We start from the raw sequence: 47,310 nt of genomic DNA on the forward strand, positions 1-47,310 counted from the left end.
GCCGGTGAGCCGGTCGAGGAGGCCGCGGCGGGCAGCACCCGGATCGACGCGGCCGGGGGCGCCCCGCTGGCGCTGCTGCGCCACGATCCGGCGGTCGCGGAGGACGAGGAGCTGCTGCGCTCGGCGGTCGCCGCGCTGCGGCTCGCGCTGGAGAACGTCTGGCTGCAGGCCGAGGCGCGGGCGGCCGGCGCCCGCGTCGTCGAGGCCGCGGACAGCGAGCGCCGGCGGCTGGAGCGGGACCTGCACGACGGGGCGCAGGCCCGGCTGGTCTTCGCGCTGATGACGCTGCGCAGGGTGGAGAAGGGCCTGGCCGACCACCCCGACGAGGAGCTGCGCCGCTCGGTCGGCGACGTGGAGCGGAGCCTGCGGCTGGCCGTCGAGGAGCTGCGCGGCCTCGCGCACGGCATCCACCCGGCGGTGCTGACCCGCGACGGGCTGGCGTCCGCGCTGCGGGAGCTGGCCGGGCGGGCGGAGCTGCCGGTGGTGGTCGCCGCGGAGGACCGGCGCTTCGCGCCGCACGTGGAGGCCACGGCGTACTTCACCGTCAGCGAGGCGCTGGCGAACTCCGCCAAGCACGCCCGCGCCCGGGCGGTCAGCGTCAGCGCGCGCCACCGCGACGGCCGGCTGGTCGTCGAGGCGGTGGACGACGGCGTCGGCGGCGCCCGGCACGACCACCTCGGCGGCGGGCTGCGCGGGCTGGCCGACCGGGTCTCGGCGGTGGGCGGCGTGCTCACCGTGCACAGCCCGCCCGGCGGCGGCACGCGGGTGGTCGCGGAGCTGCCGTGCGAGTGATCGTCGCCGAGGACTCCGCGATCCTGCGCGAGGGCATCGTCCGGCTGCTGGGCGACGCGGGCGTCGCGGTCCCCGCGCAGTGCGGCGACGCGGACCCGCTGCTCGCCCTGGTCGGGCGGCACCGCCCGGACGCGGTGCTGCTCGACATCCGGATGCCGCCGACGCACACCGACGAGGGGCTGCGGGCCGCGGCCGCGATCCGCGCCCGGCACCCGGGCACGGGCGTGCTGCTGCTGTCGCAGTACGTCGAGACCGGCACGGTCGTGCGGGCGCTCACCGAGGACCCGCGCGGCTTCGGCTACCTGCTGAAGGAGCGGGTCGCCGACGCGGACGAGCTGGCCGGCGCGCTGCGCCGGGTGGCGGCGGGGCAGAGCGTCGTGGACCCGCGGGTGGTCACGCACCTGATGCGCTCCGCTCGCGCGGCGGAGCCGCTGGCCGGGCTGACGGCGCGGGAGCGGGACGTACTGGGGCTGATGGCCCAGGGGCGCTCCAACGAGGCCATCGCCCGGGAGCTGGTGATCGGCGGCAAGACCGTCGAGACGCATGTCCGGAACATCTTCGCCAAGCTCGGCCTGGAGTCGGACGACTCGGGCCACCGGCGGGTGCTGGCCGTCCTCAGGTATCTGCGCGGCTGAACGCCCCCGCCGGGGCAGGCCGCACCCCCGCGGCGGCAGCCCCGGACCGGCGGCGCACGCGGCCGGCCGGGCGCGCGTGGGCGCGCCGCGCCGGGACCGCGGTGCCGGCCGCCGCTCCGCGGCGATCCCCCACGCGCGCCCCCGTTGTCCCCCGCGCATCCCCGCGTGCCCGCCGCGGAGCGGAGCCGGTGCAGACCACCGTAGCCGCGCGGTGCGCACCACACCTCAGGGCTGACCCTGAACTTCCGCCTCCGCAACGGCGCGGCCCACACGAATGCAAACGGGAGCGGACCGTCCGGTTCCTACGGTCGCGGGGCCAACTGCCCCGCCGGATACGGCAGGATGGCGAGCGCGCCGGATCGCACAGGCGTCCGGGCGTACCCCGTTCCCGAACGAAGACAGGTATCAAGGTGAACCGAGCCCTCACTCTGCACGATCTGGTCGTCGCCGGCTCCGCGATACTCGGCGGCATCGGCGCCGGCCTGCTCCTGCGCGTGCTGCTGGGCTGGCTGGGCAAGGGCGCGACCCGGACGAGCTGGGCCGGCGACGACATCCTCGTCGGCGCGCTGCGCACGATGGCCCCCTGGGGCGCGCTGGCCGGCGGCGTCTCGATCGCCGCCGCCGCGCTGCCGCTGAAGCGCCCGGTCGAGCACACGGTGGAGCAGATCGTCGTCGCCGTGCTCATCCTGACGGTCACCGTCGCCGCGGCCCGGGTGGTCGCGCAGCTCATGGGGGTCCGCTCGCAGGGGGTGGGCTCGGCCACCATCCTGGTCAACATCACCCGCATCGCGGTGCTGGCCATCGGGCTGCTGATCCTGCTGGAGACCCTGGGCATCTCGATCGCCCCGCTGCTCACCGCCCTCGGCGTCGGCGGCCTCGCGGTGGCGCTGGCGCTGCAGGACACGCTCGCCAACCTCTTCGCCGGGGTGCACATCCTGGCCTCCAAGACCGTGCAGGTCGGCGACTACATCCGGCTCAGCAGCGGCGAGGAGGGCTACGTCACCGACATCAACTGGCGCAACACGGTGATCCGCACCCAGTCGGACAACCTCGTCGTCATCCCCAACGACCAGCTCGCCAGCACCATCATGACCAACTACCACCGCCCCGAGCAGGAGTTGTCCATCGTCGTACAGGCGGGCGTGGCGCTCTCCAGTGACCTCGACCTGGTCGAGCGGGTGACGGTGGAGGTGGCGCACGAGGTCATGGCGGCGGTCGAGGGCGGCGTGCCGGACTACGACCCGGTGGTCCGCTTCCACACCTTCGGCGACTCGCGCGCGGGCTTCTCCGTGGTGCTGCGCGCCGTCGAGTTCAGCGACCAGTTCCGGATCAAGCACGAGTTCATCAAGCGGCTGCAACTGCGCTACCGGGAAGAGGGCATCGAGATCGCCCACCCCGTGCGCAACGTCGTCCTGCACCAGAAGGACGCCCCGGTGCTGCTGCCGCGCCAGCGCGAGGCGTCCGACGTGCCCGCCGCCGGCCCCTCCGCGGGCTGAACCCGCGGCGCCCGCCCACCTGACTCCCGTACGGCCCCGCCAGGCGATCCAGCCCCGCCCGGCGGGGCCGAACCGTCCTTGATCACACCCTAGTTTGCTCTTTCCAAAGACAAAGTCGTGCCTATTCTGGTCGTAGGCATTGGCGTTGCGACGGAAGAGGTCTAATCTCCAACCGGCCGCCGTCACATGTCGGGACGTGGACGGCGGGGGGACGTAAAGCCGCGCACGAGCCGCAGCGCGCGGGCCGATCAAGGACGGCGCGAACGGGCCGACCACCCAGGAGCGTGTCCAGCCGCCTTGTCGTCCAGCCCCTGGGAGGGGAAATGCTACGCAGACTGGCCCTTTTGGCCGCCGGCGCGGTCAGTGCCGCGCTACTGGTCGCGCCCGGCGCGACCGCCGTGGCGCCGCAAGCCGCCGAGCAGCCGCCACCGGATACCGCCTTCGAGAAGATCACCCTCAACGACCGTCCCGGGGAGCCGCTCGACCTCGCCGTCCTGCCGGACAAGCGGGTCCTGCACGTCACCCGCGCCGGCAAGGTCTGGATCAACGACCCGGACGGCGGCACGAACAAGCTCGCCGCCGAGCTGGACGTGTACCAGCACGACGAGGAGGGGCTGCAGAACGTCGCCATCGACCCCGACTTCCGTCACAACAAGTGGGTCTACCTCTACTACTCGCCGCCGCTGGACACCCCGGTCGACGACCCGGTGACCCCGGCCAACGAGGGCGACGCGCCGTTCGAGGGCACCCAGGAGGACTGGGACCGCTACAAGGGCTACCTGCAGTTGTCCCGGTACAAGCTCAAGGGCGACACCCTCGACCTCGCCACCGAGCAGAAGATCCTCCAGGTCCCGGTGGACCGCGGCATCTGCTGTCACGTCGGCGGCGACATCGCCTTCGACTCCGAGAACAACCTGTATCTGACGACCGGTGACGACACCAACCCGTTCCAGTCCGACGGCTTCACGCCGATCGACGAACGGGGCAACCGCAACCCGGCGTTCGACGCCCAGCGGACCTCCGGGAACACCAACGACCTGCGCGGCAAGGTGCTGCGCATCAAGGTCCGCGGCAACGGCTCGTATGCGATACCCAAGGGGAACCTCTTCAAGCCGGGCACCGACAAGACCCGGCCCGAGATCTACGCCATGGGCCTGCGCAACCCGTACCGGATGGAGATCGACCCGCAGACCGACGACGTCTACGTGGCCGACTACTCCCCCGACGCCCGCGAGAACAGCTCCACCCGCGGGCCCGCCGGGCAGGGCAAGTGGCTGGTGCTCGACGAGCCCGCCAACTACGGCTGGCCGTACTGCGCCACCGCGAAGCTGCCGTACAACGAGTACGACTTCGCCACCGGTGCCACCGGCGCGCCCTTCGACTGCGCCGCGCCGGTGAACACCTCGCCGCACAACACGGGCCGGACCGAACTGCCCCCGGTGGAGCAGCCGGAGGTCTGGTACTCGTACGGCGTGTCGCCCGAGTTCCCGGGCCTGGGAACCGGCGGCATCTCTCCGATGGCCGGCCCGGCGTACGAGTACAACCGGTGGACCGAGGTCCTCAACGCCGGCGTGGCATGGCCGCGGTACTACGACGGGACGCCGCTGTTCGCCGAGTGGTCCCGCGACTACATCAAGGAGTTCAGGCTCGACCGCTCCGGCGCCGTGGAAGCGATCAACCCGGTCGCCCAGGGCGTCGGCAAGCCGCCCGTCGACAACCCCATGGACATGGAGTTCGGCCCGGACGGCGCCCTCTACGTGCTGGAGTACGGCGACGGCTACTTCTCCGAGAACCCGGACGCCCAGCTCTCCCGCATCGACTACATCGGCCGCACCGGCAACCACGCGCCGAAGCCCGCGCTGACCGCCTCGCCGGTCAAGGGCCTCGCGCCGCTGACCGTCGGGTTCTCCGCGGAAGGCACCACCGACCCGGACGGCGACCGGGTGCGCTACGCCTGGGACTTCGACGGTGACGGCAGGACCGACTCCACCGACGTCAGCCCCTCGCACACGTACGCCGAGGACGGCACGTACAAGGCGGCCCTCCAGGTCACCGACAGCAAGGGCCGGGCCGCGTACAAGGACGTCGACATCACCGTGGGCAACCAGGCGCCGGTCGTGACCCTCGTCAAGCCCGCCGACCAGCAGGAGTTCCACTTCGGCGACGCGGTGCAGTTCGAGGTCACGGTCTCCGACGAGGTCGAGGTCGACTGCAGCAAGGTCAACGTGCACTACATCGTGGGCCATGACGCGCACGGCCACCCGCAGAGCACCACCGCGGGCTGCAGCGGCACGATCCAGACCGAGCCCGTGGCGGGCCACGACCCGTCCGAGGGCAACGTCACCGGCGTGTTCGTCGCCGAGTACACCGACCCGGGCGGCCTCACCGGCAGCGATCGGGCGGTCATGAAGATCGTCGGCTGACCTTCCGGTACGGCGCGGGGTGGCGTGCGCGCGTACGCCACCCCGCGGTTCCCACCCCGTCCACACCCGAACTCCGCAGGAGAGATCCGACATGAGCAAGCCCAGCCTGCACCGCCGTGGATTCCTCAGGGCCGCCGCCGGCACCGCCGCCGTGGCCGCGGGTGCCGGGGCCTTCGCGGCCCCCGCCGCCGCCCAGGTCAACGGCCGCGGCGGCCTGATCCCCCGGGGCCGTATCGGCCTGCAGCTCTACAGCGTCCGCGACCAGATCCAGCAGCGCGGCTTCACGCCGGTGCTGAGCGAGCTGGCCGCGATCGGCTACAAGCACATCGAGTTCGCCGGCTACACCTCGCCGGCCGAGCCGGACATGACCGTCCCCAAGCTCCGCAAGCTGCTCGACGACAACGGGCTGCGCGCCGGCGGCGCCCACCTCGGGCTCGACGCGCTGCTCAACGCGAGCACCCGCGAGCGGGAGTTCGAGAACGCGGCCGTCCTCGGCATGGACTACGTCGGCACCGCCAGCGACTTCCCCGGCCGCACGGCGGCGGAGATCCAGGCCGGCGCCGACCGCTTCAACGAGTCCGGCGAGGTGGCCCGCGGCTACGGGCTCAAGGTCTACCAGCACAACCACACCAACGAGTTCGGCCCGGTCACCGACCAGCCGGGCAAGCGGCGCCACGACCTCTTCCTGAGCGGCACCGACCCGCGGTACGTGTTCCTGGAGCTGGACATCCTCTGGGCGTTCGGCGCCTCGGTCCGGTTCCGCGACCAGCTCGGCGAGTTCAACCCGCTGGACTACGTCAACGCCGCCCCGCAGCGCTACATCGCCTTCCACGTCAAGGACGGCGTGCGGGACCCGGCGCTGACGAACCAGTACCGCGACGTCGTCTTCGGCCAGGGCGAGCTGGACTTCCGCAGCTTCTTCAGCGGGCTGCGGGCGCCGGGGCTGCCGCTGTACTTCTGGGAGCAGGACCGCGGTCCGCAGGAGCCGCAGGGCTCGATCTGGGCGGCCGAGGCCAGCTACGACGCGATGGTCGCGCTGCGCGGCCGGGACTGCTGACGCCCGGCACCGCGCGGTAGGCACCGCACGGTAGGCACTGCACGCACGAAGGACGCGATCCGCGGGACCCGCGCCGCCGCCCCCGGCGGCGCGGCCCGCGGTTCGTCATTCCCGCGGCGGGCCGGCCGCGGGCTCCTCCCCCGCAACCGAAATCGAGGAGGTGCCCGCCGGCCGGTCCGCCGCGGGTGCTCAGGCGGCGTCGCCGCGGCCCGCGACGACCCGGGCGACATCGCAGGACCAGGCGGGCTCGACGCCGGTACGCCGGCAGATCCGCAGGAAGAGCGGGATCGGCGGCGTGTACGGAACCCCGTCGGCCGGCCGGTGCACCAGCCGGGGTACGGCCGCCGGCCCGCCGGTGCCGGCGGCCGCCCCCGAGATATCGGCGCCCGGGGCGTAGTGCACGCTCCGCGGCCACTGCAGACCGGCGCCGGAGCCGGCCGGCACGATCCACCACCACCGGCTGCCGTCGGCGAAGACGCAGCCCACGCGGGGAAGCCGGGCCATCACGTCATAGCCGATCCGCTGCGGTACGCCCACGGCGTCACAGCCGAGGGCCGCGGCGCCCGCGCCCGGTACGGCCAGCCGGAGCCGGCCGCCGGGCTCGGTGCGCATCATCCGGCCGCCCGCTCGCCGGCCGCCGGGCCGGCCCCGGTACGGGTACCGGTAGCGCGCGGCGCGGCGGCCCCCCCGGCCGCCGGCACCTCGCGCTGCAGCTCCGCCCAGACCACCAGACCCGGGCCGGGCCGCGCGTCGTATGCCCCCCAGCTACTACTGACCGCGGTGACGAGCAGGAGCCCCCGACCCTGCTCGTCCGCGGACGACCGCTGCACCCGCAGGCTTCCCGGCTCGACACCCTGGTCGGTGACGGCCAGCCGCAGGCGGTCGGCGCTACAGCGCAGTTCGCACCCTATGCGCCGACTCCCCGTATGCAGCAGTGCGTTGGTCACCAGTTCCGAGAGAACGAGGGTGGCACTGTCGCCCACCTCGCCCTCCACCCCCCAGCGGCGCATCTGCTCGCGGGCCAGCCGGCGGGCGACCGTAACGGCGTCCGCCTGACCTGGCACCTCGAAACCGCACCGCACCGCATCGACCCCCGAACGGAATCCCGGCAAGCCGGGGTCCTGTGTCACGACCCCCGTCTGATGCGGCTGTGTGGACTGGCTCACATCCCAAACTATGGCCCCGCCGCGGCCACTTGGCAACCCCCACTGTGAATTTTTCAGAGTTGCCGTTGCACTGTGTTCGCCAAGCCCGAGGCGTGGCACACTGCTTGAGGCAGTTCCGACAGGGAGGTATGGCGTGAGCGAACCGCGGTCTGCGCCGACCGTGGGGCAGGTCGTGCTCGGCAAGCGGCTCCAGGAGCTGCGCGAGCGCGCCGGGCTCAAGCGTGAGGAAGCTGCGAAGACCCTGCGCGTCGCCCCCGCCACCGTGCGCCGGATGGAGACCGCCGAGGTCGCGCTGAAGGTTCCGTACGTGCAACTGCTGTTGCAGGCGTACGGCATCGACCAGGAGGAGATCGACGCCTTCGTCGCGCTGACCGAGGAGGCCAACGAGCCCGGCTGGTGGCAGCGCTTCCACGACATCCTGCCCGACTGGTTCAGCATGTACGTGAGCCTGGAGGGCGCCGCGTCGCTCATCAGGTCGTACGAGCCGCACTTCGTGCCGGGTCTGATGCAGACCGAGGACTACGCACGGCACGTGCTGAAGGTCGGCTCCCTCGGCCGGGTCGCGCCCGCGGAGATCGAGCGGCACGTCGCGCTCCGCATGGAGCGCCAGGACCTCCTCACCCGCGAGGAAGCGCCCCGGTTCTGGGCCATCGTGGACGAAACGGTCCTGCGCCGCCCGGTGGGCGACGGCTCGGTGATGCGCGCGCAGGTCGACCGGCTCCTCGACATCGCGTCCCTGCCCAACGTCACGCTCCAGATGGCGGAGTTCCGCACCGGCCACCATCCGGGCACGTACAGCCCCTTCGTCCTCTTCCGGTTCGCCATGCCCGAGCTGCCGGACATGATCTACACCGAGTACCTCACCGGCGCCGTCTACCTCGACGGCCGGCACGAGGTGGCCACACACCTCGCCGCCCTGGACCACATGGCGGCCCAGGCGGCGACGGCAAAACGCACGAAGGAAATCCTCCGGGACTTCCGCAAGGAGCTGTGAATGGAACGCATTTACAACGGCATGCCGGCGGCGGACCTCGGCACCGAGGGCTGGCACAAGCCGTGGAGCGGCGGCAACGGCGGCAACTGCGTCGAGGCCATGAAGCTGCGGGACGGCCGGATAGCGGTACGGCACTCGGCGCACCCCGAGGGTCCCGCCCTCATCTACACCCCCGGCGAGATGGACGCGTTCATCGAGGGTGCCAAGGCCGGCGAAGCCGACTTCCTGCTGTCACGGAGCCCGGTGTGACCGCGCCAGGCACGGCGCCTCCGCACCGGCTGCCGCGCCGCCCGGTCCACTCGCCGTCCGGACCGGACGGCGAGCCCATCCCGGCGAACGGGGGTGTGGCCCACCCGCACTGACGTGGGCCACCGGCCGGGAGCACAGAGAGGGAGGGGACACCCCGGGGGGGTCCCCTCCCTCGGCGTTTGCCGAAGCACGGGCGCGCAACGGCGCCCGGGGGCACGGCAGATGAAATTCCAGAAATCATGAACCGCGCGTGTCCGCACCGCTGCCTTCCGCGAGGTATCGGCGTACGGTATGCCCCCGATGGCCGTCGTCAGCCCCGGGGAGGCCCCGCGATGAGCGCATCTCCACCCCCGTCCGCGGGCGCGGCCCCGCCGGCCGTCCGTGTCGGGGTGCTGCTCCCCCGGCTGCCGGAGGAGCCCGCGGACTGGCTGGCGGAGTGCGCGGCGTACGACTCCGCCGGCGCCGACGCACTGTGGCTGGACGGCGGTCCCGACCCGGCCCACGACGTACTGGCGCTCGCCGCCGCCCTGGCCGCCGCCACCGGCCGGGCGAGGCTGGTGGTCGCGCTGCCCGACAGCGTGCCGCAGGCCGCGCTGCTGGCCCGGGCGCTGGCCACCGTGGTGCTGCTCAGCGGCGGCCGGCTCGCGCTCGCCGCCGACTCCCGGCGGTGCGCCGAACTCGGCGCCGTGGCACCGACGGTGCCCGCCTTCCGCCGGCTCGCGCCCGCGGGCCCGGGCTATGAGGAGCCGGGCGCCGGGCGCTGGACTCCGGCGGCCGCGCCCGCGGGACCCGACGCCTGGCGGACCGCGCTCGCCGGCGCCGCGGAGCGCGGGGTGCACGGTCTCGTCGTACCGGCTGGGCAGCGTTTGCTGGAGGCGCTGCGCCTCGGCGTGAGTGCCGAACGTCACACGCGCCCCAACCGCCCCACGCGTGCGCGCGTCACCACGGAGCGTCAGACTACGCGCCGATCCTCGTGATCCGCTTGTGATCTGCCGTTCGATCTCCTAGTGTCCGAGTCGTTCGCACACGCGAGCACCGAGCTCCGGTACGCCGAGTCCTGCCCGTCGGAGCCCGGAACCGTCGTCCCCACAGCCGTTCGGGCAGGAGCGGGGGAACCACTTCTCCGTCGGCAGGAGCACGGTGGCAGGACCGCACCGCACTCCCCGACTCGGGGTGAAGCCGCACAGCACGACGCGGCCGGGCAACTCCAGCCCGAACCCGACAGCTCACCTCGCAGGCGTCGGAGAAAGAGCGAGCCACCATGGCCGGAACCGGCACCCGGCGCGCGCCCAAGTCGCGCTCCACCCGCCGCTACGCCGCTGCCGCGGGGGTGGGCATAGCCCTGCCCGTCGCCGGCGGCATCGCGGCGACCGCCGCGCACGCCTATACGGTCGAGAAGGGCGACACCCTCTCGGAGATCGCCGAGGACAACGGATTCGGGGCCGACTGGCAGCGGCTGTACGAGGCCAACAAGGCAGCCGTCGGCGACAACCCCCACCTGATCCTGCCGGGCCAGGAACTGGACCTGGGGGACGAGAAGGCCGAGAGCAAGCCCGCCGAGGCCGACCAGACCGCCGCCAAGACCGAGCAGAAGCAGCAGCGTTACGTCGAGCACACCGTCGGCGCCGGCGAGACGCTGGCCAAGATAGCCGCGAAGTACGACGTGCCCGGCGGCTGGCAGCGGGTGTACGTCGACAACGAGAAGGCGATCGGCGACAACCCGGCCGCGCTGAAGGTGGGCACCGAGCTGCGCGTCGACACCAAGGGCGGCAAGGTCGACAAGTCGATCGACCCGAACGGCTCGTCGGCGTCGAAGAGTTCCGGCGGCTCCGGCGGCGCGACCGAGGCGTCGCAGGCGAGCGTCCCGACCACCGAGTCCGGCATCCAGGCGGCGGCCCGGGAGATCGTGCCCGCCGACCAGTTCACCTGCTTCAGCAGCATCGTGGAGCGCGAGAGCGGCTGGGACCACACCGCGACGAACCCCAGCTCCGGCGCGTACGGCCTGATGCAGGCGCTGCCGGGCGACAAGATGGCCTCGGCCGGCGCCGACTGGCGCACCAACCCGGTCACGCAGATCAAGTGGGGCCTGGACTACATGAACGACCGCTACGGCAGCCCGTGCGGCGCCTGGGACTTCTGGCAGGCGAACAACTGGTACTGATTCCGGGGGCTCCGGCCCGCGGAAGTCTCCTTCGCCCCGTCGTGCGGATCCGTCCGCGCGGCGGGGCGCGTTCGTCGTACGGGCTACGCCCCGGCCGCCCGTTCCGCCCCGGCAGCCCGCCCGGCCGAGGACCCGCCGGCGGCCCCGGCGCCGGATCCGCCGGCGGACAACTCCGCCAGGTCCCGGGCCGCCTGGGCGAGGAGCCGGTGCATCGCCGCCTCCGCGGCGTCCGGGTCCTGCGCCCGGATCGCGGCGAGCACGGCGCGGTGGCCCGGCACGGGGTCCCGCGGGTGGTGTCCCGGGCCGTGCACCAGGCGGTCGCGGGCGGCAAGACCGCTGGCGAGGACCTGATCCATGCGCTCCAGCAGCTCGTTGTGCGAGGCGGCCAGCAGGGCGCGGTGGAACGCGAGGTCCGCGGCGACCGCCTCGGCCGCGCCGTCCCGCGCCCCGGCCATCGCCGTGAGCGCCGTCTCCAGCGCCGCCAGGTCCGCGTCCGTGCGCCGCACCGCGGCCAGCCGGACCGCCGCGGGCTCGACGATGCCGCGCACCTCGTCCAGGTCGCGCAGCAGCGGGGAGGCGGCCCGCGCGGCGGCGCCCTCGCCCTGCTGCCGGCCCGCGGTCTCGAAGCGCCAGCGCAGCACGTCGGCGTCGAGGAGGTGCCAGTCGGCGCGCGGCCGGACGAACGTGCCGCGCTTCTGCCGGGCGTCGACCATGCCCTTGGCCGCCAGCACCTTCAGCGACTCGCGCAGCGCGGTGAGGCTGACGCCCAACTCGGCCTGGAGGGCGGCGAGGTCGAGGGTGGCGCCCTCGGCGATCTCACCGCCGAGCACCCGGTGCGCGAGGGTCTCCACGGTCTGCCCGTGCACCCCGCGGCGCGCGTAACCCGCCATGGCCGCTCGCTCCTCCCTCGCGTCCCCGCTCCCGTGCCCTCCGCCGCCCCGCGGCGCCCCCGCGCTCAGGCCGACGACTTTACGACGCTCCAGCCGCCGTCCACGACCAGGCTCGCACCGGTGACGTAGGACGCCTCGGACGAGGCGAGGAAGGCGACGGCGGCGGCCACCTCCTCCGGCGCGCCCAGCCGCCCCGCGGCGGTCTGCGCGGCGCTGGCCCTGCGGTCCTCCTCGGGGACCCGGTCCCAGAGCCGGGTGAGCACCGGTCCCGGCAGCACGGTGTTCACCCGTACCGACGGGCCGTACTCGACGGCCAGTTGCCCGGCCAGTGACAGCAGCCCGCCCTTGGCGGCGGCGTAGGCGGGGTGGCCCGGGATGCCGTGCCTGGCGTGCACGGACGAGACCAGCACCGCGGCGCCGGGGGCGCCCTGCTGCGCGCGCAGCCCGGGCAGGCAGGCGCGGAAGCCGAGGAAGGCGGCCGTCAGCCCGACGTCGACCTGGCGCCGCCAGGAGGCGGGCGACGTCTCGTGCGCGGGGGCGACGTCGACGGCGACGGCGTTGGAGACGAGGACGCCGACGGGCCCGAAGTCCCCGGCCGCGGCCACGATCCGGGCCCAGCCGTCCTCGCCGGCCACGTCCGCGACGACGGCCGCCGACGTGCCGCCAGCGGCGCGGATCTCCGCGGCCGTGGCCTCCGCCCGGTCGCCGTCGATGTCGGCGACGACGACGGCGGCGCCCTCGGCGGCGAGCCGGCGGGCGGTGGCCGCGCCGATGCCGGCGGCGGCCCCGGTGACGACGGCGGTGCGGCCGTCGAAGCGGGCGGTGTGCGGGAGTTGCGTGGCTCCGGCTGCTGTCACGAGGTCACGCTCCGGGTGTTGACGGATCCGCCGCGGCACTTCTACGTTGCCCGCAAGGTTAATTCGTAATTTAAGAATTGAGCAAGAGGGGCGGAGGCAGTGTGGCGCGCATCCACTTCGGCGGCGACTACAACCCCGAGCACTGGCCGGAGGAGGTCAGGGCCGAGGACATCCGGCTGATGGAGGAGGCCGGGGTCTCCATGGTCACGGCCGGGATCTTCTCGTGGGCGCTGGTCGAACCGCGGCCCGGCGCGTACGACTTCGACTGGTTCGGCCGGGTGCTGGACGACCTGCACGGCGCCGGCATCCGCGTCTGCCTGGCGACGATGACCGCCTCCCCGCCACCGTGGCTGACCGAGCGGCACCCCGAGGTGCTGCCGCAGGACGCCGACGGCATCCGCAGGTGGCCCGGCTCGCGTCAGCACTTCTGCCCCTCCAGCCCGGTCTACCGCGAGCACGCCGTACGCCTGGTCACCGAGCTGGCGACCCGCTACGGCACCCACCCCGCCCTGGAGAGCTGGCACATCGGCAACGAGTACGGCTGCTCCAACCCCCGCTGCTACTGCGACGTCTCCGCCGCCGACTTCCGCCGCTGGCTGCGCGAGCGCTACGGCGACGTCGAGGCGCTGAACACCGCCTGGGCCACCACCTTCTGGTCCCAGCGCTACGGCACCTTCGAGGAGGTGTTCCCGCCGCGCACCACCCCCACCCACCCCAACCCGGCCCAGGTGCTGGACTACGCCCGCTTCTGCGACGACGCGCTGCTGCAGTGCTACCTCGCCGAGAAGGAGGCGCTGAACGGGATCACCCCCGACGTGCCCGTCACCACCAACCACATGCCGCTGCACAAGCCCGTCGACCCGTACGCCTGGGCGGCGCACGAGGACGTCCAGGCACTGGACTTCTACCAGGACCCGTACGACCCCGAGACGCACCTCGGCGCGGCCCTCGCCTTCGACGTGACCCGCTCGGCGGGCGGCGGGCGCCCCTGGATGCTGATGGAGCAGGCGCCCAGCGCCGTCAACTGGCGGGCGCGCAACAGCCCCAAGCCCCCCGGCGCGATGCGGCTGTGGAGCTGGCAGGCGGTCGCGCAGGGCGCGGACGCGGTGCTGTACTTCCAGTGGCGGGCGACCCCCGGCGGCGCCGAGAAGTTCCACTCGGCGATGGTGCCGCACGCCGGCACCGACACCCGGATCTTCCGCGAGGTGCGCGCGCTGGGCCGGGAGCTGGCCGCCGTCCCGCAGCTCGCGGGCGGGCGCTCGTGCCCGGAGGTGGCGCTGCTCGCGGACTGGCACAGTTGGTGGGCGCTGGAGCAGGGCTCGCACCCGTCCGCCGACCTGGACTACGCCGAGACACTGCGCCGCCACTACCGGCCGTTCTTCGACGCGGGCGTGGAGTGCGACGTCGTGCCGCCGGACCGCGACCTGTCCGCGTACCGGCTCGTGGTCGTGCCCAACCTGTACCTGATGAGCGCGGAGACGGGCGCCCGGCTGACGGAGTTCGTACGCGCCGGGGGCCACCTGCTCGTCTCGTACTTCACCGGCATCTCCGACGACTGCGACCGCGTGTACCCCGGCGGTTATCCGGCGCCGCTGCGCGAGGTGCTGGGGCTGCGCGTCGAGGAGTTCTGGCCGCTGGCCGAGGGGCAGCACCTGCCGCTGACCGGGACGCTGACCGGCACCGGCGACCTGTGGTCCGAGGCCATCGACCTCGAAGGCGCGGAGGCCGTCGCGGCGTTCGGCGCGGGCGAGCTGGCCGGGCGGCCGGCGCTCACCAGGCACGCGTACGGGGACGGAGCCGCCTGGTACGCGGGCACCCGGCTGCCGGCGGCGGAGATGCGCACCCTGGTGGACCGGGTACGCGCCGGGGCGGGGGTGGAACCGGTGCTGCCGGGGCTGCCGGCGGGGATCCAGGCCACCGTGCGCGAGGGCGCGGAGGGGCGCTTCCTCTTCCTGCTCAACCACGGTGCCGGCACCGCGACCGTCACCCTGCCCGAGCCCATGCCCGTGGTCGCAGGCGACGGCGCCGGCCCCGCGGCGGGCCCGGTCGCCTCGGTCGACCTCCCCGCCCGCGGAGTCGTCGTCCTGCAGACCTGAGGAGTGCACTGACAAGGAGGTCGGATGCCCACCCGAAGGAAGATCCTGGCGTGGGGCGCGGCGGCCGCCGCCGCGCCCGCACTGGCCGGCTGCGGCGAGCAGGTCGGCGCGGCCCGTACGACCACGGCGGCCGGGCGCAGGCCGGGGCAGAAGGTCACGCTGACCTTCTGGACCTGGGTGCCCCTGCAGAAGGCCGTGGCGCTGTGGAACGAGCAGCACCCGGACGTCCGGGTCGACGTGCAGACGGTGCCTGCCAACACCTCCGGCGGCTACCAGAAGATGCACTCCTCCCTCACCGCGGGCGACCCGCCCGACCTGGCGCAGGTGGAGTACTACGCGCTGCCCGAGTTCATGCTCGTGAACGGCCTCACGGACCTGAGCGAGTACGGCGCCGACGAGCTGAAGGGCGCCTACGTCGACTGGCAGTGGCAGCAGGGGGTGTTCGCCGGGAAGACCTACGCGATCCCCCAGGCGTCGGGACCGATGGGGCTGTTCTACCGCCGGGACCTCTTCGACAAGTGGGACATCGAGGTCCCGGCCACCTGGGACGAGTACCGGGCCGCCGCGGTGAAGATCAAGAAGCGCGGCTCCCTCATCTCCGCCTTCCCGCCCGCCAACGCCCAGTGGTTCGCCGCCTTCCCCTGGCAGCGCGGCGCCCACTGGGTGACCACCGAAGGCGACACCTGGGTGGTCGACCTCGCGGGCCCGGAGTCGCTCCAGGTCGCCGACTTCTGGGACGGGATGCTCTCCGACGGGCTCGTCGCGCCCGTCCAGGACGCGCAGTCCGCGTTCTACAAGGGACTGCAGACGGGAGAACTCGCGACCTGGCCGGGCGCGCAGTGGTACGACGCCCTGATCCGCGGCAACGCGCCGCGCACCGAGGGCCGGTGGCGGGTCGCGGAACTGCCGCAGTGGGAGCGCGGCGGCCACGCCTCCTCCAACTGGGGCGGCTCGGCCACCGCGATCCTCCAGGGCAGCCGGCACCCGGTGGAGGCACTGGAGTTCGCGCACTGGCTCAACACCGACCCGGCGGCCATCGACCTGCTGATCGCCGCCGGCTACGGCTGGCCCGCGGCGAAGATCGAGCTGGCGGACTCCGCGCTCGGCAAGCCCGATCCGTTCTTCGGCGGCCAGCGCTACAACGAGGTCTTCCAGCTCGCCGACGGCAACGTCGACACCTCCTGGCGCTTCGCGCCGACGACGACCCAGTCGTACGCGCATGTCCAGGACGCCTTCGGCCGCGTCCTGGCCGGCCAGGGCTCGCTCGCGGACGCCCTCGAAGACGCCGAGGGCATGTTCGTGGACGACCTGAAGGCCAAGGGGCTCAAGGCGAGGAGCGCGCGATGAGCACGTCCCCGCAACCGGGCCCGGCGCGGTCCGGCACGGCCGCCCGCAGCCGGCGCCGCGGCCGCCCCGACCGCAAGGCGTGGGCGTTCCTCGGCCCGTTCCTCGCGCTGTACCTGTTCGCGATCGTGGTGCCGGTCCTCTACGCCGTCTACCAGAGCATGCTGAAGGTCGAGCGCAGCGGCCCCATGGGCCTGGGCGAGCCGTCCGTCGGCTTCGCCGGCTTCGAGAACTACTCCCTGGCCCTGCACCAGGAGACGTTCGTCGAGGGCTTCGGCCGGGTGCTGCTCTTCGGCATCGTGCAGGTGCCGGTGATGCTGGTCCTAGCCCTGGTGCTCGCGCTGCTGCTGGACCAGGTCTCCCACCGCTGGGCGGGACTGCTGCGGGCCACGTACTTCCTGCCCTACGGCATCCCCGGCGTGATCGCCACCATCCTGTGGGGCTTCCTGTACGTGCCCGGGGTCGGCCCGGTCACCTCCGTGCTCGGCGACCTCGGCTTCCAGCCCGACTTCCTCGGCTACGACAACGTGCTGTGGTCGATCGCCAACATCGTGGTCTGGCAGTTCGCCGGCTACAACATGCTGATCATCATCGCCCAGCTCAAGGCCGTGCCGCAGGAGCTGTACGAGGCGGCCAGGATCGACGGCGCCGGGCCGTGGCAGACGGCGCTGCGCATCAAGATCCCGCTGGTGCGGCCGGCCCTCGTGCTGACCACCGTGTTCTCCATCATCGGCACGATGCAGCTCTTCGCGGAACCGCTGGTGCTGAAGAAGGTCGCCCCGGCCGTCACCACCGACTACACCCCCAACCTCAGCGCGTACTTCGACGCCTTCGCGAACGCCAACCTGTATCTGGCGGCGGCCAAGTCGGTCATCCTCGCCGTCGTCGCCATGGTGCTGTCGTTCGGATTCCTCAGCCTCGTCACCCGCAAGCAAAGGAGCGAGCGGTGAGCGCCACCGGCACCCGGACCACCACGACCGGCACCGCGGCGGCCGGGTCCCCGCCCGCCGCACCCGCACCGCGCCCGCGCCGGGCACCGCGCCCCGGCCGCGTCCTCCTGGTGGCCGTGCTCACGGCGGCCGCGCTGTACTTCCTGCTGCCGGTCTACTGGCTGCTGGTCGCGGCCACCAAGTCGAACGACAGCCTCTACGGCTCGTTCGGCCTGTGGTTCGACGACCCGCGGCTGTGGGACAACCTCAGCCGGGTCTTCAGCTACGACGGGCATGTCTACCTGCGCTGGACGCTGAACTCCCTGCTGTACGCGGGCGTCGGCGCGGTGCTGGCGACGCTGCTGTCCGCCGCGGCCGGCTTCGCGCTCGCCAAGTACCGCTTCGCGGGCCGGGAGGCGGTGTTCAGGTTCGTCCTCGCCGGTGTGCTGCTGCCCTCGACGGCACTGGCGCTGCCGCTCTACCTGATGTTCAGCAAGCTGGAGCTGACCAACACCTACTGGGGCGTCCTGATCCCCAGCGTCGTCAGCCCGTTCGGGGTCTACCTGTGCCGCATCTACGCGGAGGCGGCGGTACCCGACACCCTGCTGGAGGCGGCGCGGGTGGACGGCGCGGGCGAGGGGCGGATCTTCTTCTCGCTGGTGCTGCGGATCATGACCCCGGCGCTGGTGACCGTCTTCCTCTTCCAGTTCGTGCACATCTGGAACAACTACTTCCTGCCGTTGGTGATGCTCTCCGACGACCGGAAGTACCCGATCACGCTCGGGCTGGTCACCTGGCAGCAGGCCGCGGACCGGGTGCCGGAACTCACGCAGTACACCATCGGCGGAGCCTTCGTCTCCGTCGTCCCCCTGGCCGTCGCGATGCTCGTCCTCCAGCGCTTCTGGCAGACCGGGCTGACCGAGGGCAGCGTCAAGGAGTAGCCAGTTGAAGATCACCCGGGTCGAGACCTTCGCCGTGCCGCCGCGCTGGCTCTTCTGCCGGATCGAGACCGACGACGGCCTCGTGGGCTGGGGCGAGCCGGTGGTGGAGGGCCGGGCGGCGACCGTCCGCACGGCCGTCCACGAACTCGCCGGGCAGTTCCTCGTCGGCGCCGACCCGCTGCGGATCGAGGACCACTGGCAGCTCATGACCAAGGGCTCCTTCTACCGCGGCGGCCCGGTGCTCTCCTCCGCCGTCGCGGGTCTCGACCAGGCGCTGTGGGACCTCGCGGGCAAGGCGTTCGGCGCGCCCGTGCACCAGTTGCTCGGCGGCCCGGTGCGCGAGCGCGCCCGCGCGTACTGCTGGGTCGGCGGCGACGAGCCCGGCGAGGTGCACGACCAGGTCGCCGCGCAGGTGGAGGCGGGCTTCACGGCGGTGAAGATGAACGGCTCCGGGCGGATGGACCGGCTGCCGAACGTCGCGGAGCTGCGCCGGGTCGCCGCCCGCGCGGAGGCGGCGCGCGACGCGCTCGGCCCGGAGCGGGACTTCGCCGTCGACTTCCACGGCCGGTTCTCCGCGGCCGGCGCGATCAAGGCGATCGGGGTGCTGGAGCCGTACGCGCCGATGTTCGTGGAGGAGCCGGTGCTGCCCGAGCACACGCATCTGCTGGAGCGGGTGACCGGCTCCACGGCGCTGCCGGTGGCGACGGGCGAGCGGCTGTTCTCACGCGCGGAGATGCTGCCGGCGCTGCGGGCGGGCGTCGCGGTGCTCCAGCCCGACCTCTCGCACGCCGGGGGCATCTCGGAGTGCCGGCGGATCGCCTCGCTGGCCGAGACGTTCGACGTGGCGCTCGCGCCGCACTGCCCGCTGGGGCCGCTGGCGCTGGCCGCGAGTCTGCAACTGGCCTTCTGCACGCCGAACTTCCTCATCCAGGAGCAGTCGATCGGCATCCACTACAACACCGGCGCGGAACTGCTCGACTACGTCGCGGACCCCGAGGTCTTCCGCTTCCACGACGGGCACCTGCTGCGGCCGGCCGGCCCCGGGCTGGGCGTGGAGATCGACGAGCGGGCGGTACGGGCCGCGGACGGGACGGCGGAGAGCTGGCACAACCCGGTGTGGCGGCACCCGGACGGGTCGTACGCGGAGTGGTGACGCGGAGTGCACGCGCCTGTGGGTGACGCGGCGTTGGGCAACGCGCTGGGGTGACGCGCAGGGGTGACGCACCGGGGGCGGGGGCGGCTCAGCGCCGGGTCGCCGCCACCGCGCCGGCCGTCACCAGCACCGCGACCGCGATGCCGAACGCCGTGGTGCCCGCCGTCAGCCCCACCGCGTCGCTGAGGTACCCGGCGGCGACCGGCAGCACCCCGGCCATCAGGTAACCGCCGCCGGTGAGCGCCGCGTTGGCCTCGGCCAGCCGGGTGGCCGGTATCCGGGCGCTGAGCGTGCTGAGCCCGCCGAGCTGCGCGCTGCCCTGGCCGAGCCCGGCCAGCACCGCGGCGGCCAGCAGCAGCGGCACCGAGGTGACGGCGGTCGCGAGCACCAGCGCCGCCATGCCGGCGGTGGTCAGGACGGCGCCGAGGGCGAAGAGGACGCGTACCCGCAGGGCGCGCACCGCGAACTGCACGCCGGTGGCCGCCGCGAAGAGCAGGAAGATCATGCCGCCGGCGAGCGCGCGGTTGTCGCTGTCCAGCAAGTCGGCCAGCAGGGCCGGGCCGAGGGAGAGCACGAAGCCGGTGGCGGTCATGCCCGGGGCGAGGACGGCGAGGCTCAGCAGCAGGGTGCGGCGGTGCGGGCGGGGTACGGACGGGATGCGTACGATCCGGCGTGCACCCCGGGGCGCCGGATCCGCCGCGCCCCCGGCCCCGGCGTCGGCCTCCGCTCCCCCGCCCGGCCGCCCCCCGCGCCGCTCCCCCGGCTGTGACAGCGGCATCCGCAGCACCACCGCGACCGCGACGAGCAGCAGCCCCGTCTGCACCACGAAGACCAGCCGGGTGGGGTGCGGCAGCGTCTCCGACAGCACCCCGGCGAGCATCGGCCCCAGCGCCGCCCCGCCGACCATCGACGCGGACGCGACCAGCCCGCCGAACTGCTTCTGCCCCGGCGGCGCCAGGTCCGCCACCGCCGCCATCCCCGCCGCCAGGACGGCACCCACCGCGAACCCGCTGAGCAGCCGCGCCACGCCCAGCACGGCGACCGACTCCGCGGTGGCGAAGAGCAGCGCAGCGGTGAGCGACAGCGCCAGCCCCGGCAGCAGCACCGGCCTGCGGCCGTACCGGTCGGCGAGGGTGCCGGCGAACGTCAGGGTGACGAGCAGTCCCGCGATGTAGGCGGCGTAGATCAGCGTGATCGTGGCGGCGGAGAAGCCGAACCGGCCCTGCCACAGCACGTACAGCGGCGCGGGCTCGTTGGACAGGGCGAGCGCGGCGACGACGGGCCAGGCGGCCAGCCACATCCACCGCCGCGAGCCGCCCTGCGGGCCGCCGGACACGGGTGCGGTGGTGCCGGGGGCGGGGTCCGTGCGGCGGGCGTCGGCCGTCATGCGCGCTCCTCGGCAGGGTCGGCCGACACTGTACGAGATCGTCCGCGCGCCCTGAAGTGCGGGTGGCTGCCCGGGAGTCCGCGAGCGCGCGGCACCCGGCCGCCCGAGTTTCCCTATTATTCCTATCGGCATGATAGGGAAGAGTGGTGAGCGGCAACGACAGGGCCGGCCCCGGCACGCCCCGGGACCCGTACTTCGACAACGCCAAGTTCCTGGCGGTGGTGCTCGTCGCGTGCGGGCACGCCTGGGAGCCGCTGGTCGACGGCAGCCGGGCGGTCGCCGCCGCGTACGAGACCGTCTACGCCTTCCACATGCCGGCGTTCGTGCTCGTCTCCGGCTACTTCTCCCGCGGCCAGGACGGCTCGCCCCGCCGCGCGCGCGGGCTGATCACCGGGCTCGTCGTGCCGTACCTGGTCTTCGAGACCGCGTACACCCTCTTCGGCCGCCTCGCCGGCGGCAACGAAAGCCCCCTCAGCCTGCTCGACCCCTGGGGCGTGACGTGGTTCCTGCTCGCGCTCTTCGTCTGGCGCCTGTCCGTACCGCTGTGGACCGCCCTGCGCCACCCGCTGCCCGTCGCGCTCGCGGTGGCCGCGCTCGCCACCGCGGGACCCGGCATCGGCGACGATCTGGAGCTGCAACGGGTCCTCCAGCTCCTGCCGTTCTTCGTCCTCGGCCTGACCTGCGCGCCGGAGCGGCTGCGGCTGCTGCGGCGGCGCGAGGCACGGATCCTGGCCGCGCCGGTGCTCCTCGCCGCGCCCGTGGCCGCGTACCTCCTCGGCCCGCACACCGACCGGCGCTGGCTCTACCACAACGCCGCCGCCCAGGAGATCGGCCACTCCGGTACGACCGGGCTGCTCGCCGCGCCCGTGCTCTTCTGCTGCTCGCTGCTGCTGGTCGCGGCGTTCCTCGCCTGGGTGCCCGGGCGCCGGACGTGGTGGACCGTGCTGGGCGCCGGCACGCTCTACGGCTATCTGCTGCACGCCTTCGCCACCCAAGGGGCCCGCTACGCCGGCTGGTACGAGCCCGCGTGGCTCTCGGCACCCGCCGGGGCCGTGGCCGTGACCCTCGCCGCCGCCGCGGGCGTGGCGCTGCTGTGCACCCCGCCCGTGCGCCGGGCCCTGCGCTGGGCGGTCGAGCCACGGCTCGCGCCCCTCTTCCGACCGGCGGGCATCGCGCCAACTCGCGCCCCCCGTTCGGTTGAATCCACCGGACTCGCTCCGACGTCCGGCTCCGCGCCCCTTACCGTCGTCGGTTGTACGACCGTCGGTCGTACACCGCCAGCCGGTCACCGACCTCCGGGGGACCACGATGAGGAACCGCAGCGCCGGTGAGCTGCCCGCCGAAGCCACCAGCTTCGTCGGCCGCCGGCAGGAGCTCGCGCTGCTCGACGCCTGTCTGCGGCAGGCCCGCCTGGTCACGCTCACGGGACCCGGCGGCGTCGGCAAGACCCGCACCGCCGTGCGCGGCGCGCACCGGCTGCGCTCCCGCTTCCCCGACGGCGTCACCCTCGTCCCGCTGTCTGCCCTGGCCGACCCGAGGCTGCTGCCCAACACCGTCGCCGCCGCGCTCGACCTGCCGGAGCAGACCGCGCTGCCGGCGCAGGACGCGCTCGCCGCGTACCTGAAGGACAAGACGGCGCTGCTCATCCTCGACACCTGCGAGCACCTGGTCGACGCCTGCGCCGTGCTCGCCGAGGAACTGCTGCGCGCCGCGCCGCGGCTGCACGTCGTCGCCACCAGCAGGCAGCCCCTGGACGTGGCGGGCGAGCACATCCTGCCGATCCCGCCGCTGGCCGTCCCGGACACCGGACGGGCGGACGACGCGCTGCAGTTGTTCACCGACCGGGCCGCCGCCGCCGTGCCCGGCTTCACCGTCGACGACGACAACCGCGCCGACGTCCTCGCCCTCTGCCGCCGCCTCGACGGCATCCCGCTCGCCATCGAACTGGCCGTCAGCCGGCTGCGGGTGCTCTCCCCCGAGGAGATGCTGAACCGGCTCGACCACCGCTTCCAACTGCTCACCGGCGGCCGGCGCACCGCCGTCCCGCGGCACCAGACGCTGCGTACCACCATCGGCTGGAGCTACGAGCTGTCCACCGAGCCGGAGCGGCTGCTGTGGTCCCGGCTCGCGGTCTGCGCCGGGGAGTTCAGCCTGGACGTCGCCGAGGCGGTCGGCGCGGAGGGAGCGCTGCCCGTCGAGGGGGTGCTCGACGCGCTGATCGGGCTGGTGGAAAAGTCCGTGGTGCTGCGGGTGGAGTCCGACGACGGCACCCGCTACCGGATGCTCGACACCATCCGGGAGTTCGGCCTGGAACAGCTCGGCCCGGGCGCGGAGGCGGAGCGCACCCGGCGCCGGCACCGCGACCACTTCCTGCGCCGCGCCCGGTTCTTCGACGACGAGTGGACGGGCGACCGGCAGGCGGTGCTGCTGCGGCAGATGGTGCGCGACCAGGCGGACGTACGGGTCGCGCTGGAGTTCTGCGTCGCCGACCCGGACGACGCCTCCGCGGGCCTGCGGATGGCGACCATGCTGTGGGGCTACTGGCACTGCACCGGACTGCTCACCGAGGGCCGCTACTGGCTGCGCCGCGCCCTCGACCGCTGCCCGGAGGACCGCGCGGAACGGGTCAAGGCCCTCTGGCTGACCTGCTGGTTCATGGACATGCAGGGCGAGCGCGGGGACACCTTCGCGCTGCTGGACGAGGCCGAGGCCGTCGCGCTGCGCATCGACGACCGTACGGGCCTCGCCTGGGCCCGCACCTTCCGCCACCACTCCCGCTACTTCCGCGGCCGGGCCGACGGCGTCGCCGAGGGCTTCGAGGCCGCCCGGCGGGAGCTGGCGGAGCAGGGCGACGAGACCGGGCTGCTGATGAGCGGCTTCATCGTCGGCTTCTTCCACGTCCTCAACGGCGGTACGGGCGAGGGCATCGCGCTCAGCGAGGACTCCCTCCGGCGCAACGCGGCCACCCCCGCCGAGCTGTGGTCGCGCGGCTGGGCGCTGTGGGTCAAGAGCATCGGCCTGTGGCTCAAGGGCGAGCACCTGGAGAGCATCGAGTGCGCCCGGCAGGGCATCCGCGCCAAGGCGGTGCTGCACGACCTGATGGGCGTCGCGCACTTCCTGGAGGGCTTCGCCTGGCGGGCGGCGGAGCTGCGGCATTTCGAGCGGGTGGCCGTGCTGCAGGGCGCGGCGGACGCGCTGTGGCGCCGGGCGGTCAAGGAGGCCAGGTTCGGCATCACCGTCCTGCACGACCTGCACGGCGGCGCGGCGGACGCGGCCCGCGAGGCGCTGGGCAACGACGGCTACGACACCGCGTTCCGCGAGGGCGGCCGGCTGCCCACGAACGCCGCCGTGGCGCTGGCGCTCGCCGACGAGGCGGCGCCGGCCGCGCCTGCGGTCCCGGCGCAGCCGCCGGGCGCGGGCGACGGGCTCACGCCGCGGCAGCGGCAGGTGGCGGGGCTGGTGGCCAGGGGGCTGACGAACCGGGAGATCGCCGAGAAGCTGGTGATCTCCAAGCGCACGGTGGACGCGCACGTGGAGCACATCCTGGCGAAGTTCGGCTTCACCTCGCGCTCGCAGATCCCGGGCGTGCTCTCCGGCCCGCTGCACGCGCCCGTGGACTGAGGCAGGCGGCCCGGTCCGTACGGGAAAGGCGCGCCGGGCGTACGGAAGGTCCGACGGCCTGCGGCGCGGGATGCCCCGGGACTACAGGTCGTCCGGGTCGGCGCGGTCCAGCGCGGGGCGCGGGCCCGGCGCCACCTCGTCCAGCAGGTAGTCCGCGGCCACGGTGTCCGTGACCAGGCTGGTGACCAGCCCCGAGCGCAGCACCGCCACGATCGCCTCGCGCTTGCGCGCGCCGCCCGCGATGGCGACCACCTCGGGGATCCGGCGCAGCCGGTCCGCCTCGACGGTGATGCACCGCTCCCCCAGGTCACGGCCGATGCGCCGGCCCTCGGCGTCGAAGAGGTGCGCGGACATCTCGGCGGCGGCGCCCAGCGAGGCGTAGTGGGCGCGCTCCTCCTCGGAGAGCATGTCGTGCATGGCGGAGATGCCCTCCTCCCAGGAGCCGATGGAGACGGCGGCGACGGTCACCTTGTCGAAGTACTCGAAGGCGCGGGCCACCCCGGTCTGGCTGCGCAGCGCGGTGGCGGTGGCGGCGTCGGGCAGCAGCATCGGCGCGTAGATCGGGTGGGCCTCGCCGCCGGCGACCTCCGCGGCGCGGCGCACGGCCTCCACGGAGCCGCGCTCCGCGGTGCCCGCGTCGTAGACGCCGGTGAGCTGGACGACGGTGCACGGGGGCAGCCGGTGCAGCGCCTGCGCCATGTTGATCGTGGACCTGCCCCAGGCCAGACCCAGCACGTCACCCTCGGTGACCAGCTCGGCGAGCAGATCGGCGGCGACGCTGCCGAGGTTCTCCGGATCGCGGGTGTCGGGCACGGCGTCGGCCGGTGCCTCCACGACGACGGCGTGCCTGAGGCCGAAGCGGGCCCGCAGGGCGTCGGAGCGCTCGGCGTCGAGCTCGGCGGGGACGCGGATCTCGATCCGTACGAGGTCGCGTTCGAGCGCGGTCTCCAGCACCCGGGCGACCTTGAAGCGGCTGACGCCGAACTCGTCGGCGATCTGGATCTTGGACTTGCCCTCCAGGTAGAAGCGGCGGGCCATGGCCGCCGCCTGTACCAGCTCCGCGGGTCCCATCCGCGCAGCCGTCCGGCCCGTCGACACGAGATCTCCTTTGCTCTCCCCAGCGGCGCTGCTCGGAAGCGCTGCTCCGTATTCAATACTTTCACGATCCGGGCCCGGAGGCGTCTGCTCCGGATGGCCGGGGGCCGCGGCCCGGGCCCCTCCCGGTGGTACGGGGCGCTAGTGGCAGCCCGTCGCCCAGGGTGCACCCTCACTGGCCGCCGCCGCCTGGGCGCGCAGCGCCCGCACCGCGGCGGCCGGGTCCTCGGCCCCGTACACCGCGGAACCGGCGACGAACACGTCCGCGCCCGCCTCGGCGCAGCGCTCGATGGTCTCCGCGGAGACCCCGCCGTCGACCTGGAGCCACATCTCCAGGCCGTGCTTGGCGATCAGCTCCCGGGTGCGGCGCACCTTGGGCAGCATGATGTCCAGGAACGCCTGGCCGCCGAAGCCCGGCTCGACGGTCATGACCAGCAGCATGTCCAGCTCGGGCAGCAGGTCCTCGTACGGCTCGATGGGGGTGGCGGGCTTGAGGGCCATCGAGGCCCGCGCCCCCTTGGCGCGCAGCTCGCGCGCCAGGCGCACCGGCGCCGCGGCCGCCTCGGCGTGGAAGGTCACGGAGCCGGCGCCCGCGTCCACGAACGCGGGGGCCCAGCGGTCCGGCTCGTCGATCATCAGGTGGCAGTCCAGCGGGGTGCCGGTGGCCCGGCTCAGCGACTCGACGACCGGGACGCCGAGGGTCAGGTTGGGCACGAAGTGGTTGTCCATGACGTCGACGTGAAGCCAGTCGGCGCCCGACACCGCGTCCGCCTCCTCGGCGAGGCGGGCGAAGTCGGCGGACAGGATGCTGGGGTTGATCTGGACTGCCATGCCCCCCAGCCTGCCATGCCCGCGGCGGGGCAGGGGCCGCGGTACCCGTGCTGCCACTCCCTGTTCACCGCGCGTGGGCCGGAATGTCGGGTTCGGTGCCGGTCCCTCCGCCCCGGGGCCGGGAGCCGGCCGCGGACGGGGGCTCAGCCGGTGCGGCGCAGCAGTGCGAGGTACATCGCGTCGGTGCCGTGGCGGTGCGGCCAGAGCTGGATGTCGGGTCCTTCGCCGAGCTCCGGTACGCCGGGCAGCAGCGGGCGGGCGTCGACCAGCTCGGCGGCGGGGGCCCCGGCCGCCTTCAGCACGTCGTCGACGACCGCGCGGGTCTCGGCGGGGTGCGGGGAGCAGGTGACGTAGCCGACGACGCCCCCGGTGCGTACGGCCCGCAGCGCGTCCTCCAGCAGCGCCCGCTGGAGCGGCGCGAAGCCCTCCAGGTCCTCCGGGCGGCGGCGCCAGCGGGCCTCGGGGCGGCGGCGCAGGGCGCCCAGGCCCGTACAGGGGACGTCGACGAGGACGCGGTCGAAGCCGCCGGGCCGCCAGGCCGGGCGGGTGCCGTCGGCGACGACGACCTGGTACGGGCCCGGGTTGCCGGCCAGCGCGCGGGCGACCAGCCTGGCCCGGTGCGGCTGCTTCTCGGCCGCCACCAGCGCCGCGCCGCGCTCCGCGGCCAGCGCCGCCAGCAGCGCCGCCTTGCCGCCGGGACCGGCGCAGCCGTCGAGCCAGCGGCTGTCGGGGCCCTCCAGCGGGGCGTTCGCGAGCGCCAGCGCGACGAGCTGACTGCCCTCGTCCTGCACGCCTGCCCGGCCGTCGCGCACCTCGTCCAGCGCACCCGGGTCGCCGCCCTCGGCCAGCCGCACCGCGTACGGGGACCAGCGCCCCGGCAGCGTGTCCGGGCCGCTCAGGTCCTCCGGGGTGGCCCGTCCGGGGCGGGCGACGAGGGTGACCTCGGGCCGCTCGTTGTCGGCGGTCAGCAGCTCCTCCATCCCGGCCCGGCCGCCGCCGAGCGCGTCCCAGAGCGCGGAGACGATCCAGCGGGGGTGGGAGTGGACGACGGCGAGGTGCTCTTCCGGGTCGTCGGCGTAGGGGGGCGCCACCTCGGCCAGCCAGGCGTCCAGGTCGCGGGCGGCGATCTTGCGCAGCACGGCGTTGACGAACCGCGCCCGCCCGTCGCCCAGCACGACGCGCCCCAGCTCCACCGTCGCCGAGACGGCGGCGTGCGGCGGGATGCGGGTGCCGAGGAGCTGGTGGGCGCCGAGGCTCAGGACGTCGAGCACCTCGGGGTCGACCTCGCGCAGCGGGCGGTCGACGCAGGCGGCGATGATCCGGTCGTACGTGCCCTGGCGGCGCAGCGTGCCGTAGACCAGCTCGGTCGCCAGCGCCGCGTCCCTGGCGTCGAAGCCGTCGCGCTGGCGGGCCTGCCGGAGCATGGGCGGCAGCACGAGGTTGGCGTAGGCGTCGCGCTCGTCGACCGCGCGGAGCGCGTCGTAGGCGAGGATCCGTACGGGATCCTTCTGCGGCCTGCGGTAGGGCTTGGCGGGCCGGCGACGGCGCGGCTGGTCGCTCACGTGAAATGTGCTCCGGGGCTGGCAGTTGCTTACACCGGAAGCCTACGCCCCGGCCGGCTCAGGCCCGTCGCCGAGGCGTTCGCCGGAGGCGATGCGCACGCCGCGCGCCCAGTCCGCGGCCGCCATCGGCCGCTTGCCCTGGGCCTGCACCCACTCCAGCTCCACGGCGTACGAACCGGTGCCGACGTGCACCGCGGACTTCTCCACGGCCAGCTCGCCGGGCGCCAGGTCCGTGCGCTCGGGGCGCGGGGTGACCGAGCGGACCTTCAGCCGCTCGCCGCGGAACGTCGTCCAGGCCCCGGGCGCGGGGGCGCAGCCGCGGACCACGCGGTCGACGCGCAGCGCGGGGGCGGCGAAGTCCAGCCGCGCGTCGGCCACCTGGATCTTCGGCGCCGACGTCACGCCCTCGGCGGGCTGCGGCACGGCCTTGAGACTGCCGTCCTCGATCCCGTCCATGGTGGCGGCGAGCAGCCCCGAGCCGGCCATGGCCAGCCGGGTCAGCAGGTCGCCGCTGGTGTCAGTGGGCCGCACCTGCTCGGTGACGACCCCGAACACCGGCCCGGAGTCGAGCCCTTCCTCGATCCGGAAGGTGGTCGCGCCGGTCACCTCGTCGCCGGCGAGGATCGCGTGCTGCACGGGCGCGGCCCCGCGCCAGGCGGGCAGCAGCGAGAAGTGCAGGTTGACCCAGCCGTGCACGGGGATGTCGAGCGCGGGCCTGGGCAGCAGGGCGCCGTACGCGACGACGGGGCAGCAGTCCGGGCCGATGGCGCGCAGCCGGTCCAGGAACTCCGGCTCCCTGGGCCGCCCCGGCTTCAGCACCTCGATCCCGGCCTCCTCGGCACGCTGCGCGACGGGGCTCGCCACCAGCCGCCGGCCCCGCCCGGCGGGCGCGTCGGGCCGGGTGATGACGGCGACGACCTCGTGCCGGTCCGACGCGAGCAGGGCGTCGAGGGCGGGAACGGCGACTTCGGGCGTACCGGCGAAAACGAGCCTCATGGGCGGTGCGGGTCCTCTCGGCGGCGCCGGTGGCGCGGGCGTGGGCGTACGGGGCGGGCGGTCCCGGCGGCGACGGGAGCGGGCCAAGTCTAGGACCCGCGCAGGCGGGGCCGGGGGCGGGCGCGGGCGGAACACCGAGGTCCGGATACGCCAGGGGCGTGCGGTCGGCCGCACGCTCCCGGGCACGGAGCGCGCGCCCCCGACCCGTGACCGCCGAGTAAGTGTCGCGTTGCTCAGTCAGGAAAGTGAAAAACGACCGAAACGGGCCGCTCCGCGGCCCGATCCGAACGACGCCGGTTCGAGAGGCTTCTCCATGGCCGACCACGCAAGCCACGACGCCCAGGCGCGGGCGAGCCTGCAGCTCCTGGTGCGGGACATCGAAAGGGTGCGCAGGCAGGTCGACGCGCTGCGCACCCTGACCGCCCAGCTTGGCAACGTCTACCGCCCCCGGCGGACGGGCCCGTCCGCGGGCTTCGTCGTGTATGGGCGGGCCCCGGCGCCCACGGTGCGGCTCGCCCAGGAGCTGCGGGACAACGTCGAGACGCTGGTGACCGCGGCGGTCGACTTCGACCGCTCGCTCGGCTTCTCCTGGGACGCGGTGGGCTCGGCGCTGGGAGTCACCAAGCAGGCGGTCCACCGCCGCTACGGCACGCGCCGCGCGCAGCAGCCGCCCCAGGCCGGCTCCACCGAGGCCGCGGGCCCCGCGGCCGGCGAGTCCCGGCTGCCGTCGGGAACGCTCCCGGTCGTCCCGGCCGCCCGCCCGGCCCCGGGCACGGCCGCACCGACCCAGCAGACGGACGCGGTGGCGATGACGCAGTCCTGACGGCGCCCGGCCGGGAGGGCCGGGTTTGCGGGCGGCCGGTGCGGCCGCCGTGCGCGGCGTGTGGCGGGACGTCACGCCCGCCGTGCCGCCGACGCGTCCGCACGCTCCCGTACTTGAGGACACCCGGACCGCCCGCCCGGTCCGGGCCGGGTCCCGCGCCGGCGTATGCCGCGGCCGGCTCACACGCGCCCGGCTCACACGCGGCCGGAACGCCGCCGCGCCCGGAAGCCTCCCGGGCCGCGCGCCCGCCGGAGCCGGGTCCCGCTCCTCCCTGTGCCCGGCCCGGCGCTCCGGCGCCCGGCCCGCCCCGTAGGACCGCGCGAGTGCCGAGCCGCCTTGCCGGGCGCCCCGCCCCCGCCGGGGGTGACGCGCGTGGTCAGCCGATGTCCGGCGGGTCGATACGGATGCGCAGCGGCGGGCCCGTGCGGCGGGCCATGCGGGACGCCTGCGCCGCCTTCAGGGCCGCCGCCAGGGCGGCTCCGTGGCCCGGCGGGACCCGTAGCAGCACCCGCTCCCACGACTCCCCCGGCGCCGGGCCGCCCCCCGCCGCACCCCGTCCGCCCGGCGACTCCGGCACCGGGACCGGCCCCAGCACCTCCGTCGACGGCGGCAGCCCCGCGTCGCCGACGAACGCCGTGACCGCCTCCCCCGGTCCCCAGACCGCCGCCATCCGGGACACCGGCGGGAAGCCCAGCTCCGCGCGCTCCGCCAGCTCCGTGCCGGCGAAGCCCGCCGGGTCCCAGCGCACCAGGGCCTGCACCGGCCGCTGCGCCGGGTCCGCGACGACCGCCGCCACCCCGCCCACCGCGGAGCCGCGGACCAGCGCCGCCGCAGTCAGCCAGCGCCGCAGCGCCTCCTCCCCGGCCCGCAGGTCCGGCCGGTTCAGCAGCGCCCAGCCGTCGAGCAGCAGCGCCGCCGCGTACCCGCCCTCCGCGACGGGCTCCGCGCCCGGCGTGCTGACGACCAGCGCCGGGGCGTCCGGCACCCGCGCCAGCACATGGTCACGCCCCGACGTGCGCACCGGCACAGACGGGAACGCCCGCCCCAGCTCCTCCGCCGTCCGCCGGGCGCCGACGACCTGCGCGCGCAGCCGCGTACCGCCGCACTCGGGGCACCGCCAGGCGTGCTCGCGCGTCGCGCACCAGCCGCACACCAGCGCCTCCCGGCGGCCCTCGCCCACCAGCGGCCCCGCGCAGCGGGCGCAGCGCGCGGGCGCGCGGCAGCGGGCACAGGCCAGCCGGGGCGCATACCCCCGGCGGGGCACCTGCACCAGCACCGGACCGGCCCGCAGCCCCTCCCGCGCGACCTGCCACGCGAGCGTCGGCAGCCGGGCGGCGCGGGCCGCCGCGTCGCGGGCCTGCTCGCTGTCGCCGACCGTGCGGACGAGCGGCGCGGCGGCCCGTACCGTCTCCCGGGGGGCGGCGACGGGCTGCGCCCAGCCGCTCTCCACGTACCGGGCGGCCTCGACGCTGCACGCGTGGCCGCCGACGAGGAGCCCGGTGTGCTCGCGGGCCGCGCGCAGGGCCAGGATCTCGCGGGCGTGCGGCTGCGGCGCGCGGTCGTCGGCGTGCGAGGTGTCGGCGTCGTCCCAGATGGCGGCGAGCCCGAGGTCCCGTACGGGCGCGAAGGCGGCGGCCCGGGTGCCGACGACGCCGCGGACGGCGCCGCGGCTGACGGCGAGCCAGCGGCGGTAGCGCGCTTCGGGCCCGGCGTCGGCGGTGAGCAGCACGTGCCGGCCGCGGCCGACGAGCGCGGTCAGCGCCTCGTCGACGCGGGCGGCGGCGCGGCCGTCGGGCAGCACGGCGAGCGCGCCGCGGCCGGCGGCGAGGGCGGCGGCCAGCGCGCGGGCCAGCTCCTCTGGCCAGTCGGGTCCCGGCAGCGCCGTCCACACCGCCCGCGGGGCGCCGCCTTCCGCCAGCGCGGCGAGCAGCCCGGGCCCGTTGGCGTAGCGCGCCCAGCTCCCGGCGTCGGGGGCGGGCGGCGGCGGAAGCGGGTCCGGCGAGGGCTTCTTCTCGGCCCGGGCCATCCGCGGCGGCAGCGCGAGCTGGACGACGTCGGCGAGGGCGCCGGCGTACCGGTCGGCGACGGCCTGGCACAGGTCCAGGAGCTGCGCGCCCAGGACGGGCTCGGGCGAGAGGACCTGGGCAAGGGGCGCGAGGGTGCCGGGGAAGTCGCTGTCGGCGCGGCGCTCGACCACGTACCCGTTGATCAGCCCGCCGCCCTCCCGGCGTCCCTCGCGCTCGCCGGCGCCGAAGCGGACGCGGACGCGGACGCCGGGGCGCGCCTCGGCGTCCATCGCGGCGGGCACCGCGTAGTCGAAGAGGCGGTCGAGGTGGAGCAGGCCCTTGTCGACCAGGACGCGGGCGACGGGCAGCTCCTCGGCCAGCGCGGCGCCGCGCCAGGTGCGCGGGCGGGCGCGTGGGCCCTTGGCCTTGCGCACGGTCTCCCGGATGAGGGCGAGCTGCTCCGCTCCCTCGGGTGCCGCCTCCCGGCCGTCGTCGCTGCTCACCCCTCCGTCCTACCAGACGCGAAGGACACCCCGCCGGACGGCCGGAGGCCCCGGACCGCGGTCCGGGGCCTCGGGCTGTCCAGCGCGGGGGAAGCGGGGTGCGCGCTCAGATGCCGGCGGCCTTGCGCAGCGCGTCGACGCGGTCGGTCCGCTCCCAGGTGAAGTCGGCCAGCGGGCGGCCGAAGTGGCCGTACGCGGCGGTCTGGGAGTAGATCGGGCGCAGCAGGTCCAGGTCGCGGATGAGCGCCGCCGGGCGGAGGTCGAAGACCTCGGAGATGGCGTTCTCGATCTTCTCGACGTCGACCGTCGCGGTGCCGAAGGTCTCGACGAAGAGCCCGACCGGCTCGGCCTTGCCGATCGCGTACGCCACCTGCACCTCGCAGCGCGAGGCCAGCCCGGCGGCCACGACGTTCTTGGCGACCCAGCGCATCGCGTACGCGGCGGAGCGGTCGACCTTGGACGGGTCCTTGCCGGAGAAGGCGCCGCCGCCGTGCCGGGCCATGCCGCCGTAGGTGTCGATGATGATCTTGCGCCCGGTGAGCCCGGCGTCGCCCATCGGGCCGCCGATCTCGAACCGGCCGGTGGGGTTGACCAGCAGGCGGTAGCCCTCGGTGTCCAGCTTGATGCCGTCGTCGAGGAGCGCCTTCAGCTCCGGCTCCACGACGAACTCGCGGATGTCGGGCGTCAGCAGCGAGTCCAGGTCGATGTCCGAGGCGTGCTGCGAGGAGACGACGACGGTGTCGAGCCGGGCCGCCTTGTCGCCGTTGTACTCGATGGTGACCTGCGTCTTGCCGTCGGGGCGCAGGTAGGGGATGGTCCCGTTCTTGCGGACCTCGCTGAGCCGGGCGGAGAGCCGGTGCGCCAGGTGGATGGGCAGCGGCATCAGCTCGGGCGTCTCGTCGCAGGCGTAGCCGAACATCAGGCCCTGGTCGCCGGCGCCCTGGAGGTCGAGGTCGTCGCCGCCGGAGCCCTCGACCCGGCTCTCGTACGCGGTGTCCACACCCTGGGCGATGTCCGGCGACTGGGCGCCGATGGACACCGAGACGCCACAGGAGGCGCCGTCGAAGCCCTTCTTCGACGAGTCGTACCCGATCTCCAGGATCTTGTTCCGCACGAGGGTCGCGATGTCCGCGTAGCCGGAGGTGGTCACCTCGCCGGCCACGTGCACCTGGCCGGTGGTGATCAGGGTCTCGACGGCGACGCGGGAGTGCGGGTCGTCCTTGAGCAGGGCGTCGAGGATGGCGTCGCTGATCTGGTCAGCGATCTTGTCGGGGTGGCCCTCGGTAACGGATTCCGAGGTGAAAAGGCGGCGGGACACATCGCTCCCCACGGTTGCAGCGGCTGCTGGCTGATCGGTTGCGGAACCCGGGCCGGGCGCTTCCGGGACGGGCCCGCGGGCCATTTTATCCGGGACTCTCGCTCAGGGGACAACCCGTCTCGGTCCCTGGATGCCCGTTGACCTGGGGAACAGCAGGTTCCCGCAGGTGTTCCCCCGGAAAGCAGCAATAATCTGCCGGAGTGTCGGGCGGGGACGGCTCAGCCGAGCCGTTCCGCCACGAGGTCCCACACCACGTCGGCCAGCGCTTCCTTGGGCCCGAACGGCACGGGCACCTCGTGCCCGTCGGCGGTGAGCACCACGGCCTCGTTGCCGTCGGAGCCGAACGCCTTGGTCTCGCCCACCTCGTTGACGACGAGCAGGTCGCAGCCCTTGCGGGCGAGCTTGGCGCGGCCGTTGGCGAGCACGTCGTCGGTCTCGGCGGCGAAGCCGACGACGACCTGCCCGGGGTGCGGCCTGGCGGCGGAGATCCCGGCGAGGATGTCGGGGTTGCGGGTGAGGGTGATCGGGTCCGGCTCGCGGTCGTCCTTCTTCTTGATCTTGCCGGTGGCGTACGTCACCGGGCGGAAGTCGGCGACGGCGGCGGCCATGACGACGGCGTCGGCGTCGGCCGCGGCCTTCACCACGGCCTCCTGGAGCTCCACGGCGGTGCCCACGCGCACGATGTCGGCGCCCGCGGGATCGGGCAGCGCGGTGTTCGCGGCCAGCAGCGTGACCCGGGCACCGCGGGCGACGGCGGTACGGGCCAGCGCGTACCCCTGCAGGCCGGACGAGCGGTTGCCCAGGAAGCGCACGGGGTCCAGCGGCTCGCGGGTGCCGCCCGCGCTGACGACGACGTGCCGCCCGGCGAGGTCGGTGGCCGGCCCCCCGGCGCCGCGGGCGAGCGCGCGGCGGCAGACCTCGAAGATCGCCGCCGGCTCCGGCAGCCGGCCCTTGCCGGTGTCGGCGCCGGTGAGCCGCCCGACGGCGGGCTCGATGACCACGGCGCCGCGGCCCCGCAGCGTGGCCACGTTGGCCTGGGTGGCGGGGTGCTCCCACATCTCGGTGTGCATGGCGGGCGCGAAGACGACCGGGCAGGAGGCGGTGAGCAGGGTGTTCGTCAGCAGGTCGTCGGCCAGGCCGTGGGCGGCCTTGGCGAGCACGTCGGCGGTGGCGGGGGCGACGACCACGAGGTCGGCCCGCCTGCCGATCCGCACGTGCGGTACCTCGTGCACGTCCGCCCAGGTCTCGGTGGCGGCGGGACGGCCGGAGAGGGCCGCCCAGGTGGCCTCGCCGACGAAGTGCAGCGCGGCGGCCGTGGGCACGGCCCGTACCGCATGGCCCGACTCGGTGAAGAGCCGCAGCAGCTCGCACGCCTTGTACGCCGCGATGCCGCCGCTGACGCCCAGCACCACCTCGGCCGGTGCCATCGCTCCCGCCGCCGTCTCCTGGCCCGCTTCCGCCATGTCCCGCTCCCCACCGCTCGTCGTCTCCACCCCCATGACACACCACGGGCCCGGCAGCCGCGCTGCCGGGCCCGTCGGATGAGGGATGCCTACTGCGCGGGGCCCTCGGTGGCCTCGGAGGTCAGCAGACCCGCGTTGATCTCGCGGAGCGCGATGGACAGCGGCTTCTCGTGCACGTGGGTGTCCACCAGCGGGCCGACGTACTCCAGCAGGCCCTCGCCGAGCTGGGAGTAGTACGCATTGATCTGCCGCGCGCGCTTCGCCGCGTAGATCACGAGGCTGTACTTGGAGTCGGTCGCCTCAAGCAGCTCGTCGATCGGCGGGTTGATGATGCCCTCGGGCGCGGTGATGGGAGAGGACAACCTATCCAGCCTTCCAGTGAAACTTCACGAATCAAACCTGCATCAAGGCTAGCAGCTCGGCGGAGACGTCCTCGACGGAGGTGTTGACAAGCGTCGAGTCGAACTCCTCCTCGGCCGCCAGCTCGGTCCGCGCCGCGGCCAGCCGGCGCTCGATGACCTCCGGCGGCTCCGTGCCGCGCCCGGTGAGCCGGCGCACCAGCTCGTCCCAGCTCGGCGGGGCGAGGAAGACCAGCATCGCGTCGGGCATGCTCTCCCGGACCAGCCGCGCCCCCTGGAGGTCGATCTCCAGCAGCACGGGCTCGCCGGCGTCCAGCCGCTCCAGCACGGGCCCGCGCGGGGTGCCGTACCGGTTGCCGGAGAACTCCGCCCACTCCAGCAGCTCGCCGTTGGCGACGAGCTTGTCGAACTCGTCGTCGCTGACGAAGAAGTACTGGACACCGTGCCGCTCGCCGGGGCGCGGTCTGCGGGTCGTCGCGGAGACCGAGAGCCACACCTCGGGATGGACCTTGCGCAGATGCGCGACGACCGTGCTCTTGCCGACCCCTGAGGGGCCGGAGAGCACGGTCAGCCGCGGACGATCTGCCGGCGGGACGGGGGCCGCCCCCCGGGAGAAGGCTGTACTCATGCAGCGATTATCCCGGTTTCCGGAAGTGCCTCGGAACGGTCAGGAACCGGTGCTGCCGAACTCGCGCTCAAGCGAGGCGATCTGGTTGGAGCCCAGACCGCGCACCCGACGACTCTCGGAGATGCCGAGACGCTCCATGATCTGCTTGGCGCGCACCTTGCCCACGCCGGGCATGGACTCAAGCAGGGCGGAGACCTTCATCTTGCCGATGACGTCGTTCTCCTGGCCCTGCTTGATGACGTCGTGCAGGGAAGCGCCGGAGTGCTTCAGCCGATTCTTGACCTCGGCGCGCTCCCGGCGAGCCGCTGCGGCCTTCTCGAGCGCGGCTGCGCGCTGTTCAGGGGTAAGGGGCGGAAGAGCCACGCCTACGTCACCTCGGATGTCGAACTAATCGGATATGGAACGGTGTGGAACCTAGTGGCCCCGCACCTGCGGAGCAACGAGCAACGCGCTGGCGCCCGCGCTCTGATGACGGAGACTAGCGGCCGAGAACGCGCCAGTCAGCGAGAACAGACGAAAAGTCCTGGTCAGACTCAAGTTCCGCGGCAAGTTCTGGGCATATGACCCGGTTTATTGGTATACGTTCCGTACGTCATCGGCCAATTGTTCGGCAGCCGCCCGCAGCCTCGCGGTATCCGGTCCGTGCGCCAGCACCGACCGGCTTGCGCTGGGCAGGACTTGGGGCAGCGCGGCGCCGAAGACCCGCGGGAGGTCCGCGGGCGCGGCGCCCTGGGCGCCGATGCCGGGGGCCAGCAGCGGGCCGTTGACGGCCAGGTCGGCGCCGGCTTCGGCGAGGGTGGCGCCGACGACGGCGCCGACCGAACCGAGCGGCTCCGCACCGCGGTTCTCGGCGGCGATGTGGTCCAGCATCGTCTGCGCAACGGTTCGTGCGCCGTGCGCGCCGTGCACGGCGGCGCGCTGCACCTCGGCGCCCTCCGGGTTGGAGGTGAGCGTGACGACGAAGAGGCCGGCGCCTGCGGCGTGGGCGGCGTCCAGCGCGGGGCGCAGCGACTCGTACCCGAGATAGGGGGTGACGGTCAGCGCGTCGGAGCGCAGCGGCGCGTCCTTGTCGAGGTACGCGGCGGCGTAGCCGCCCATCGTCGAGCCGATGTCGCCGCGCTTGGCGTCCATCAGGACCAGCGCCCCGGCCGCCCGCGCCGCCGCGACGGCCTTCTCCAGCACGGCGACGCCGCGGGAGCCGAAGCGCTCGAAGAACGCGGACTGCGGCTTGAGCACGGCGACGCGGTCGGCCAGCGCCTCGACGGCGGTCATCGCGAACCGCTCCAGACCCGCCGGGTCGTCCGGCAGCTCCCAGCGGGCCAGCAGCGCGGCGTGCGGGTCGATGCCGACGCACAGCGGGCCGCGGTCGGCCGTGGCCCGGTGCAGCCGGCTGCCGAAGGGCTCGGCGGGCTCGGGGGTCATGCGGTCGCCTTCCTGGCGTCGGCGCCGACGGCGTCGGCGAGGGTGGCGTACGGGGACGCGGCCAGCAGCTCCGCCAGGCCGCGGTGGATCCTGCGGGGCCACAGCGGGCCCTCGTAGACGAAGGCGCTGTAGCCCTGGACGAGGGTGGCGCCGGCGAGGATCCGCTCCCAGGCGTGTGCGGCGGTCTCCACGCCGCCGACGCCGACGAGCACGATCCCGTTCTCGCCGGGCGCGCCCACGCGCGCGTAGAGGCGGCGCAGCACCTCCAGGGAGCGACGCCGCAGCGGCGCTCCCGACAGGCCGCCGGCGCCGATGGACTCGACCCGGGAGCGCGCGGTGACGAGGTCCTCGCGGGCGATGGTGGTGTTGGTGGCGATGATGCCGTCGAGGCCCAGCTCCAGGGCCAGGTCGGCGACCGCGTCGACGTCCTCGTCCGCGAGGTCGGGGGCGATCTTGACCAGCAGCGGTACGCGCCCGTGGGTGCCCGGCGCGGCGGCCCTGGCGGTGCCGCCCGCGACCCGGTCGGCGGCGGCGCGGACGGCTTCGAGCAGCGGGCGCAGGTGGGCGACGGCCTGGAGGTCGCGCAGTCCCGGGGTGTTGGGCGAGGAGACGTTGACGACGAGGTAGTCGGCGTGTCCCGCGAGCCGTTCCGCGGAGGTGACGTAGTCGGCGATGGCACCCGATTCGGGGACGGCCTTGGTCTTGCCGATGTTGACGCCGACGACGGCGTGCGGCCGGTACGGGGTACGCCGGCCGTACCGGCGGCGGGCCAGGCGGGCGGCGACGGCGGCGGAGCCGTCGTTGTTGAAGCCCATCCGGTTGACCAGGGCCCGGTCCGGGATCAGCCGGAAGAGCCGCGTCGGCTCGTTGCCCGGCTGGGCGGTGGCGGTGACCGTGCCGACCTCCACGAAGTCGAAGCCCAGCATGGTCAGCCCGTCGATGCCGACCGCGTTCTTGTCGAAGCCCGCGGCGAGCCCGAAGGGGCCGGGGAAGTCGATGCCGAGCGCGTGGACGCGGAGTTCGGGGTGGCGGGGGGCCGCGGTGACGCGGACGGCGCTGCGCACGCCGGGTGCGGCGGCAGCGCTGCGGATGGCCGCGAACGCCAGGCGGTGGGCCCGCTCGGAGTCCAGCCGGGAGAGGACGCTGTGGAAGAGCAAGGGATACATGAGGGACCTTCGGCTGCTTCGGGTGCCGGGCCCCCGCAGGACCGGTGGCGGACCGGCGGGGGCTCGGGACGACTCGGGGCGGCGGCTAGCGGGCGCGGGCCTCGGTGAGGTGCCCGGCGTGCTCCTGGAGGGAGCGCACCCCCACCTCGCCGCGGGTCAGCGCCTCGATGCCCTGGACGGCGGCGGCCAGCGCCTGGACGGTCGTCAGGCACGGCACGCCGCGGGCGACGGCGGCGGTACGGATGTCGTAGCCGTCGAGCCGGCCGCCGGTGCCGTACGGCGTGTTGACGATGAGGTCGACGGCGCCGTCGTGGATCAACTGCACGATCGTGCGCTCGCCGTCGGGCCCTGGGCCCTGCGAGTGCTTGCGCACGACGGTCGCGGCGATGCCGTTGCGCCTGAGCACCTCCGCGGTGCCGGAGGTGGCCAGCAGCTCGAAGCCGTGCTGGACCAGCTCGCGGGCCGGGAAGACCATCGAGCGCTTGTCCCGGTTGGCGACCGAGACGAACGCGCGGCCCCGGGTGGGCAGCGCGCCGTACGCGGCGGCCTGCGACTTGGCGTACGCCGTGCCGAAGACGCTGTCGATGCCCATGACCTCGCCGGTGGAGCGCATCTCGGGGCCGAGCACGGTGTCGACGCCCCGGCCGCGGATGTCGCGGAAGCGGGTCCACGGCAGCACGGCCTCCTTCACCGAGATCGGCGCGTCCAGCGGCAGCGTGCCGCCGTCGCCGGTGGCCGGCAGCATGCCCTCCGCGCGCAGCTCGGCGACGGTGGCGCCGAGCGAGATGCGGGCGGCGGCCTTGGCCAGCGGGACGGCGGTGGCCTTGGAGGTGAAGGGGACGGTGCGCGAGGCGCGCGGGTTGGCCTCCAGCACGTAGAGGATGTCCCCGGCCAGTGCGAACTGGATGTTGATCAGCCCGCGCACGCCGACGCCGCGCGCGATGGCCTCGGTGGAGGCGCGCAGCCGCTTGATGTCGTGCCCGCCGAGGGTGATGGGGGGCAGCGCGCAGGCGGAGTCTCCGGAGTGGATGCCGGCTTCTTCGATGTGCTCCATGACGCCGCCCAGGTACAGCTCCCGGCCGTCGTAGAGCGCGTCGACGTCGATCTCGATGGTGTCGTCGAGGAACCGGTCGACGAGGACGGGGTGTTCGGAGATGAGCCCGGCGTGCCGCTCCAGATACGCGGCCAGCGACGGCTCGTCGTAGACGATCTCCATGCCGCGCCCGCCGAGCACGTACGACGGCCGCACCATGACCGGATAGCCGATCCCGGCGGCGATCGTCTTGGCCTCGGCGAAGGAGAACGCGGTGCCGTACTTGGGCGCCGGCAGCCCCGCCTCGGCGAGCACGCGGCCGAACGCGCCGCGGTCCTCGGCGGCGTGGATCGCCTCCGGCGACGTGCCCGCGACGGGCACGCCGTTGTCCTTCAGCGCCTGCGCGAGGCCCAGCGGGGTCTGCCCGCCCAACTGCACGAGGACGCCGGCGACCGGGCCCGCCTGGGTCTCGGCGTGCACGACCTCCAGCACGTCTTCGAGGGTCAGCGGCTCGAAGTAGAGCCGGTCGGAGGTGTCGTAGTCGGTGGAGACGGTCTCCGGATTGCAGTTGACCATCACGGTCTCGTAGCCCGCCTCGCCGAGGGCGAAGGAGGCGTGGACGCAGGAGTAGTCGAACTCGATGCCCTGGCCGATGCGGTTGGGCCCGGAGCCGAGGATGATCACCGCGGGCCGCTCGCGCGGGGCGACCTCGGTCTCCTCGTCGTACGAGGAGTAGAGGTACGGGGTACGGGCCGCGAACTCGGCGGCGCAGGTGTCGACGGTCTTGTAGACCGGGCGTACGCCCAGCGCGTGCCGCACCTCGCGCACCACGTCCTCGCGCAGCCCGCGTACGCCGGCGATCTGGGCGTCGGAGAAGCCGTGGCGCTTGGCGTACGCGAGCAGGTCAGGGCCGAGGTGGTCCGCGGCGGCCAGCTCGTCGGCGACCTCCTTGATCAGGAAGAACTGGTCGACGAACCACGGGTCGATCCGCGTCGCCTCGTGCACCTCCGCCTCGGTGGCGCCGGCCCGGATGGCGGCCATCACGGTGTTCAGCCGGCCGTCCGTGGGCACGGCCGCCTTCTCCAGCAGCGCGGCCTTCTCGCCGGGACCCGGCGGCGGGCCGGCGAAGTCGAAGGGGGCGTCCTTCTTCTCGACCGAGCGCAGCGCCTTGTTCAGCGCCTCGGTGAAGTTGCGGCCGATGGCCATGGCCTCGCCGACCGACTTCATCGTGGTGGTGAGGGTCGCGTCGGCGGCGGGGAACTTCTCGAAGGCGAAGCGGGGCACCTTCACCACCACGTAGTCGAGCGTGGGCTCGAAGGACGCGGGGGTCTCGCGGGTGATGTCGTTGGGGATCTCGTCCAGGGTGTAGCCCACGGCCAGCTTCGCGGCGATCTTGGCGATCGGGAAGCCGGTGGCCTTGGAGGCGAGCGCGGAGGAGCGGGAGACGCGCGGGTTCATCTCGATGACGACGACCCGGCCGTCCGCGGGGTCGACCGCGAACTGGATGTTGCAGCCGCCGGTGTCGACGCCGACCTCGCGGATGACGGCGATGCCGATGTCGCGCAGGATCTGGTACTCACGGTCGGTGAGCGTCATCGACGGGGCGACGGTCACGGAGTCGCCGGTGTGCACGCCCATGGGGTCGAGGTTCTCGATGGAGCAGACGACCACGACGTTGTCGTGCTTGTCGCGCATCAGCTCCAGCTCGTACTCCTTCCACCCGAGGATGGACTCCTCGAGCAGCACCTCGGTCGTCGGCGAGAGCGCGAGCCCCTGTCCTGCGATGCGGCGCAGCTCCTCCTCGTCGTGCGCGAAGCCGGAGCCGGCGCCGCCCATGGTGAAGGAGGGCCGGACGACCACGGGGTAGCCGCCGAGTTCGTCGACGCCCGCCACCACCTCGTCCATCGTGTGGCAGATCACCGAGCGCGCGGACTCGCCGTGCCCGGTCTTGCGGCGGACCTCGGCGACGACGTCCTTGAACTGGTCGCGGTCCTCGCCCTTCTGGATGGCCTCGACGTTGGCGCCGATCAGCTCCACGCCGTACTTCTCCAGCACCCCGGAGTCGTGCAGCGAGACCGCGGTGTTGAGCGCGGTCTGGCCGCCGAGGGTGGGCAGCAGGGCGTCGGGGCGCTCGCGCGCGATGATCTTCTCGACGAACTCGGGGGTGATCGGCTCGACGTACGTGGCGTCGGCGATCTCCGGGTCGGTCATGATCGTCGCCGGGTTGGAGTTGACGAGGATGACGCGCAGGCCCTCGGCCCTGAGCACGCGGCACGCCTGGGTGCCGGAGTAGTCGAACTCGGCGGCCTGGCCGATGACGATCGGGCCCGAGCCGATGACCAGGACGGACCGGATATCGGTGCGCTTAGGCACGCTGGGCTCCCTGTGCTGGCGGTGCTGTCTTTGCCGTCTGAGCGGCCATGAGCTGGACGAAGCGGTCGAAGAGGTACGCGGCGTCGTGCGGCCCCGCCGCCGCCTCGGGGTGGTACTGGACGGAGAACGCCGGCCGGTCGAGCAGCCGCAGGCCCTCGACCACCCGGTCGTTGAGGCACACGTGGCTGACCTCGGCGCGCCCGTACGGGGTGTCGGTGATCTCGTCCAGGGGGGCGTCCACGGCGAAGCCGTGGTTGTGCGCGGTGACCTCGACGCGGCCCGTGGTGCGGTCCTGGACGGGCTGGTTGATGCCGCGGTGGCCGTACTTCAGCTTGTACGTGCCGAAGCCCAGGGCGCGGCCGAGGAGCTGGTTGCCGAAGCAGATGCCGAACAGCGGCGTGCCGCGCTCCAGCACCGCGCGGACCACGGTGAGGTCGGCGGCGGCCGGGTCGCCGGGCCCGTTGGAGAGGAACACGCCGTCGGGCCGGACCGCGTAGACCTCCTCGGCCGTGGCGGTGGCCGGCAGCACGTGCACCTCGATGCCGCGCTCGGCCATGCGCCGCGGCGTCATGCCCTTGATGCCGAGGTCGAGCGCGGCGACGGTGAAGCGCTTCGCGCCGATCGCGGGGACGACGTACGGCTCGTCGGTGGCGACCTCGGGCGCGAGGTCCGCGCCCTTCATCTGCTCCTGCACCCGCACCCTGGCGAGCATCGCGTCCGGGTCCGCGACCCGGTCGCCGGAGAAGATCCCGACGCGCATCGCGCCGCGCTCGCGCAGGTGCCGGGTGATCGCCCGGGTGTCGACGCCGGAGATCCCGACGACGCCCTGGCGGCGCAGCTCCTCGTCGAGGGAGCGGGTGGCGCGCCAACTGGAGGGGACGCGGGCGGGGTCGCGCACGACGTAGCCGGAGACCCAGATGCGGGCGGACTCGGCGTCCTCGTCGTTGACGCCGGTGTTGCCGACGTGCGGGGCGGTCATGACGACGACCTGGCGGTGGTACGAGGGGTCGGTCAGGGTCTCCTGGTAGCCGGTCATGCCGGTGGAGAACACGGCTTCGCCGAAGGTCTCCCCCGTCGCTCCGTAGGCGCGGCCGCGGAAGCTGCGGCCGTCTTCGAGGACGAGTACGGCGGGGCTGTCCTGGCCGCGGTGGGCTGCGGTCATCGTGTGCCTTCCGTGGTGGTGCTGTCTGCGGTGCTCGCGGCGGCGTCGGCGGGAGCGTTCTCGGTCGTCGGGGCGCCGAGCGCCGCCACCCAGGCGGCGTGCTCGGCGGCGTGGTCGGAGCGGAACCCGGAGTCGTACTCCGCACCGCCGTGGGCCCAGGTGACCACCAGCAGCCCGCCCTCGGTGAGGACCTTGCCCGCGATGGCCTTGTCGAGCCGGGCGCCGCGCAGATGGGCGGCGGGGACGAAGAAGTCGGCGGCCCCCGGGCGTACGACCGCCAGGCCCTGCTCGGTGAGGGTCAGCTCGACGCGGCTGCGTACGCCGAGGCCGTGGGCGACGATGCGGTCGAGCCACTGCCCGGCGGCGGTCGTGCCGTGGTAGCGGCCGGTCAGCTCCAGCCGTACCTGACCGGTCTCCTCGGGGATCGGGGGCAGGTCCGGAATGCCGGACTGGAGCTGGCCGCGCCACTTCCAGCCCTCGCGCATCAGCCAGTAGACGAGCGCGATGAAGAGGATCAGGCCGACGACCCAGCCGATGCGCGCCGCCCAGTCGGTCACCGGCTGCGACCGCGGCTCCTCGGCGAGCAGGGTGGCGAGCCTCATACGGGCTCACCTCCGGCGAGGGTGGCCCGGCCGCGCAGGAAGGTGTGGGTGACCCGTCCTGGCAGCTCGCGGCCCGCGTACGGGGTGTTGCGGCTGCGGGAGGCGAAGCTGTGCGGATCCACCCGCCCACGGTAGGCCGGATCGAGCAGGGTGAGGTTGGCGGGCTCGCCGGGGGCGACGGGACGGCCGTGGCCGTCGAGGCGGCCGATGGCGGCGGGACGGAAGGACATCCGGTCGGCGACGCCCGACCAGTCGAGCAGCCCGGTGTCGACCATCGTCTGCTGCACGACGGACAGCGCCGTCTCCAGGCCGACCATGCCCATGGCGGCGGCGGCCCACTCGCAGTCCTTGTCCTCCTGCGGGTGCGGGGCGTGGTCGGTGGCGACGCAGTCGATGGTGCCGTCGGCCAGCGCCTCGCGCAGCGCGCGCACGTCGGTCTCGGTGCGCAGCGGCGGGTTGACCTTGTAGACGGGGTCGTAGGAGCGGACCAGCTCGTCGGTGAGGAGCAGGTGGTGCGGCGTGACCTCGGCGGTGACCCGCCAGCCCTTGGACTTCGCCCAGCGCACGATCTCCACCGAGCCGGCGGTGGACAGGTGGCAGATGTGCACCCGGGAGTCGACGTGGGCGGCGAGCAGCACGTCCCGCGCGATGACCGACTCCTCGGCCGCGGCGGGCCAGCCGCCGAGACCCAGCTCGGCGGAGACGACGCCCTCGTTCATCTGGGCGCCCTCGGTCAGCCGCGGCTCCTGCGCGTGCTGCGCGACGACGCCGTCGAACGCCTTCACGTACTCCAGTGCCCGGCGCATGATCACGGCGTCGTCCACGCACTTGCCGTCGTCGGAGAAGACCACGACGCCGGCCGCCGACTCGTGCATGGCGCCCAGCTCTGCGAGCTGCTTGCCCTCCAGGCCCACGGTGACGGCGCCGACCGGCTGCACGTCGCAGTAGCCGGACTCGCGGCCCAGCCGCCAGACCTGCTCCACGACGCCCGCGGTGTCGGCGACGGGGAAGGTGTTCGCCATCGCGTGGACGGCGGTGAAGCCGCCCTTCGCGGCGGCGCGGGTGCCGGTCAGGACGGTCTCGGAGTCCTCCCGGCCGGGCTCGCGCAGGTGGGTGTGGAGGTCGACCAGTCCCGGCAGCAGGATGTGGCCCGCGGCCTCGACCACCTCGGCGCCGCCGGCCGGCAGCGCCACGCCGGGCTCGGCGACCTCGGCGATCGTCTCGCCGTCGACCAGGACGTCCCGGGCCTCGCCGCCGAGGATCTTCGCGCCGCGGATCAGGGTCTTGCTCATCGGTCGGTCTCCTCGGTGCGTGCGGTGGTCGGGGCGGGGGTGGCGGTGGTGGCTGCGGCGGGGGCCTCGCCCGGTGCGCCGCCGAGCAGCAGGTAGAGCACGGCCATGCGGATGGAGACGCCGTTGGCGACCTGCTCGACGGCGGTGCAGCGCGGCGAGTCGGCGACCTCGGCGGTGATCTCCATGCCGCGGTTCATCGGGCCCGGGTGCATGACGAGGGCGTGCTCGGGCATGCGCGCCATCCGGTCGCCGTCGAGGCCGTAGCGGCGGGCGTACTCGCGCTCGGTGGGGAAGAACGCGGCGTTCATCCGCTCCCGCTGCACCCGCAGCATCATCACGCCGTCGGACTTCGGCAGCACGGCGTCCAGGTCGTACGAGACCTCGCACGGCCAGCTCTCCACGCCGACCGGCACCAGCGTGGGCGGCGCGACCAGGGTGACCTCGGCGCCGAGGGTGTGCAGCAGCAGCACGTTCGAGCGGGCGACCCGGCTGTGCAGGATGTCGCCGACGACCGTGATCCGGCGGCCGTCGAGGCCCCCGCCGGTGCCGGGCGCCAGGTGGCGGCGCATGGTGAAGGCGTCGAGCAGCGCCTGCGTGGGGTGCTCGTGGGTGCCGTCGCCCGCGTTGACGACGGAGCCGTTGATCCAGCCGGAGGTGGCCAGCCGGTGCGGGGCGCCGGAGTCGTGGTGGCGGATGACGACGGCGTCGGCGCCCATGGCCTCCAGGGTCAGGGCGGTGTCCTTCAGGGACTCGCCCTTGGAGACCGACGAGCCCTTGGCGGAGAAGTTGATGACGTCGGCGGAGAGCCGCTTGGCGGCGGCTTCGAAGGAGATGCGGGTGCGCGTGGAGTCCTCGTAGAAGAGGTTGACCACGGTGCGGCCGCGCAGGGTGGGCAGTTTCTTGATGGGCCGGTCCGCGATCCGGGCCAGCTCCTCGGCGGTGTCGAGGATCAGCACGGCGTCGTCGCGGGACAGGTCGGCGGCCGAGATGAGATGGCGCTTCACTGGGTGCTCCGGGGTGTCGTGGGTACGGCGGGTCGCGCGCCGCGGCTCACGGGGGCGTACGCCCCCGGGGGCCGGCGGGCGGGGCGGGCGTCCTACTTGGAGCCGAGCAGCACGGCGTCGCGGCCGTCCTGTTCGGTGAGCTGGACGCGGACCGTCTCCCGCAGCGACGTGGGGAGGTTCTTGCCGACGTAGTCGGCGCGGATGGGCAGCTCGCGGTGGCCGCGGTCGACGAGGACGGCGAGCTGGACCGCCCGCGGCCTGCCGATGTCGTTCAGCGCGTCGAGCGCCGCGCGGATCGTGCGTCCGGAGAAGAGCACGTCGTCCACGAGCACCACCAGCCGGCCGTCGATCCCCTCCGCGGGGATGTCCGTGCGGGCGAGCGCGCGGGGCGGGCCCATGCGCAGATCGTCGCGGTACATCGTGATGTCGAGCGAGCCGACGCCCGACTGGCCGAACTTGCTGCCGGTGATCTCTTCGAGCTTCGCGGCGAGCCGGTGGCCGAGCCACACGCCGCGGGTCGGGATGCCCAGGAGCACCACGTCGTGGGCGCCTTTGGTGCGCTCCACGATCTCGTGCGCGATGCGGGTCAGCACCCGCTGGATGTCCGGCGCCTCCAGTACGGGCCGCGCCGGTTCAGGGCTGTGCGTGTCCATACGAAAAGGACCCCCTTCCCCGCCTCACAGGACGGGCGTTAAAGGACGTCAGGTCCCCTCTACCGTAACAGCGCGGCCGGACACCACCGCCGCCGGGGCTCCGCCGCCCCACCGCCGCGCGCGCACCACCCTGATGGGTGGCGGCCGGATGAATCTTCCGCTTGACGAAGCCAAGTTACGCTGCGTAACCTCACAGTGAGTTACCAGACTGTCGTCCGGGGAGCCATATGTCCAGCGAATACGCCAAACAGCTCGGGGCCAAGCTCCGGGGCATCCGTACCCAGCAGGGCCTCTCACTGCACGGCGTGGAGGAGAAGTCCCAGGGGCGCTGGAAGGCCGTCGTCGTCGGGTCGTACGAGCGCGGGGACCGTGCGGTCACCGTGCAGCGCCTGGCCGAGCTGGCGGACTTCTACGGGGTGCCGGTGCAGGAGCTTCTCCCGGGTTCGGCGCCCGGCGGGGCCGCGGAGCCGCCGCCGAAGCTCGTGCTGGACCTGGAGCGCCTGGCCCAGATCCCCGCGGAGAAGGCGGGCCCGCTGCAGCGCTACGCGGCGACGATCCAGAGCCAGCGCGGGGACTACAACGGCAAGGTCCTCTCCATCCGCCAGGACGACCTGCGCACGCTCGCCGTGATCTACGACCAGTCGCCCTCGGTGCTGACCGAGCAGCTCATCGGCTGGGGTGTCCTGGACGCCGACGCCCGCCGCGCCGTCGTGGTCCACGAAGACGCCTGACCAGCGCCCCACCTGCAGAAACGTGCCGCCCGGGGGGGGGGGGGGGGGCGGCGGGGGGGGCCCCCCCCCCCGCGGGGGGGGCGGGGGGCGGGGGCGC

Annotated in this window: 41 protein-coding genes and 1 riboswitch (1 of these 42 running past the window's edge); of the genes, 18 read left to right on the top strand and 23 right to left on the bottom strand. The window is 74.0% G+C overall.

Features of this window, described 5'->3' with window-relative positions; all coding sequences use genetic code 11:
* The 5 genes from ACFYVJ_RS05165 to ACFYVJ_RS05185 all read left to right on the top strand — a co-directional run.
* On the top strand, positions 1–792 hold the final stretch of the coding sequence (locus ACFYVJ_RS05165) for a sensor histidine kinase (RefSeq protein ID WP_388886740.1). Its footprint begins 957 nt before the window's first position; the window shows 792 of its 1,749 coding nt (coding positions 958–1,749); its start codon lies beyond the left edge, outside the window; the stop codon is at positions 790–792.
* Positions 789–1,427, top strand: coding sequence for a LuxR C-terminal-related transcriptional regulator (locus ACFYVJ_RS05170; RefSeq protein WP_388886820.1), 639 nt, complete (start codon positions 789–791; stop codon positions 1,425–1,427). Before ACFYVJ_RS05165 ends, ACFYVJ_RS05170 begins: the two co-directional genes overlap by 4 nt.
* Positions 1,428–1,837: 410 nt before the next feature.
* Entirely contained in the window at positions 1,838–2,923 is a 1,086-nt protein-coding gene (locus tag ACFYVJ_RS05175) for a mechanosensitive ion channel family protein (protein ID WP_388886742.1), read from the top strand.
* Between the two features lie 323 nt (positions 2,924–3,246).
* On the top strand, positions 3,247–5,346 hold the full coding sequence (locus ACFYVJ_RS05180; protein WP_388886744.1) for a PQQ-dependent sugar dehydrogenase: 2,100 nt from the start codon (positions 3,247–3,249) through the stop codon (positions 5,344–5,346).
* A 91-nt stretch (positions 5,347–5,437) separates the two neighbouring features.
* Positions 5,438–6,403 (top strand): sugar phosphate isomerase/epimerase family protein, encoded by a 966-nt coding sequence (locus tag ACFYVJ_RS05185; RefSeq protein ID WP_388886745.1) that lies wholly within the window; start codon positions 5,438–5,440, stop codon positions 6,401–6,403.
* Between the two features lie 189 nt (positions 6,404–6,592).
* Here ACFYVJ_RS05185 and ACFYVJ_RS05190 read toward each other — a convergent pair whose 3' ends face one another.
* Both ACFYVJ_RS05190 and ACFYVJ_RS05195 read right to left on the bottom strand, forming a co-directional pair.
* Positions 6,593–7,018 carry a hypothetical protein gene (locus ACFYVJ_RS05190; protein ID WP_388886746.1) on the bottom strand — a complete coding sequence of 142 codons (426 nt, stop codon included), beginning with the start codon at positions 7,016–7,018 and terminating at the stop codon, positions 6,593–6,595.
* Positions 7,015–7,467 carry an ATP-binding protein gene (locus tag ACFYVJ_RS05195; RefSeq protein WP_388886748.1) on the bottom strand — a complete coding sequence of 151 codons (453 nt, stop codon included), beginning with the start codon at positions 7,465–7,467 and terminating at the stop codon, positions 7,015–7,017. The genes ACFYVJ_RS05190 and ACFYVJ_RS05195 overlap by 4 nt, the downstream gene beginning before the upstream one ends.
* 235 nt (positions 7,468–7,702) lie before the next feature.
* On the opposite strand from ACFYVJ_RS05195, the gene ACFYVJ_RS05200 reads away from it, so the two are divergent.
* From ACFYVJ_RS05200 to ACFYVJ_RS05215, 4 genes are all read left to right on the top strand, one after another.
* Positions 7,703–8,563 (top strand): helix-turn-helix domain-containing protein, encoded by an 861-nt coding sequence (locus ACFYVJ_RS05200; protein WP_388886749.1) that lies wholly within the window; start codon positions 7,703–7,705, stop codon positions 8,561–8,563.
* Positions 8,564–8,812, top strand: coding sequence for a DUF397 domain-containing protein (locus tag ACFYVJ_RS05205; RefSeq protein WP_388886750.1), 249 nt, complete (start codon positions 8,564–8,566; stop codon positions 8,810–8,812). It abuts the gene before it with no gap.
* A 332-nt stretch (positions 8,813–9,144) separates the two neighbouring features.
* A complete protein-coding gene (locus ACFYVJ_RS05210) occupies positions 9,145–9,789 on the top strand; it encodes a hypothetical protein (protein ID WP_388886752.1) in 645 nt (214 codons plus the stop codon).
* A gap of 103 nt (positions 9,790–9,892) precedes the next feature.
* Positions 9,893–10,067, top strand: a riboswitch (cyclic di-AMP (ydaO/yuaA leader).
* Positions 10,068–10,073: 6 nt separating this feature from the next.
* Complete coding sequence (locus ACFYVJ_RS05215; protein ID WP_388886753.1) at positions 10,074–10,973, top strand: LysM peptidoglycan-binding domain-containing protein; 900 nt, start codon at positions 10,074–10,076, stop codon at positions 10,971–10,973.
* An 83-nt stretch (positions 10,974–11,056) separates the two neighbouring features.
* Here the strand turns inward: ACFYVJ_RS05215 and ACFYVJ_RS05220 are convergent, their stop codons facing one another.
* The gene (locus tag ACFYVJ_RS05220; RefSeq protein WP_388886754.1) at positions 11,057–11,863 is read right to left on the bottom strand and encodes a FadR/GntR family transcriptional regulator; all 807 of its coding nucleotides are present in this window, start codon (positions 11,861–11,863) and stop codon (positions 11,057–11,059) included.
* A gap of 65 nt (positions 11,864–11,928) precedes the next feature.
* A complete protein-coding gene (locus tag ACFYVJ_RS05225; RefSeq protein WP_388886756.1) occupies positions 11,929–12,720 on the bottom strand; it encodes an SDR family NAD(P)-dependent oxidoreductase in 792 nt (263 codons plus the stop codon).
* A gap of 101 nt (positions 12,721–12,821) precedes the next feature.
* On the opposite strand from ACFYVJ_RS05225, the gene ACFYVJ_RS05230 reads away from it, so the two are divergent.
* The 5 genes from ACFYVJ_RS05230 to dgoD are packed head-to-tail and all read left to right on the top strand — an operon-like array spanning position 12,822 to position 19,183.
* The gene (locus ACFYVJ_RS05230; RefSeq protein ID WP_388886758.1) at positions 12,822–14,816 is read left to right on the top strand and encodes a beta-galactosidase; all 1,995 of its coding nucleotides are present in this window, start codon (positions 12,822–12,824) and stop codon (positions 14,814–14,816) included.
* Positions 14,817–14,840: 24 nt separating this feature from the next.
* Positions 14,841–16,163 carry an ABC transporter substrate-binding protein gene (locus ACFYVJ_RS05235; protein ID WP_388886759.1) on the top strand — a complete coding sequence of 441 codons (1,323 nt, stop codon included), beginning with the start codon at positions 14,841–14,843 and terminating at the stop codon, positions 16,161–16,163.
* The gene (locus tag ACFYVJ_RS05240) at positions 16,160–17,110 is read left to right on the top strand and encodes a carbohydrate ABC transporter permease (protein ID WP_388886761.1); all 951 of its coding nucleotides are present in this window, start codon (positions 16,160–16,162) and stop codon (positions 17,108–17,110) included. Before ACFYVJ_RS05235 ends, ACFYVJ_RS05240 begins: the two co-directional genes overlap by 4 nt.
* Entirely contained in the window at positions 17,107–18,030 is a 924-nt protein-coding gene (locus ACFYVJ_RS05245; protein ID WP_388886762.1) for a carbohydrate ABC transporter permease, read from the top strand. The genes ACFYVJ_RS05240 and ACFYVJ_RS05245 overlap by 4 nt, the downstream gene beginning before the upstream one ends.
* Positions 18,031–18,034: 4 nt before the next feature.
* Complete coding sequence (dgoD, locus tag ACFYVJ_RS05250) at positions 18,035–19,183, top strand: galactonate dehydratase (protein ID WP_388886763.1); 1,149 nt, start codon at positions 18,035–18,037, stop codon at positions 19,181–19,183.
* Positions 19,184–19,271: 88 nt separating this feature from the next.
* Here dgoD and ACFYVJ_RS05255 read toward each other — a convergent pair whose 3' ends face one another.
* Positions 19,272–20,570, bottom strand: coding sequence for an MFS transporter (locus tag ACFYVJ_RS05255; protein WP_388886765.1), 1,299 nt, complete (start codon positions 20,568–20,570; stop codon positions 19,272–19,274).
* Between the two features lie 146 nt (positions 20,571–20,716).
* On the opposite strand from ACFYVJ_RS05255, the gene ACFYVJ_RS05260 reads away from it, so the two are divergent.
* Positions 20,717–21,901, top strand: a complete 1,185-nt coding sequence (locus ACFYVJ_RS05260) for an acyltransferase family protein (RefSeq protein WP_388886766.1) — start codon at positions 20,717–20,719, stop codon at positions 21,899–21,901.
* Positions 21,879–24,191: an ATP-binding protein gene (locus ACFYVJ_RS05265; protein WP_388886767.1), complete on the top strand. Its 2,313-nt coding sequence runs from the start codon at positions 21,879–21,881 to the stop codon at positions 24,189–24,191. The genes ACFYVJ_RS05260 and ACFYVJ_RS05265 overlap by 23 nt, the downstream gene beginning before the upstream one ends.
* An 81-nt stretch (positions 24,192–24,272) precedes the next feature.
* On the opposite strand, the gene ACFYVJ_RS05270 is transcribed toward ACFYVJ_RS05265, so the two are convergent.
* The 4 genes from ACFYVJ_RS05270 to fmt form a co-directional block, all read right to left on the bottom strand.
* On the bottom strand, positions 24,273–25,262 hold the full coding sequence (locus ACFYVJ_RS05270) for a sugar-binding transcriptional regulator (protein ID WP_199850685.1): 990 nt from the start codon (positions 25,260–25,262) through the stop codon (positions 24,273–24,275).
* 165 nt (positions 25,263–25,427) lie between these two features.
* Positions 25,428–26,117, bottom strand: a complete 690-nt coding sequence (gene rpe, locus ACFYVJ_RS05275) for a ribulose-phosphate 3-epimerase (RefSeq protein ID WP_388886769.1) — start codon at positions 26,115–26,117, stop codon at positions 25,428–25,430.
* Positions 26,118–26,260: 143 nt separating this feature from the next.
* Complete coding sequence (locus tag ACFYVJ_RS05280) at positions 26,261–27,679, bottom strand: RsmB/NOP family class I SAM-dependent RNA methyltransferase (protein WP_388886771.1); 1,419 nt, start codon at positions 27,677–27,679, stop codon at positions 26,261–26,263.
* A gap of 42 nt (positions 27,680–27,721) precedes the next feature.
* Positions 27,722–28,675, bottom strand: coding sequence for a methionyl-tRNA formyltransferase (gene fmt / locus ACFYVJ_RS05285; protein WP_388886772.1), 954 nt, complete (start codon positions 28,673–28,675; stop codon positions 27,722–27,724).
* A gap of 313 nt (positions 28,676–28,988) precedes the next feature.
* Here fmt and ACFYVJ_RS05290 point away from each other — a divergent pair, with 313 nt between their 5' ends.
* On the top strand, positions 28,989–29,498 hold the full coding sequence (locus ACFYVJ_RS05290; RefSeq protein ID WP_388886773.1) for a hypothetical protein: 510 nt from the start codon (positions 28,989–28,991) through the stop codon (positions 29,496–29,498).
* Between the two features lie 376 nt (positions 29,499–29,874).
* Here ACFYVJ_RS05290 and ACFYVJ_RS05295 read toward each other — a convergent pair whose 3' ends face one another.
* The 14 genes from ACFYVJ_RS05295 to pyrR all read right to left on the bottom strand — a co-directional run bounded on the left by ACFYVJ_RS05295 (position 29,875) and on the right by pyrR (position 46,482).
* Positions 29,875–32,007: a primosomal protein N' gene (locus ACFYVJ_RS05295; RefSeq protein WP_388886775.1), complete on the bottom strand. Its 2,133-nt coding sequence runs from the start codon at positions 32,005–32,007 to the stop codon at positions 29,875–29,877.
* A gap of 106 nt (positions 32,008–32,113) precedes the next feature.
* Positions 32,114–33,325, bottom strand: coding sequence for a methionine adenosyltransferase (gene metK, locus ACFYVJ_RS05300; protein WP_018836703.1), 1,212 nt, complete (start codon positions 33,323–33,325; stop codon positions 32,114–32,116).
* 218 nt (positions 33,326–33,543) lie between these two features.
* Entirely contained in the window at positions 33,544–34,788 is a 1,245-nt protein-coding gene (gene coaBC / locus ACFYVJ_RS05305) for a bifunctional phosphopantothenoylcysteine decarboxylase/phosphopantothenate--cysteine ligase CoaBC (RefSeq protein ID WP_388886776.1), read from the bottom strand.
* 89 nt (positions 34,789–34,877) lie between these two features.
* A complete protein-coding gene (gene rpoZ / locus ACFYVJ_RS05310) occupies positions 34,878–35,150 on the bottom strand; it encodes a DNA-directed RNA polymerase subunit omega (protein WP_018836705.1) in 273 nt (90 codons plus the stop codon).
* A 31-nt stretch (positions 35,151–35,181) separates the two neighbouring features.
* Positions 35,182–35,775, bottom strand: a complete 594-nt coding sequence (gene gmk, locus ACFYVJ_RS05315) for a guanylate kinase (protein WP_101425558.1) — start codon at positions 35,773–35,775, stop codon at positions 35,182–35,184.
* A 39-nt stretch (positions 35,776–35,814) separates the two neighbouring features.
* On the bottom strand, positions 35,815–36,138 hold the full coding sequence (locus ACFYVJ_RS05320; protein ID WP_018836707.1) for an integration host factor: 324 nt from the start codon (positions 36,136–36,138) through the stop codon (positions 35,815–35,817).
* A 207-nt stretch (positions 36,139–36,345) separates the two neighbouring features.
* Positions 36,346–37,197 (bottom strand): orotidine-5'-phosphate decarboxylase, encoded by an 852-nt coding sequence (pyrF, locus tag ACFYVJ_RS05325; protein ID WP_388886778.1) that lies wholly within the window; start codon positions 37,195–37,197, stop codon positions 36,346–36,348.
* A complete protein-coding gene (locus ACFYVJ_RS05330; RefSeq protein ID WP_388886780.1) occupies positions 37,194–38,363 on the bottom strand; it encodes a quinone-dependent dihydroorotate dehydrogenase in 1,170 nt (389 codons plus the stop codon). Before ACFYVJ_RS05330 ends, pyrF begins: the two co-directional genes overlap by 4 nt.
* 85 nt (positions 38,364–38,448) lie before the next feature.
* Positions 38,449–41,769, bottom strand: a complete 3,321-nt coding sequence (carB, locus tag ACFYVJ_RS05335) for a carbamoyl-phosphate synthase large subunit (RefSeq protein WP_388886782.1) — start codon at positions 41,767–41,769, stop codon at positions 38,449–38,451.
* Positions 41,762–42,931 (bottom strand): glutamine-hydrolyzing carbamoyl-phosphate synthase small subunit, encoded by a 1,170-nt coding sequence (carA, locus tag ACFYVJ_RS05340; protein WP_388886784.1) that lies wholly within the window; start codon positions 42,929–42,931, stop codon positions 41,762–41,764. The genes carB and carA overlap by 8 nt, the downstream gene beginning before the upstream one ends.
* Entirely contained in the window at positions 42,928–43,533 is a 606-nt protein-coding gene (locus tag ACFYVJ_RS05345; RefSeq protein ID WP_388886786.1) for a hypothetical protein, read from the bottom strand. Before ACFYVJ_RS05345 ends, carA begins: the two co-directional genes overlap by 4 nt.
* Positions 43,530–44,825 (bottom strand): dihydroorotase, encoded by a 1,296-nt coding sequence (locus tag ACFYVJ_RS05350; protein WP_388886788.1) that lies wholly within the window; start codon positions 44,823–44,825, stop codon positions 43,530–43,532. The genes ACFYVJ_RS05345 and ACFYVJ_RS05350 overlap by 4 nt, the downstream gene beginning before the upstream one ends.
* Positions 44,822–45,829 (bottom strand): aspartate carbamoyltransferase catalytic subunit, encoded by a 1,008-nt coding sequence (locus ACFYVJ_RS05355; protein WP_388886790.1) that lies wholly within the window; start codon positions 45,827–45,829, stop codon positions 44,822–44,824. Before ACFYVJ_RS05355 ends, ACFYVJ_RS05350 begins: the two co-directional genes overlap by 4 nt.
* Before the next feature lie 92 nt (positions 45,830–45,921).
* Positions 45,922–46,482, bottom strand: coding sequence for a bifunctional pyr operon transcriptional regulator/uracil phosphoribosyltransferase PyrR (gene pyrR, locus ACFYVJ_RS05360; protein WP_101425550.1), 561 nt, complete (start codon positions 46,480–46,482; stop codon positions 45,922–45,924).
* Positions 46,483–46,709: 227 nt separating this feature from the next.
* Here pyrR and ACFYVJ_RS05365 point away from each other — a divergent pair, with 227 nt between their 5' ends.
* A complete protein-coding gene (locus tag ACFYVJ_RS05365) occupies positions 46,710–47,213 on the top strand; it encodes a transcriptional regulator (RefSeq protein WP_018836716.1) in 504 nt (167 codons plus the stop codon).
* The last annotated feature ends 97 nt before the right edge of the window (positions 47,214–47,310 follow it).

This window comes from Streptomyces sp. NPDC004134, assembly GCF_042874195.1.
Classification (GTDB): Bacteria; Actinomycetota; Actinomycetes; order Streptomycetales; family Streptomycetaceae; genus Streptomyces.

What these genes read in the sequence shown, in the direction of transcription:
- carA (WP_388886784.1), bottom strand. Translation starts at nt 42,931, where the DNA reads ATGACCGCAGCCCACCGCGGCCAGGACAGCCCCGCCGTACTCGTCCTC.
- ACFYVJ_RS05290 (WP_388886773.1), top strand. Translation starts at nt 28,989, where the DNA reads ATGGCCGACCACGCAAGCCACGACGCCCAGGCGCGGGCGAGCCTGCAG.
- ACFYVJ_RS05220 (WP_388886754.1), bottom strand. Translation starts at nt 11,863, where the DNA reads ATGGCGGGTTACGCGCGCCGCGGGGTGCACGGGCAGACCGTGGAGACC.
- gmk (WP_101425558.1), bottom strand. Translation starts at nt 35,775, where the DNA reads ATGAGTACAGCCTTCTCCCGGGGGGCGGCCCCCGTCCCGCCGGCAGAT.
- ACFYVJ_RS05185 (WP_388886745.1), top strand. Translation starts at nt 5,438, where the DNA reads ATGAGCAAGCCCAGCCTGCACCGCCGTGGATTCCTCAGGGCCGCCGCC.
- ACFYVJ_RS05205 (WP_388886750.1), top strand. Translation starts at nt 8,564, where the DNA reads ATGGAACGCATTTACAACGGCATGCCGGCGGCGGACCTCGGCACCGAG.
- ACFYVJ_RS05215 (WP_388886753.1), top strand. Translation starts at nt 10,074, where the DNA reads ATGGCCGGAACCGGCACCCGGCGCGCGCCCAAGTCGCGCTCCACCCGC.
- ACFYVJ_RS05255 (WP_388886765.1), bottom strand. Translation starts at nt 20,570, where the DNA reads ATGACGGCCGACGCCCGCCGCACGGACCCCGCCCCCGGCACCACCGCA.
- ACFYVJ_RS05265 (WP_388886767.1), top strand. Translation starts at nt 21,879, where the DNA reads ATGAGGAACCGCAGCGCCGGTGAGCTGCCCGCCGAAGCCACCAGCTTC.
- ACFYVJ_RS05235 (WP_388886759.1), top strand. Translation starts at nt 14,841, where the DNA reads ATGCCCACCCGAAGGAAGATCCTGGCGTGGGGCGCGGCGGCCGCCGCC.
- ACFYVJ_RS05190 (WP_388886746.1), bottom strand. Translation starts at nt 7,018, where the DNA reads ATGATGCGCACCGAGCCCGGCGGCCGGCTCCGGCTGGCCGTACCGGGC.
- ACFYVJ_RS05330 (WP_388886780.1), bottom strand. Translation starts at nt 38,363, where the DNA reads ATGTATCCCTTGCTCTTCCACAGCGTCCTCTCCCGGCTGGACTCCGAG.
- fmt (WP_388886772.1), bottom strand. Translation starts at nt 28,675, where the DNA reads ATGAGGCTCGTTTTCGCCGGTACGCCCGAAGTCGCCGTTCCCGCCCTC.
- ACFYVJ_RS05270 (WP_199850685.1), bottom strand. Translation starts at nt 25,262, where the DNA reads ATGGGACCCGCGGAGCTGGTACAGGCGGCGGCCATGGCCCGCCGCTTC.
- coaBC (WP_388886776.1), bottom strand. Translation starts at nt 34,788, where the DNA reads ATGGCGGAAGCGGGCCAGGAGACGGCGGCGGGAGCGATGGCACCGGCC.
- pyrR (WP_101425550.1), bottom strand. Translation starts at nt 46,482, where the DNA reads ATGGACACGCACAGCCCTGAACCGGCGCGGCCCGTACTGGAGGCGCCG.
- ACFYVJ_RS05180 (WP_388886744.1), top strand. Translation starts at nt 3,247, where the DNA reads ATGCTACGCAGACTGGCCCTTTTGGCCGCCGGCGCGGTCAGTGCCGCG.
- ACFYVJ_RS05365 (WP_018836716.1), top strand. Translation starts at nt 46,710, where the DNA reads ATGTCCAGCGAATACGCCAAACAGCTCGGGGCCAAGCTCCGGGGCATC.
- ACFYVJ_RS05350 (WP_388886788.1), bottom strand. Translation starts at nt 44,825, where the DNA reads ATGAGCAAGACCCTGATCCGCGGCGCGAAGATCCTCGGCGGCGAGGCC.
- ACFYVJ_RS05345 (WP_388886786.1), bottom strand. Translation starts at nt 43,533, where the DNA reads ATGAGGCTCGCCACCCTGCTCGCCGAGGAGCCGCGGTCGCAGCCGGTG.
- pyrF (WP_388886778.1), bottom strand. Translation starts at nt 37,197, where the DNA reads ATGACCCCCGAGCCCGCCGAGCCCTTCGGCAGCCGGCTGCACCGGGCC.
- ACFYVJ_RS05210 (WP_388886752.1), top strand. Translation starts at nt 9,145, where the DNA reads ATGAGCGCATCTCCACCCCCGTCCGCGGGCGCGGCCCCGCCGGCCGTC.
- ACFYVJ_RS05240 (WP_388886761.1), top strand. Translation starts at nt 16,160, where the DNA reads ATGAGCACGTCCCCGCAACCGGGCCCGGCGCGGTCCGGCACGGCCGCC.
- rpe (WP_388886769.1), bottom strand. Translation starts at nt 26,117, where the DNA reads ATGGCAGTCCAGATCAACCCCAGCATCCTGTCCGCCGACTTCGCCCGC.